Below are 57,199 nucleotides of genomic sequence, written 5' to 3' on the forward strand. Positions count from 1 at the left end.
GTCCCAGCAGAAGAACAACTGGTGCTGGGCCGGCAGCGGCAACACCATCGCCACCTGGTTCGGCCGCAACTACACCCAGAACCAGTTCTGCAACGCGGCCTTCGGCCGGGCGCAGGGCTACGACTGCCCCAACTGGCAGGCCGACCTGGGCAATGTGCAGAACGCCCTGGACTGGGCGGGCATCAACTCGGGCTCGTACGTGAGCGGTTGGCTGCGCTACTCGACCGTACAGACCGAGATCAACAACAACCGCCCGATCGAGACCCGCATCCAGTGGTCCGGCGGCGGCGGTCACATGCACGTCCTGTACGGCTACGACGACTCCAGCAGCTGGGTGTACTGGGGCGATCCCTGGCCCTCCAGCACCCGCTACAACTGGGCCTCGCACGCCTGGTACGTCAACAACAACTCCTTCTCCTGGACCCACTCGCTGTACCGGATCGGGGCGTGACGACGATGAAGTTGACCCGCCTCGCACCCGCCGCACTGGCCGCGGCGCTCATCCCTCTCGCGGCCCCGCACGCCTTCGCCGACCAGGCACCGCTCGCCTCCGCCGAGTCGAAGGCCGCGGCCCACCGGGCCGCGTCCGCCCCCGCCACCCTCGACACGCTCTCCCGCTTCTTCGCTCGGGACGGCAAGGTGGCGCTGAAGGCCGCCGCCCCGCACATCGAGGGCGACGCCGTGCCCGTCTACGCGCTCTCCCCGCAGTTCGTGGCGGGGAAGGCGGGCGCACCCGTCGCACAGCTGGAATACCTGGCCTCCACGGCCGTCTCCTCGGACGGCCAGAAGGCATCGCTGTGGACGGTTCAGCAGGGCTCCGCCTGGACGGTGGTCAACATAGCCACCGGCGACGACGAGTCCCGTTACGCCGCGGCCGGGGCCGCGAAACTCCCCGGCGGCACCGTGTTCCAGGAGCCGCAGATCAACGCCTGGTACGTCGAGAAGGGCGACAAGGTGCTGCCGCTCGACGAGGACGCCGTCAAGGCGATCGGCGCGAACGGCACCACGCTCGCCGCTTACCAGAAGCGCGTCTCCAAGGCATACGGCGACAAGCTGCCGGGCTCGGCCTACGACAGGTCGGGCAAGGCGGGCGGCTATGCGGAGACGGCCGAGGAGACCAGAGCCCAGGCCGCCCAGGCCGCGGCCGCCGCCGGGGGCGACACCACCCCCTTGACCGCGGTGTCCGCCGTGGCCGGGGCGGGCGCGGTGCTCGCGCTCGGGCTGCTCGGCACGGCGGCGCTGCGCCGGCGCCGCCGCCCGGGCGGGCAGGCCTAGCACCCCTGAGGCCGGTGCGGGGGCCCAACGGCGCGCCCCCGCACCGGTCGCCTGCGGACCGTGATCGTTTCTCGCGCACTTCCCCGCGCCCCTGGCAGGACTGGTGCCTGCCAACACCGGCGTCTTCGGCCTGTCCGGCGTGTGAGGACGCGCGCCGCTCTGGCGTGATGCGGGGTGCAGGGGGCTGAGCCCCCGCGGGGTGTGGGGTTCAGCCCCAGGGTTCAGCCGGTTCAACCCGCTGCACGGGCGGGTGGGCGGCCGGCTCGCCGGGGCCCGGGGCGGAGTCCCGGGACGTCGGGCGGGGGCGCCGCGTTGTCAGCCCCCGCCAGTAGGGTGGTGGGCATGGCAGACCCCTCCAGCTACCGCCCCAAGCCGGGACAGATCCCCGACTCGCCGGGGGTCTACAAATTCCGCGACGAACACCGCCGGGTGATCTACGTCGGGAAGGCGAAGTCCCTGCGCCAGCGCCTCGCCAACTACTTCCAGCCGTTGACGAGTCTGCACCCGCGCACGGCCACGATGGTCACCACGGCCGCCTCCGTGGAGTGGACGGTCGTCGCCACCGAAGTGGAGGCGCTGCAGCTCGAATACTCCTGGATCAAGGAGTTCGACCCCCGCTTCAACGTCAAGTACCGGGACGACAAGAGCTATCCGTACCTCGCGGTGACGATGAACGAGGAGTTCCCGCGCGTCCAGGTCATGCGCGGCGCCAAGAAGAAGGGCGTGCGCTACTTCGGTCCGTACGGGCACGCGTGGGCGATCCGCGAGACCGTCGACCTGATGCTCCGCGTCTTCCCCGTACGCACCTGCTCGGCGGGCGTGTTCAAGCGCTCGGCCCAGATCGGCCGGCCCTGTCTGCTCGGCTACATCGGCAAGTGCGCGGCCCCCTGCGTCGGCCGCGTCACCCCCGAGGAACACCGCGAACTGGCCGAGGACTTCTGCGACTTCATGGCCGGCCGCACGGGGGCGTACCTGCGCCGCATCGAGCAGCAGATGATGGCCGCGGCCGAGGACATGGAGTACGAGCGGGCGGCCCGCCTGCGCGACGACATAGAGGCGCTCAGGAAGGCCCTGGAGAAGAACGCGATCGTCTTCAACGACGCCACCGACGCCGACCTCATCGCGGTCGCCGAGGACGAGCTGGAAGCGGCCGTCCAGATCTTCCACGTGCGTGGCGGCCGGGTCCGCGGCCAGCGCGGCTGGGTCACCGACAAAGTGGAGGCCGTCGACACCGCGGGCCTGGTCGAGCACGCGCTCCAGCAGCTGTACGGCGAGGAGACCGGCGACTCCGTACCGAAGGAGGTCCTGGTCCCGGCGCTCCCCGAGGACGTGGAGGCGGTGAGCGGCTGGCTCGCGAGCCGTCGCGGATCGAACGTCTCGCTGCGGATTCCTCAGCGCGGCGACAAGAAGGCCCTGATGGTGACGGTCGCGCGCAACGCCCAGCAGGCCCTCGCGCTGCACAAGACCAAGCGCGCCTCCGACCTGACGACCCGCTCGCGGGCCCTGGAGGAGATCGCCGCGGCCCTGGACCTGGACAGCGCGCCGCTGCGCATCGAGTGCTTCGACATCTCGCACCTGCAGGGCGACGACGTCGTGGCGTCCATGGTGGTCTTCGAGGACGGTCTGGCCCGCAAGAGCGAGTACCGGCGCTTCCAGATCAAGAGCTTCGAGGGCCAGGACGACGTCCGGTCCATGCACGAGGTGATCAGCCGCCGCTTCCGCCGCTATCTGGCCGAGAAGGTGCGCACGGGCGAGTGGGTCGAGGAGGAGAGCCAGGAGGGCGCCGAGATGGTCGGCACGGAGCCCGGCGGGCTGTCGGCCGCGGTGTCCGGCGAGGTGTCCGCGCTCCAGGAGGAGGACGGCCGGCCCAAGCGGTTCGCCTACCCGCCGCAGCTGCTCGTCGTCGACGGAGGGCAGCCGCAGGTCGCCGCCGCCAAGCGGGCGCTGGACGAGCTGGGCATCGACGACATCGCGGTGTGCGGGCTCGCCAAGCGGCTCGAAGAGGTCTGGGTGCCCGAGGACGACGATCCGGTGGTGCTGCCGCGTTCCAGTGAGGGGCTCTACCTCCTCCAGCGGGTGCGTGACGAGGCTCACCGGTTCGCCATCACCTATCAGAGGGCCAAACGGACGAAGCGCTTCAAGGCGGGCCCGCTGGATGCCGTGCCCGGCCTCGGCGACACCCGCAAGCAGGCTCTGATCAAGCATTTCGGCTCGGTGAAGAAGCTCCGGTCGGCGACAATCGACGAGATCTGCGAGGTCCCCGGCATAGGCCGCAAGACGGCCGAGACCCTGGCCGCGGCCCTCGCCGAAGCGGCCCCGGCCGCGCCCGCCGTGAACACGGCGACAGGAGAGATCATTGAAGAGGACGACGGGGGCAGCACGCCATGACTGAGCAGCACGAAGAAGACCGAGAAGCGGGAGTACACGTGAGTACGGGCACGACGATCGAGGCCGGCGGGGCCGATGCGCCCATCCCCGAGCTGGTGATCATCTCCGGTATGTCCGGCGCCGGGCGCAGCACCGCCGCCAAGTGCCTGGAGGACCTCGGCTGGTTCGTCGTCGACAACCTGCCGCCCGCGCTGATCCCCACCATGGTGGAGCTCGGCGCCCGCTCCCAGGGCAATGTGGCGCGCATCGCGGTCGTCGTCGACGTGCGCGGCCGGCGGTTCTTCGACAACCTCCGCGAGTCGCTGGCCGACCTCGACGCCAAGGAGGTCACCCGGCGGATCGTTTTCCTGGAGTCCTCCGACGACGCCCTGGTGCGCCGCTTCGAGTCGGTGCGCCGCCCGCACCCGCTGCAGGGCGACGGCCGGATCGTCGACGGCATCGCCGCCGAGCGCGACCTGCTGCGCGAGCTGCGCGGCGACGCCGACCTGGTGATCGACACCTCCAGCCTCAACGTCCACGAGCTGCGCGCCAAGATGGACGCCCAGTTCGCCGGCGACGAGGAGCCGGAGCTGCGCGCCACGGTCATGTCGTTCGGCTACAAGTACGGCCTGCCGGTCGACGCCGACCTGGTGGTCGACTGCCGCTTCCTGCCCAACCCGCACTGGGTGCCCGAGCTGCGTCCGTTCACCGGTCTGAACGAGGAGGTGTCGGGCTACGTCTTCAACCAGCCCGGCGCCAAGGAGTTCCTCGACCAGTACAGCGAGCTGCTCCAGCTGATCGCGACGGGCTACCGCCGCGAGGGCAAGCGGTACGTGACGATCGCGGTGGGCTGCACCGGAGGCAAGCACCGCTCGGTCGCCATGTCCGAGAAGCTCGCCGCCCGCCTCGCCTCCGAGGGGATCGAGACCGTCGTCGTCCACCGGGACATGGGGCGCGAGTGAAGGTGTACCGCCGGCGCACCGCCGGACCGGTGCTGCGCACCGGCCGCAAGCGGGGCGCCCAGCCCAAGGTCGTCGCGCTCGGCGGCGGCATGGGCCTGTCCGCCTCGCTCGCCGCGCTGCGCCGCATCACCGGCGACCTGACGGCCGTCGTCACCGTGGCCGACGACGGCGGCTCCAGCGGCCGCCTCCGCGACGAGCTGGGCGTGCTCCCGCCGGGCGACCTGCGCAAGGCCCTCGCGGCCCTGTGCGGCGACGACGACTGGGGCCAGACCTGGTCCCGCGTCATCCAGCACCGCTTCCAGTCCAAGGGCGACCTGCACGAGCACGCGGTGGGCAACCTCCTGATCGTCGCCCTGTGGGAGCAGCTCGGCGACCATGTGCAGGCGCTCGACCTGGTCGGCAAGCTGCTCGGCGCCCAGGGCCGGGTCCTGCCGATGTCGGCCGTCCCGCTGGAGCTGGAAGCCCTCGTACGGGGTCACGATCCGGAGCGTCCCGACGACGTGGACACCGTGCGCGGCCAGGCCACGGTGGCGCTCACGCCCGGCGAGGTGCTCTCCGTGCAGCTCGTCCCGCACGACCCGCCGGCCGTCCCCGAGGCGGTCGCCGCGGTGCTCGACGCGGACTGGGTGGTGCTCGGTCCGGGCTCCTGGTTCTCCTCCGTCATCCCGCATCTGATGGTGCCCGAACTGCTCGACGCGCTCACCGAGACCAAGGCCCGCAAGGTCCTCTCGCTGAACCTCGCGCCACAACCGGGTGAAACCGATGGCTTCTCTCCGCAGCGTCATTTGGAGGTTTTGGGACGACACGCCCCTAAACTCGCCTTCGACGTGGTGCTGGCCGACGAGGCCGCCGTGCCCGACCGGGGGAGCCTGACCGATGCCGCCAAACGGCTCGGAGCCGAGGTCGAGCTGGCGCCGGTGGCCAGGCCCGATGGTTCTCCGAAGCACGATCCGGAGCTGTTGGCCGCCGCGTACGACCGTATTTTCCGGATGCATGGAAGGATCGGCCCATGGCGATGACGCCGGCGGTGAAGGACGAAATTTCCCGGCTGCCCGTCACCCGGACCTGCTGCAGGAAGGCGGAGGTCTCGGCGATTCTTCGGTTCGCGGGCGGGCTGCACCTGGTGAGCGGCCGCATCGTGATCGAGGCGGAGCTGGACACCGCGATGGCGGCACGCCGGCTCAAGCGGGACATTCTGGAGATCTTCGGGCACAGCTCCGAGCTGATCGTGATGGCTCCGGGCGGCCTGCGCAGAGGCTCGCGCTTCGTCGTACGGGTCGTGGCGGGCGGCGACCAGCTGGCCCGCCAGACCGGGCTCGTCGACGGCCGCGGCCGTCCCATCCGCGGCCTGCCGCCCCAGGTGGTCTCGGGGGCCACCTGTGACGCCGAGGCCGCCTGGCGGGGCGCGTTCCTGGCACACGGTTCGCTGACCGAGCCGGGCCGCTCCTCGTCCCTGGAGGTGACCTGCCCGGGCCCGGAGGCGGCCCTCGCCCTGGTCGGCGCCGCCCGGCGGCTCCAGATCGCGGCGAAGGCCCGTGAGGTGCGCGGTGTGGACCGGGTGGTCGTCCGCGACGGCGACGCCATCGGCGCCCTGCTCACCCGGCTCGGCGCGCACGAGTCGGTGCTGGCCTGGGAGGAGCGGCGGATGCGCCGCGAGGTCCGCGCCACCGCCAACCGCCTGGCCAACTTCGACGACGCCAACCTGCGCCGCTCGGCCCGTGCGGCCGTCGCCGCCGGGGCCCGCGTCCAGCGCGCCCTGGAGATCCTCGGCGAGGAGGTCCCCGAGCACCTCGCGGCGGCCGGCCGGCTGCGCATGGAGCACAAGCAGGCCTCCCTGGAGGAGCTGGGCGCGCTCGCCGACCCGCCGCTGACCAAGGACGCGGTCGCGGGCCGGATCCGCCGCCTGCTCGCCATGGCCGACAAGCGGGCCCAGGACCTGGGGATCCCCGGCACCGAGTCCAACCTGAGCGAGGAGATGGCGGACGGCCTGGTCGGCTGATCCCGCCCGCTCCTCAACTCGCTTGACCCGGCGCCCACTTGGTGGGCGCCGGGCCCGTCTCCGGCTCGTACCGGCGCGAAGCTCGCGGTATTGACATGATCATGAAGTGTCATGAGCCTGGCGTCTGTCCACTTTCGTGGCAGACAACTGCAAGGGGGGCTCATGAGACGCAGAGCGAGAGCGATCCTCGCCGCTGCATCACTGCTGACGGCCGGACTGGTGGCGGTACCCGTCGCCCAGGCCCGTCAGAGCGGAGCGGACGGCGAGGGAATCGTCGTCTGGAACGCCCAGGTCAGCCGCGCACAGCTGCCGCTGCTCCTGGAGGCCGGTGCCGACGCCCAGGAGCTGGGCGCCCAGCTGCCCGCCAAGGGCTCGGCCGGAGTCGAGCTGTACCTCACCAAGACCCAGGCCGCGGCACTGAGCGGCAAGGGCGTGAAGCTCACCGAGCACAAGGTGTCCGCCCAGGCCCAGGGCCGCCTCAAGGCCGCGGGCGACGGCGTCTTCCGCCCGTACAGCGGTAAGAACGGGCTGAAGCAGGAGATCCTCGACACCGGCAAGGCCAACCCGTCCCTCACCAAGGTCGAGTCGATCGGCAAGACGGTCAACGGCCAGGACATCCTCGCCGTGAAGCTCACCAAGGGCGCGGGCAAGTCCAGGGACGGCTCCAAGCCCGCCACGCTGTACATGTCCAACCAGCACGCCCGCGAGTGGATCACCCCCGAGATGACCCGGCGGCTGATGCACTACTACCTCGACAACTACGGCAAGGACCCGCGGATCACCAAGATCGTGGACTCCACCGAGCTGTGGTTCGTGATCTCCGCCAACCCGGACGGCTACGACTTCACGTTCACGCCCGGCAACCGGCTGTGGCGCAAGAACCTCCGCGACAACAACGGCGACGGCAAGATCACGGCCGGCGACGGCGTCGACCCCAACCGCAACTTCGCCTACAAGTGGGGCTACGACAACGAGGGTTCGTCCCCCGATCCGGCGAGCGAGACCTACCGCGGCCCGAGTGCGGGCAGCGAGCCCGAGACCAAGGCGCTCGACTCCTTCGAGAAGCGGGTCCACTTCAACTACGCCATCAACTACCACTCCGCGGCCGAACTGCTGCTTTACGGAGTGGGCTGGCAGGTCGCCACGCCGACCCCCGACGACGTCATCTACAAGTCCCTCGCGGGCACCCCCGACAAGCCGGCCATCCCCGGCTACCTCTCCGAGGTCTCCTCCGCGCTCTACACCACCAACGGCGAGGCCGACGGCCACGCGGCGAACGTCAACGGCACGATGATGTTCACCCCCGAGATGTCGACGTGCACCACCGCGTCCAATGCCGACCCGGGCGACGAGTGGAACGCGGCCGACTGCCCGTCCGACTTCAACTTCCCCGACAGCGAGAAGCTGATCCAGGGCGAGTTCGAGAAGAACATCCCCTTCGCGCTCTCGGTCGCCGAGACCTCCGCCCACCCCGACCAGCCCTCCTCCTCGGTCGGCATCGACGCCCCCGACTTCACGCCGGACACCTTCACCACCTCGTACACCCGTGACGACGACCAGGAAGTCGCCGTCACCGTACGCAAGTCGGTGCGCGACAAGACCCTCAACTACCGCATCAACGGCGGCCGTACGCAGACCGAGGATCTGGAGCCCTGGAAGGGCGGCCAGGTCTACGGCGGGCACGACAACCTCCGCTTCGACCAGTACCGCGCCAAGGTCGAGGACGCGGACGCCGGGGACAAGGTCGAGGTGTGGTTCACCGGGCGGACCGCCGCGGGCAGGCGGACGGCCAGCACGCCCTTCACGTACACCGTGGCCGACCGGCCCAAGGCGGACACCCTGGTGCTCGCCGACGAGGGCGGCACCGCCCCGGCCAAGAACGCCGCGCTCTACACCAAGGCGCTCGCCGACAACGGCAAGAAGGCCGCGGTCTGGGACGTCGCCACCCAGGGCACCCCGAGCGCGCTCGGCGTGCTCAGCCACTTCAAGAACGTTGTCTGGTACACCGGCGCCGCCCGGCCGGCCGCCGCCACGATGTTCGCCGTACGCGACTTCGTCAACGAGGGCGGCAAGCTGGTCAACGCGGGTGAACAAGCGGGCGGCAGCGTCGACTTGGGCGGCGGCGCCCTGTCCGACGACTTCTCGCAGTACTACCTCGGCGCCTACAACAAGGCCGGTCTCAAGTCCCCGCCCGCCTTCGCCGGTACCGGACGGCTCGCCGGAGCCAAGGCCTCACTGGCCGCCGCCCCCGGCAGCCCGCTGACCGCGGCCGGTTCGTACACGGTCACCTCCGACACCCTGGGGCCGCAGCAGTTCCCGCAGTTCACGAGCGAGGCCGCCGGTGGCTACCCCGGGATCCGCAGCCCGTTCGAGCCCGCCGAGGGCTCCTGGTTCGCCGCGGCCAAGCACCGGGACAACGCCTACATGCGGCTCGCCCGCACGGTCGACCTGACGGGCACGGCTGCCGCCGCCAAGCCGAGCCTGGACTTCCAGCTCAGCTACGACACCGAGCCCGGCTACGACCAGGTGATCGTCGAGGCCCACACGGTCGGCCAGGACGACTGGACGACCCTGCCGGACGCCAACGGGGGCAGCACCACCAGCGTGCCCAGCCAGTGCGACCAGGGCTTCCTGCTCCAGGAGCACCCCTTCCTCGCGCACTACCTCACGCTGGGCTCGCCCGCCTGCAAGGCGAGCGGCACCAGCGGCGCCTGGAATCGTTTCACCGGCTCCTCCAACGGCTGGCAGCAGGTCGCCGTCGACCTCAGCGCGTATGCGGGCAAGCAGGTCGAGGTCGCCGTCTCCTATGTCTCCGACCCGGGCACCGGAGGCCTCGGCGCGTTCGTCGACGACACCCGCCTCGTCGTCGGCGGCACCGCGCAGGGGGCCGAGGGCTTCGAGACCTCGCTCGGTCCCTGGAGCGTGCCGGGACCGCCGGCCGGCAGCCCCGAAAACAGCGGCGACTGGGCCCGCTCCCAGGCGCTGTTCCACTCCTCGGCCGCCGTCACCACCCGCAATACCGTCCTCCTCGGCTTCGGCCTGGAGAACGTGCCCGCGGCCGCCGACCGCAAGCAGGTCATGGGCAAGGTGCTCAGCGCACTGCACCGCTGACGCCGCGTAGTGGGGCCGAAGGTCCCTTGAGGTCCGTACCCGCAGGTAGGTACGGGCCTCGGGCCCGCCCGGGCGGCATATCGGAACCATCCGGGCGCGCTCGATGTCACCAGGGCCGCCCCGGGGAGGTAGGGTCGTAACCGGTCGGGGACATCCCATACAACTCGCCGGCGTCGAGAAACCCGGCGTACCTAACGAGGAGATCGGTTCGTGACGATCCGCGTAGGCATCAACGGCTTTGGCCGCATCGGGCGCAACTACTTCCGCGCGCTCCTTGAGCAGGGTGCTGACATCGAGATCGTGGCTGTCAACGACCTCGGTGACACCGCGACCACTGCGCACCTGCTGAAGTACGACACCATTCTGGGTCGTCTCAAGGCCGAGGTCACCCACACCGCCGACACCATCACGGTCGACGGCCACACCATCAAGGTTCTCTCCGAGCGCAACCCGGCCGACATCCCCTGGGGTCAGCTGGGCGTCGACATCGTCATCGAGTCGACCGGCATCTTCACCAAGAAGGCCGACGCCGAGAAGCACATCGCGGGCGGCGCCAAGAAGGTCCTCATCTCGGCTCCGGCCAAGGATGAGGACATCACCATCGTGATGGGCGTCAACCAGGACAAGTACGAGCCGGCGAACCACCACGTCATCTCCAACGCCTCCTGCACCACCAACTGTGTGGCGCCGATGGCCAAGGTTCTCGACGAGAACTTCGGCATCGTCAAGGGCCTGATGACGACGGTCCACGCCTACACCAATGACCAGCGCATCCTGGACTTCCCGCACTCGGACCTGCGCCGCGCCCGCGCCGCCGCCGAGAACATCATCCCGACCACGACCGGTGCCGCCAAGGCCACCGCTCTGGTCCTGCCGCAGCTCAAGGGCAAGCTCGACGGCATCGCGATGCGCGTGCCGGTCCCGACCGGTTCGGCCACCGACCTCGTCGTGGAGCTGCAGCGCGAGGTCACCAAGGACGAGGTCAACGCCGCGTTCAAGAAGGCCGCCGACGACGGCGACCTCAAGGGCATCCTGTTCTACACCGAGGACCCGATCGTGTCCTCGGACATCGTGAGCGACCCGGCTTCCTGCACCTTCGACTCCTCCCTGACCATGGTCCAGGACGGCAAGTCGGTGAAGATCCTGGGCTGGTACGACAACGAGTGGGGCTACTCCAACCGCCTCGTCGACCTGACCGTCTTCGTCGGCGGCCAGCTCTGACCTCGGTCCGGTAGGCACCTGATGTGAGCTACAGGGCTCGGGCAGCGTAATGACGCGCTGTACGGGCCCTGTCGCCTGTCCAGACCGTCCGTCACGTACCTCCCAAGGAGTCACCCTCTATGAAGACGATCGACGAACTTCTCGCCGAAGGGGTCGCCGGCAAGCGGGTATTCGTCCGCGCCGACCTCAACGTGCCGCTGGCAGAAGGCCTCATCACCGACGACGGCCGCATCCGTGCCGTGCTGCCCACCATCAAGGCGCTCGTCGCCGCCGACGCCAAGGTCGTCGTGGCCTCGCACCTGGGCCGCCCCAAGGGCGCCCCGGACCCGCAGTTCTCGCTGCTGCCCGCCGCCGAGCGGCTCGCCGAACTGCTCGGCGCCCCGGTCGCGTTCGCCCAGGACACCGTGGGCCCCGCCGCGCACGACGCGGTGAACGGCCTTGAGCCCGGCCAGGTCGCGGTCATCGAGAACCTGCGTTTCAACGCCGGTGAGACGGCCAAGGACGACACCGAGCGCGGCGAGTTCGCCGACCGGCTCGCGGCCCTGGCGGACGTGTACGTCGGCGACGGCTTCGGAGCCGTGCACCGTAAGCACGCCTCCGTCTTCGACCTCCCGGCGCGCCTGCCGCACTACGCCGGCTACCTCATCGCCACCGAGGTCGACGTCCTCAAGAAGCTCACCGAGGACGTGAAGCGCCCCTACACCGTCGTCCTCGGCGGCGCCAAGGTCTCCGACAAGCTCGCCGTCATCGACGAGCTGCTCGGCAAGGCCGACCGCCTGCTCATCGGCGGCGGCATGGCGTACACCTTCCTGAAGGCCAAGGGGTACGAGGTCGGCATCTCCCTCCTTCAGGAGGACCAGATCCCCGTCGTCCTGGAGTACATGGAGCGCGCCGAGAAGAACGGCGTCGAGCTCGTGCTGCCCGTCGACATCCTGGTCTCCAAGGACTTCCCCGACCTGAAGACCAAGGCCCCGGCCGACTTCGAGACCGTCGACGCGGACCGGATCCCCGCGGACAAGGAGGGCCTGGACATCGGCCCCAAGTCCCGTGAGCTGTTCGCCTCGAAGATCACCGACGCCGAGACCGTCTTCTGGAACGGCCCCGTCGGCGTCGCCGAGCACCCCGACTACGCCGGTGGCACGACCGCCATCGCGCAGGCCCTGCTCGACAGCAAGGGCTTCACCGTGGTCGGCGGCGGCGACTCCGCCGCGGCCGTCCGCAACCTGGGCTTCGACGAGTCGAAGTTCGGTCACATCTCGACCGGTGGCGGCGCGAGCCTCGAATACCTCGAGGGCAAGACGCTTCCCGGCCTCGCCGCACTGGAGGACTGAACACCCGTGAGCACCCGTACCCCGCTGATGGCGGGCAACTGGAAGATGAACCTCAACCACCTCGAGGCCATCGCGCACGTCCAGAAGCTCGCCTTCGCGCTCGCCGACAAGGACTACGAGGCCGTCGAGGTCGCGGTCCTGCCGCCCTTCGTCGACCTGCGCTCCGTGCAGACCCTCGTCGACGGCGACAAGCTCAAGATCAAGTACGGCGCCCAGGACATCTCGGCGCACGACTCCGGTGCCTACACCGGCGAGATCTCGGGCCCGATGCTGTCCAAGCTGAAGTGCACCTACGTCGCCGTGGGCCACTCCGAGCGCCGTCAGTACCACGCCGAGACCGACGAGATCTGCAACGCCAAGGTGAAGGCCGCCTACAAGCACGGCCTGACCCCGATCCTCTGCATCGGCGAGGGCCTGGACATCCGCAAGGCCGGCCAGCAGGTCCAGTACACGCTGGCCCAGCTCGACGGCGGCCTCAAGGACATCCCGGCCGACCAGGCCGAGTCCATCGTGATCGCGTACGAGCCCGTGTGGGCGATCGGCACCGGCGAGGTCGCCACCCCCGAGGACGCCCAGGAGGTGTGCGGAGCGATCCGCGGGCGCCTGGCCGAGCTGTACTCGCAGGAGCTCGCCGACAAGGTGCGCATCCAGTACGGCGGCTCGGTGAAGTCCGGGAACGTCGCCGCGATCATGGCCCAGCCCGACGTGGACGGCGCTCTGGTCGGCGGTGCCGCACTGGACGCCGACGAGTTCGTCAAGATCGTCCGCTTCCGCGACCAGTAAGTATGCGGTAGCGCGGATCCGTCGTACCCTTGCGGGGGCCGGGACAGGGATTGTGAAGTGTCCCCCCGGCCCCCGTCGCCATATCAGTCCTAGGAAGTTGGTCCAGCCGTGATTGTCGGGTTCTCGATTGCCCTGATCGTCTTCAGCCTGCTGCTGATGCTGCTGGTGCTGATGCACAAGGGAAAGGGTGGCGGCCTCTCCGACATGTTCGGCGGTGGCATGCAGTCCTCCGTCGGCGGCTCCTCGGTCGCCGAGCGCAACCTCGACCGCATCACCATCGTGGTCGGTCTGTGCTGGTTCGCGTGCATTGTCGTACTTGGTCTGCTGATGAAGCTCAAGTAAGCCGTCGTCGTTCGGCGTTTCGGGGGTGGGGTGTAACTCCAATCACTGGACGCGCGTTGGGCCTTACGTAGACTGGGGCATCTTCGAGCACCATCACGCAGGGAGTTACGACCGTGGCAAGTGGCAACGCGATCCGGGGAAGCCGGGTCGGAGCGGGGCCGATGGGGGAGGCAGAGCGGGGCGAGTCCGCGCCGCGCCTCCGCATCTCCTTCTGGTGCTCGAACGGGCACGAGACGCAGCCGAGCTTCGCCAGTGACGCACAGGTTCCGGAGACGTGGGACTGCCCGCGCTGCGGATTCCCCGCAGGACAGGACCGGGACAACCCGCCGGACCCGCCGCGCACCGAGCCGTACAAGACGCACCTGGCGTACGTACGGGAACGGCGCAGCGACGCGGACGGCGAGGCGATCCTCGCCGAGGCGCTCGCCAAGCTCCGGGGCGAGATCTGACAGTTGAAGGGCCCACAGGGTGAACTCGGTTCATCCGCAGGGCCCTTCGGTGTATCCGGGCCCGTGCGCGCCCGCCCCGACGGATGACAGCGCAGGCCGGCGGCGATTGTCAGTGGTGCCCTCTACCTTGTGAAGCAGTCGATCACGAGGGGGAGTTGTGGCAGCAGCGCAGCCCGTGGAGGGCGCGTCGCCGGCGAAACCGGCCTGGCGCGGGGGCTTCGGCAAGCTGTGGACGGCGGCCGTCGTCAGCCGTTTCGGTGATTCGCTGCGCACCGCCGCGCTGCCCCTGCTCGCCACCACCCTCACCACCGATCCGTTCCTCATCGCGCTCGTCTCGGCCTGCGGCTATCTGCCGTGGCTGCTCTTCGGACTGCTCGGCGGTGCGATCGCCGACCGGGTGGACCAGCGCCGCGCCATGTGGGCCGTCGACCTGGTCCGGGGCGCCCTGGTCGCCGCCTTCGCCGTGGCCGTCGGCGCCGGCCACGCCTCCATGGGCCTGCTGATGGCGCTCGCCTTCGCGCTCACCACCCTGGGGACCCTCTTCGACAACGCGGCCACCGCCCTGCTGCCCTCGCTCGTGCCCAGCGGCGCGCTGGGCAGTGCGAACGCCCGGGTGATGACCGGGCAGCAGATAGCGGGCGGCTTCCTGGCGGCCCCGCTGGTGCCGGTGCTGCTCGCGGTCTCGGTCGCGGCGCCGTACGGGATGGACGCCGCCAGCTATGTACTCGCCGCGGCCCTGGTCGCCTCGCTGCGGCCCAGCGCCCCGCAGCGGGCGGCCAGGAAGGCGGGGTCCACGCTGCGGGGCGAGATAGCCGAAGGGCTGCGGACGCTCCGGGCGGACCGGGCGCTGCGCGGCCTGTGCGCGGCCACCACCGTGTGCAACATCGGCATGGGCGCACTCATCGCCACGCTGGTCCTGCACATCACGGGCTGGCTGGGCGCCGGGCAGAGCGGCTATGCCGCGACCATCACGGCGTACGGGGCCGGGAGCGTCGCCGGCGGGCTGCTCGCACAGCGGCTCGCGCGAAGGCTCGGGCGGATGGGGAGCGTGCTCGTCGCCGGGGTCGTCCAGACCGGCTGTCTGGCGGCCATGGGCACGGTTCGCGCGCTCGGGGTGACGGTCGCCGCCATGGCGCTGTTCGGGGTGATGGGCATGGTGTGGAACGTCAACCTGACGACGCTGATGCAGGAGCGGTCGCCGGAGGCGATGCTGGGACGGGTGAGCGCGGCGTTCCGCACCCTTGCCGTGGCCGGCACCCCGCTGGGCGCGCTCGTGGGTGGTGCCGCGGCGGCGTCCTGGGGCCTCAACACCCCGGCCCTGCTGGCGTCCGGCTTGTTCATGGTGGCCGTCGCCGCGCTGATTCCTGCCCGTGCCGCCTGATCAATTAGGTTGGAGGGGCAGCGGGGCAGGTACGCAAGTACGAGAAGAAGTGGGCTGATGTCGGAGATGAACGCAGGAAGCCGTACCAGGCTCAACCAGATGCCCGAGTGGATCGCACTGGGCAAGCACCGGGAGCAGTTGGGCGACACCCATCTGCGGGAGCTGTTCGCCGCCGAGCCCGGCCGCGGCACCGCATACACCCTGCAGGTCGGCGATCTCTATCTCGACTATTCCAAGCACCTGGTGACCGACGAGACCCTCGCGCTGCTTCGCGAGCTGGCCGCGGCCGCCGATGTCACCGGGCTGCGGGACGCCATGTTCCGCGGCGAGAAGATCAACACGACCGAGGACCGCGCCGTGCTGCACACCGCGCTGCGCGCCCCGCGCGACGCGGTGATCGAGGTCGACGGCGAGAACGTGGTGCCTGACGTGCACGACGTGCTCGACAAGATGGCCGCGTTCTCCGGGAAGATCCGCTCGGGCGAGTGGACCGGTCACACCGGCAAGCGCATCAAGAACATTGTCAACATCGGCATCGGCGGCTCCGACCTCGGTCCGGCGATGGCGTACGAGGTCCTGCGGTCGTTCACCGACCGGGAGTTGACGGTCCGCTTCGTGTCCAACGTGGACGGCGCCGACCTCCACGAGGCCGTGCGCGACCTGGACGCCGCCGAGACGCTGTTCATCATCGCGTCCAAGACGTTCACCACCATCGAGACCATCACCAACGCCACCTCGGCGCGCAACTGGCTGCTCACCGAGCTGAAGGCCGATCAGGACGCCGTCGCCAAGCACTTCGTGGCGCTGTCCACCAACGCCGACAAGGTCGCCGAGTTCGGCATCGACACGGCCAACATGTTCGGGTTCTGGGACTGGGTGGGCGGCCGCTACTCCTTCGACTCGGCCATCGGGCTCTCCCTGATGATCGCCGTGGGGGCGGACCGGTTCCGCGAGATGCTGGACGGCTTCCACCTGGTGGACGAGCACTTCCGCACGGCCCCGGCCGAGTCCAACGTGCCGTTGCTGCTCGGCCTGTTGGGCGTGTGGTACGGGGCGTTCTTCGACGCCCAGTCGCACGCGGTGCTGCCGTACTCGCACTACCTGTCCAAGTTCACCGCGTACCTCCAGCAGCTCGACATGGAGTCCAACGGCAAGTCCGTGGACCGCGACGGCAATCCCGTCGAGTGGCAGACCGGTCCTGTCGTGTGGGGCACCCCGGGCACCAACGGGCAGCACGCCTACTACCAGTTGATCCACCAGGGCACGAAGGTCATCCCGGCCGACTTCATCGGTTTCGCCGAGCCGGTCGCCGACCTGCTGCCGGGCCTGGTCGCCCAGCACGACCTCCTGATGGCCAACTTCTTCGCCCAGACGCAGGCGCTGGCCTTCGGCAAGACGCCGCAGGAGGTGCGCGCCGAGGGTGTGGCCGAGGAGCTCGTGCCGCACAAGACGTTCAAGGGCAACCACCCCACCACCACGATCCTCGCCAAGGAGCTGACCCCCTCGGTCCTCGGCCAGCTGATCGCGCTGTACGAGCACAAGGTGTTCGTGCAGGGCGCCATCTGGAACATCGACTCGTTCGACCAGTGGGGCGTCGAGCTCGGCAAGGTGCTCGCCAAGCGCGTAGAGCCGGCGCTGACCGAGGGCGCGGACGTGCCGGGCCTGGACGGGTCCAGCAAGGCGCTGGTCGCCAAGTACCGCTCGCTGCGCGGCCGTTGAGAATCCGAGGGTGCCCGTGAGGGCCCCATCAGCACTCCGGCCCGGTCCACCCCCGAAGGGGCGGGCCGGGCCGGAGTGCCGAGGCGGGTGGCGTCAGGGGGACGCCGGGGGGTACAGCGACCGCGGCAGCTGGGACGCGGCTGCCGCGTCCAGGAGCCACAGGGTGCGGGCCCGGCCGTAGGCGCCGGCCGCCGGGGCCTGCACCTCGCCCGCGCCCGACAGGGCTATCGCCGCGGCGTGCGCCTTGTCCTCGCCGGCCGCGAGCAGCCAGACCTCGCGCGCCGCCCGGATCGCCGGGAGGGTGAGCGAGATCCGGGTGGGCGGCGGCTTCGGCGCGCCGTGCACCCCGACGACCGTCCGCTCGGTCTCCCGCACCGCGGGCAACTCCGGGAACAGGGACGCCACATGGGTGTCCGGACCGACACCCAGCATGAGCACGTCGAACGTCGGAACCGGCCCGTGGTCCTCGGGGCCGGCGGCGTCCGCGAGCTCCGCCGCGTAGGCGGCTGCCGCCGCGTCCGCGTCCTGGCCGTACGCCCCGCCCGCGGCGGGCATCGCGTGCACCCGCTTCGGGTCGAGCGGCACCGCGTCGAGCAGTGCGGCACGCGCCTGCGTGTAGTTCCGCTCCGGGTCGTCCTCGGGCACGAAGCGCTCGTCGCCCCACCACAGGTCCAGGCGCGACCAGTCGATCGCGTCCCGGGCCGGCGACGAGGCAAGGGCCGCCAGCAGCCCGTTGCCGTTGCGGCCGCCCGTGAGGACGACGGATGCCGAGCCGCGGGCGGCCTGGGCGTCCACGACCTTCGTGATCAGCCGGGCCGCGGCGGCCCGCGCCATCAGCTCCTTGTCGCGGTGGACGACGAGCTGAGGCGTGCTCACTTGGCCGCTGCCTTCTTGGCCGGCGCCGCCTTCTTCGCGGCAGCGGGAGCGGGAGCCTGCTTGGCCTCCGCGTCCTCCTTGGCCGGTACGGCCTTGGCCTCGGCGCCCTCGCCGAGCCGGTCCACGCCGAACTTCAGCGCCGAGGCGTAGGTGTCGTCCGGGTCGAGGCGGCGCAGCTCCTCCGCGATGAGCTCGGAGGTCTCGCGGCGCTTGAGCGCCACCGCGCGGTCCGGCTGGCCCTGCACGGACAGCGTGGCGAGCGAGCCGTCGGCGCGGTCCAGGATGATCGGGCCGCCGTCCGTCTCCATGCGTACGGCGGTGAGGCCCGGGCCTGCCGACAGGGAGCGCTTGACCGGCACCTTCAGCCGGTCGGCGAGCCACATGCCGAGCAGTTCGCAGCTCGGGTTGAACTCCTCGCCCTCCACCTCGACGGCGGTCACCTTGCAGGCGATCTGGTCGAGGGCCGCGGCCAGCATCGAGCGCCACGGCGTGATGCGGGTCCACGACAGGTCGGTGTCGCCGGGGGTGTAGGCCTCGGCGCGGGCGATCAGTTCCCGGATGGGCTGCTCGGCCGCATAGGTGTCGGTCACGCGGCGCTGGGCGAGCGCGCCCAGCGGGTCCTGCGCCGGGTCGACCGGCGCGTTCACCGGCCACCAGACGACGACCGGCGCGTCCGGCAGGAGCAGCGGCAGGACCACCGACTGGGCGTGGTTGAGCACCTCGCCGTAGAGCCGGAGGATCACCGTCTCGCCGGTGCCCGCGTCCGCGCCGACCCGTACCTCGGCATCCAGGCGGGAGCTCGTGCGGTCGCGGGGCGAGCGCGAGACCCGCTTGATGACGACGAGGGTGCGCGAGGGGTGCTCGCGCGAGGCGTCGCTGGCGGCGCGCAGGGCGTCGTAGGCGTTCTCCTCGTCGGTGACGATGACGAGGGTGAGCACCATGCCGACGGCGGGCGTGCCGATGGCCCGGCGACCCTGGACCAGCGCCTTGTTGATCTTGCTGGCCGTGGTGTCCGTAAGGTCGATCTTCATGGCCGACGCCAGCTCCGTCCGTCTCGTGCGAGCATTTCGTCCGCCTCGTCCGGACCCCACGTCCCCGAGGGGTACTGGGCGGGCTTGCCGTGCTTGTCCCAGTACTGCTCGATCGGGTCGAGGATCTTCCAGGACAGCTCGACCTCCTCCACGCGCGGGAAGAGGTTGGAGTCGCCCAACAGGACGTCCAGGATGAGGCGTTCGTAGGCCTCGGGGCTCGACTCCGTGAAGGACTCGCCGTACGCGAAGTCCATGGAGACGTCCCGGACCTCCATCGAGGTGCCCGGCACCTTCGAGCCGAACCGCACGGTCACGCCCTCGTCCGGCTGCACCCGGATGACCAGGGCGTTCTGGCCCAGCTCCTCCGTGGCGGTGTGGTCGAAGGGGGAGTGCGGGGCGCGCTGGAAGACCACCGCGATCTCCGTGACGCGCCGGCCGAGCCTCTTGCCGGTGCGCAGGTAGAACGGGACGCCCGCCCAGCGGCGGTTGTCGATCCCCAGCTTGATCGCGGCGTAGGTGTCGGTCTTCGACTGGGGGTCGATGCCGTCTTCCTGGAGGTAGCCGACGGCCTTCTCGCCGCCCTGCCACCCGGCCGCGTACTGCGCGCGCACCGTGTCCTTGCCGAGGTCCTTGGGCAGCCGCACGGCGCCGAGCACCTTGGTCTTCTCGGCCGCGAGCGCGTCCGCGTCGAAGGAGGCGGGCTCCTCCATCGCGGTCAGCGCCATCAGCTGGAGCAGGTGGTTCTGGATGACGTCACGGGCCGCGCCGATGCCGTCGTAGTAGCCGGCCCGGCCGCCGATGCCGATGTCCTCGGCCATCGTGATCTGCACGTGGTCGACGTAGGAGCGGTTCCACAGCGGCTCGAACATGGTGTTCGCGAACCGCAGGGCCAGGATGTTCTGAACGGTCTCCTTGCCCAGGTAGTGGTCGATCCGGAAGACCTCGTTGGGCGGGAAGACCTCGTGCACGACCTGGTTGAGCTCCTTGGCGGAGACGAGGTCGTGGCCGAAGGGCTTCTCGATGACCGCGCGGCGCCAGGAGCCGTTCTTCTGGTCGGCGAGCCCGTGCTTCTTGAGCTGCTGCACGACCTGGGGGAAGAACTTCGGCGGCACCGACAGGTAGAAGGCGAAGTTGCCGCCCGTGCCCTGCGCCTTGTCGAGCTCCTGGATCGTCGACTTCAGCGTCTCGAACGCCTCGTCGTCGTCGAAGTCGCCCTGGACGAAGCGCATCCCCTGGATGAGCTGCTGCCAGACCTCCTCGCGGAACGGCGTACGGGCGTGCGCCTTGACCGCGTCGTGGACCTCCTGCGCGAAGTCCTCGTCCTGCCACTCGCGGCGGGCGAAGCCGATCAGCGAGAAGCCCGGCGGAAGCAGGCCCCGGTTGGCGAGGTCGTAGACGGCGGGCATCAACTTTTTACGGGACAAATCGCCCGTGACGCCAAAGATCACCAGGCCCGACGGCCCCGCGATACGCGGGAGCCGTCGGTCTGCGGCGTCACGCAGCGGATTGCTGCTTGACAAGATTTACGCCTCCGAGGGTGCGAGGCGCTTGAGCTCCGCCTCGGTGGACTTGAGCAGGTCGTTCCAGGCGGCCTCGAACTTCTCGACGCCCTCGTCCTCGAGGAGCTGCACGACCTCGTCGTAGGAGATCCCCAGCTTCTCGACGGCGGCGAGTTCGGCGCGGGACTGCTCGTACGTGCCGGTCACCGTGTTGCCGGTGATCTGCCCGTGGTCGGCGGTCGCGTCGAGCGTGGCCTCCGGCATGGTGTTCACCGTGTTCGGGGCGACCAGGTCGTCCACGTACAGGGTGTCCTTGTACGCCTTGTCCTTGACGCCCGTCGAGGCCCACAGCGGACGCTGCTTGTTGCCGTGCGCCTTGTCGAGCGCGGCCCAGCGGTCGGAGGAGAAGACCTCCTCGTACGCCTCGTAGGCGAGCCGCGCGTTGGCCAGACCGGCCTTGCCGCGGGCGGCCTTGGCCTCGTCCGTGCCGAGCGCGTCGATCCGCTTGTCGATCTCGGTGTCCACGCGGGACACGAAGAAGGACGCCACGGAGTGGATCTTCGACAGGTCCAGGCCGCGCTCCTTGGCCTTCTCCAGGCCGGTCAGGTAGGCGTCCATGACCTCGCGGTAGCGCTCGAGCGAGAAGATCAGCGTGACGTTGACGCTGATGCCGAGGCCGATGGTCTCGGCGATCGCCGGCAGACCCGCCTTGGTGGCCGGGATCTTGATGAGCGTGTTCGGGCGGTCCACCAGCCAGGCCAGCTGCTTGGCCTCGGCCACCGTCGCCCTGGTGTTGTGCGCCAGGCGCGGGTCGACCTCGATGGAGACCCGGCCGTCCTGGCCCTCGGTCGCGTCGAAGACAGGGCGCAGGATGTCGGCGGCGTCCCTCACGTCAGCCGTCGTGATCATGCGGATGGCTTCTTCGACGGTGACCTTGCGGGCGGCGAGGTCGGTGAGCTGCTGCTCGTAACCGTCGCCGCTGCTGATCGCCTTCTGGAAGATCGACGGGTTGGTCGTGACGCCCACCACGTGCGACTGGTCGATCAGCTCGGCCAGGTTGCCGGACGTGATCCGCTTGCGCGACAGGTCGTCGAGCCAGATCGCGACGCCTTCGTCGGAGAGGCGCTTGAGTGCGTCTGTCATGAGAAATGCATCTCCTACTTGTTCGTATACCGGCGTCAGCGCGCTGCGGCGGCGAGAGATTCCCGCGCGGCGGCGGCCACGTGCTCGGCAGTGAAGCCGAACTCCTGGAAGAGGACCTTGCCGTCGGCCGAGGCGCCGAAGTGCTCCAGCGAGACGATGCGGCCCGCGTCCCCGACGTAGCGGTGCCAGGTCAGACCGATACCGGCCTCGACCGCGACCCGCGCCTTGACCGAGGGCAGCAGGACGCTGTCCTTGTACTCCTGGTCCTGCTCCTCGAACCACTCGACGCACGGCATCGAGACCACTCGGGTCGGAATGCCGGCCGCCTGCAGCTGCTCGCGCGCGCCGACGGCGAGCTGGACCTCGGAGCCGGTGCCGATGAGCACGACCTGGGCGTCACCGCCTTCGGCGTCGAACAGGACGTAACCGCCCTTGGCGGCATCCTCGTTGACCTCGTACGTCGGCACACCCTGGCGGGTCAGCACGAGGCCGTGCGGGGCCCCCTTGCCGAACACCTTGGTGTAGCGCTTGAGGATCTCGCGCCAGGCGATGGCCGTCTCGTTCGCGTCCGCCGGGCGGACCACGTTGAGGCCGGGGATCGCGCGCAGCGAGGCCAGGTGCTCGACCGGCTGGTGGGTCGGGCCGTCCTCGCCGAGGCCGATCGAGTCGTGCGTCCACACGTACGTCACCGGCAGGTGCATCAGCGCGGACAGGCGCACGGCGTTGCGCATGTAGTCGGAGAACACCAGGAAGGTGCCGCCGTAGATACGCGTGTGGCCGTGCAGCGCGATGCCGTTCATCTCCGCGGCCATGGAGTGCTCGCGGATGCCGAAGTGCACGGTGCGGCCGTACGGGTCGGCCTCCGGCAGCGGGTTGCCGGCCGGCAGGAACGACGACGTCTTGTCGATGGTCGTGTTGTTCGAGCCCGCGAGGTCGGCGGAGCCGCCCCACAGCTCGGGCATGACCGCGCCGAGCGCCTGCAGGACCTTGCCCGAGGCGGCGCGGGTGGCGACGCCCTTGCCGGTCTCGAAGACCGGGAGGTGCGACTCCCAGCCCTCGGGCAGCTCGCCCGCGTTGATGCGGTCGAACTCGGCGGCGCGCTCCGGGTTGGCGGTGCGCCAGGCGGCGAACGACTTCTCCCACTCGGCCTTGGCCTCACGGCCGCGGTCGAGAGCCTCGCGGGTGTGCGCCAGGACCTCGTCGGCGACCTCGAAGGTCTTCTCCGGGTCGAAGCCGAGGACGCGCTTGGTGGCGGCCACCTCGTCGTCGCCGAGCGCCGAGCCGTGCGCGGCCTCGGTGTTCTGGGCGTGCGGCGCGGGCCAGGCGATGATCGAGCGCATCGCGATGAACGACGGCTTGTCGGTCACCGCCTTCGCGGCCTCGATCGCGTTGTACAGCGCCTCGGGGTCCAGGTCGCCGTCCGGCTTGGGCGCCACGCGCTGGACGTGCCAGCCGTACGCCTCGTACCGCAGAATCGTGTCCTCGGAGACGGCCGTCTCGGTGTCGCCCTCGATCGAGATGTGGTTGTCGTCCCACAGAAGGACCAGGTTGCCGAGCTTCTGGTGGCCGGCGAGCGAGGACGCCTCGGAGGAGATGCCCTCCTGGAGGCAGCCGTCACCGGCGATCGCGAACACGAAGTGGTCGAACGGGGAGGTGCCGGGGGCGGCCTCCGGGTCGAACAGGCCGCGCTCGTAGCGGGCGGCCATCGCCATGCCCACCGCGTTGGCGACACCCTGGCCCAGCGGGCCGGTGGTCGTCTCGACGCCGGTGGTGTGGCCGTACTCCGGGTGGCCGGGGGTCTTGGAACCCCAGGTACGGAACGCCTTGAGGTCATCCAGCTCCAGGCCGAAACCGGCCAGGTACAGCTGGACGTAGAGGGTCAAGGACGAGTGGCCCGCGGACAGGACGAACCGGTCGCGGCCGACCCATTCGGCGTCCGCCGGGTCGTGCCGCATCACCTTCTGGAAGAGGGTGTACGCGGCCGGGGACAGGCTCATCGCCGTACCTGGATGGCCGTTGCCGACCTTCTGTACAGCATCCGCGGCCAGTACGCGGCCGGTGTCTACGGCCCGCTGGTCCAGCTCGGTCCACTCGAGGTCTGTGGTGGTCGGCTTGGTGCTCACCCTGGGTCAGGGCTCCTCTCCACATGTCGAATCCCGGTGACTGAGGGCGCACCGGGCGCTGTCGAGCCTACCCCTGCCGGAACGCTCATTTTTTCGACTGACTGCACGTTGAGACAGACACCTCCAGGGTGGCGGGGAGCAGCGAAATCCGCCTCCCGGCGAACCACCCCCAACACGACCCCACCCCCGGGGATGGCGGCGTACGGGCAACGTCTAGAGTGGCGTGGTACGCGCAAGTCTTTACCGGGCCTTCACGTCCGGGAACGTCCGGAATCACCGGGGACTTGCTGGGAATTTCTCTGTCAGGGGTGTGCGTGACGGCCGTCGAGTCCCGACCCGCAGGGGTCATCTTGACTCCCAGCCCGGGGGGCCATCGGCCATTCGGGGCCCGCGTCAAGGCCTTCGTGATGCTGACCAAGCCGCGGATCATCGAACTGCTCCTCATCACCACCATTCCGGTGATGTTCCTGGCCGAGCAGGGAGTCCCTCCGCTGTGGCTGGTGTTCACCACCACTCTTGGCGGCTACCTCTCCGCGGGCGGCGCAAACGCGCTGAACATGTACATCGACCGCGACATCGACGCGCTGATGGACCGCACCTCGCAGCGTCCGCTGGTGACCGGCATGGTCTCGCCGCGCGAGTGCCTGGTCTTCGGCCTCTCGCTCGCCGTCGTCTCGACCCTGTGGTTCGGCCTGCTGGTCAACTGGCTCTCGGCGGCCCTGTCGCTCGGCGCGCTGCTCTTCTACGTCGTCGTGTACACGATGATCCTCAAGCGCCGGACCTCGCAGAACATCGTGTGGGGCGGCATCGCGGGCTGCCTCCCGGTGCTCATCGGCTGGTCCTCGGTCACGAACTCCATGTCGTGGGCGCCGATCATCCTGTTCCTCGTCATGTTCTTCTGGACGCCGCCGCATTACTACCCGCTGTCCATGAAGGTCAAGGAGGACTACGCGCGGGTCGGCGTGCCGATGCTGCCCGTGGTCGCCTCCAACAAGGTCGTGGCCCGTCACATCGTCCTCTACAGCTGGGTGATGGTGGCCGTCTCGCTGCTGCTCACCCCGCTCGGCTACACCGGCTGGTTCTACACCGCGGTGGCGCTGCTCTCCGGCGGCTGGTGGCTGTGGGAGGCGCACGCGCTGCAGAACCGCGCCAAGTCCGAGGCGACCGGCGCCAAGCTGAAGGAAATGCGGCTCTTCCACTGGTCGATCACCTACGTGTCGCTGCTGTTCGTGGCCGTCGCGGTGGACCCGTTCCTGCGCTGACCGCATCGCTTACGCGCATGGAGGGGCCAGTGGCGCAAGCCACTGGCCCCTCTTGTCGCTCCCGGAGCTACCCGCTAGTAGCATCGCGGCATGGCAGACACCCAGGTTGACGAGAAGCAGGCCGCCAAGGCCGCACGGCGGGCGGACAAGCTGGCCCGGCAGATCGGCTCCTTCGCCAAGGAGCACGGCGGCGCCGAGGGGCAGATCGCATACATCGGCCAGAGGGGCGCCCGCATCGTGCTCGTCGGCGAGGACGGCGGCTGGGGCGACCTGGTGGCCCCGAGCCACGCCGTCGCCAAGAGCGCGGTCGAGAAGTCCGGGATCACCGTCCACGAGGACTTCGACGGGGAGTTCGCGGCCAAGGTGAAGACCGGCCCGTACGAGTGGACCCGCATGGCCGGCATCCAGCTCGGTGGTCCGAAGAACGGCTGAGCGACCCGCCGAGCAACACCGATCCGGGGCTCACCCGTTAGGAGTGGTGGAAGCGCGTCCACCGCTGGGAGCCCCGGATGATCGACACCCCGACCCTGGTGGACCAGTACTGCCACGGAGTCCTGCGCACCGAGCTGGGCCTGGGCACCTTCGAGACGGCGCTGGGCCGCACCGGAGCCCTCCCCGCGCCCGGCACCACGTTCTTCGACACCCAGACCGGCTTCGCCGTACGCCGCTGGTGCCCCCCGCTGCTCGGCCTCGAACCGCACTGCCCCCCGGCCCGCTATCTGGCCCGCCGCCGTGAACTCGGCGTACTCGAATCGGGCAGACGCCTGCTGCGGGGCTCCGGGATCTCCACCTATCTGGTGGACACCGGGCTGCCCGGAGACCTCACCGGCCCGCGCGAGATCGCCGCGGCAGGCGCGGCCGACGCCCACGAGATCGTCCGCCTCGAACTCCTCGCCGAGCAGGTCGCCGACACCTCGGGCACCGTCGAGTCCTTCCTGGCCAACCTCGCCGAGGCCGTGCACACCTCGGCCGCCTCCGCCGTCGCCTTCGCTTCGGTCGCGGGCGTACGCGAAGGACTCGACCCGGCACCGCCGGGCCCGGGGGAGGTGCGCGGGGCGGCCGGGCGGTGGCTGGCGGGCAGGCGCAAGCACGGGCGCCTGGAGGATCCCGTACTGCTGCGCCATCTGCTGTGGAGCGCGGTCGCGGCCGGGCGCCCGCTCCAGCTCCAGGTGGGCATGGCCGACCCGATGCTGCTTGCCGGATTCGCGTCCGCGACGGCCGGGCTCGGCACCGATCTGGTGCTGCTCCACGGCTATCCGTACCACCGCCAGACCGCCCATCTGGCCAGCGTGCACCCGCATGTGTACGCGGATGTCGGGCCCGCCCTGGTGTGGACGGGGGCGCGGGCGGCGGCCGTGCTCGCGGAGATCCTGGAGCTGGCCCCGTTCGGGAAGCTGCTCTACTCCAGCGGCGCGCGCGGGCTGCCCGAACTGCATGTGGTGGGCGCGCGGCTGTTCTCCGAAGCGCTCAGCCGGGTCCTTGGCGACTGGGTCGGCGACGGCGCGTGGTCACGCAGGGACGCACAGCGGGTCGCCGGGATGATCGCGGCGGGCAATGCCCGCCGCGTCTACGGTCTTTCAGGCGTGGCTGAGCGCTGAGTCGGCCGGCGCCGGGACCTCGGCGGAGACCTCGGGGCGTTCTCGCAGCGAGAGCAGGACGCGCAGCACCGCGATCCACACCAGGCACGAGCCGAGCATGTGCAGGCCGACCAGGATCTCGGGCGTCTTCAGGAAGTACTGGACGTAACCGATCACGCCCTGGCCCATGAGCACCAGGAACAGGTCACGGGCCCGGGCGCGCGGGCCGGCCGGGGCGTCGACGGCCTTCAGGACGAACCAGAGGGCGACGGCCAGCGCCACCACGACCCAGGCGAGGTCCGCGTGCAGCTGCGTGATCATCGTCCAGTCGAGCGGGATGCGCGGCACGTCCTTGGAGTCGCCGGGGTGCCGTCCGGTGCCGGTCACGACCGTGCCGACCGCGATCAGCGCGGCCGAGGCGGCCACCAGGAGCCAGGTCAGCTGCACAACTGCCTTGCCCACCAAGGGCCTTGGCGCTCCGTCGCCCTCCTGGGTGCGCTGCCAGGTGACCACCGCGACCGCGATGAGTGCGCTGGAGAGCAGGAAGTGGGCGGCCACCGTGTACGGGTTGAGGCCGACCAGGACGACGATGCCGCCGAGGATCGCGTTGCCCATGACCACCCAGAACTGCACCCAGCCGAGCCGGGTCAGCGGGCGCCGCCAGGGCTTCGCCGAGCGGGCGGCGATGATCGCCCAGCCGACCGCGGCGCACAGGACGTACGTCAGCATCCGGTTGGTGAACTCGACGATGCCGCGGAAGCCCATCTCGCTGGTGACGGTCAGGCTGTCGCTGGTGCACTTGGGCCAGGTGGGGCAGCCGAGCCCGGAGCCGGTGAGCCGGACCGCGCCGCCGGTCACCACGATGGCGACGGACATGACGAGGGCGGCAAGGGCCGCGCGCCGCACGATCGTCGGGGAGGCGGTCCACCGCTGCGCGATGTAGAGGAGCGGATTGCGGGCCGCTGCGGTCACATCGGCTCGGGTCACTTTCGGCATGCGCCCTATCGTAGGCGCCCGTTTGTGCATGTTTTCACGAGGGGTGCCCGGCCGGCCGGGCCAAGCCCCCGGCCTACTCCCAGCGGAAGAACTTCGCCGCCGCGCCGAGGCCCAGTACCGCCCACACCGCGAGGATCCCGAGGTCTCCCCACGGCATCGACGCGCCCTGCTGGAGAACGTCGCGCAGCCCGTCGGACAGGGCCGAGATGGGGAGCAGGCTCAGCGCGGACTGCACGCCGCCGGGGAACTTGTCCATCGGCACGATCACCCCGCCGGCCACGAGCAGCAGCAGGAACACCAGGTTGGCCGCGCCCAGCGTCGCCTCGGCCTTCAGGGTGCCCGCCATGAGCAGCCCGAGCCCCGAGAACGCGGCGGTGCCGAGCACCAGCAGGAGCAGCACCGCGAGCGGGTTGCCGTGCGGGGACCAGCCCAGCGCGAAGGCGATCACGGTGAGCAGGACGACCTGGAGCACCTCGGTGACCAGCACGGCCAGCGTCTTCGACGTCATCAGCGCCCAGCGCGGCAGCGGCGAGGCGCCGAGCCGCTTGAGCACCCCGTAGCGCCGCTCGAAGCCGGTCGCGATGGCCTGGCCGGTGAAGGCGGTCGACATCACGGCGAGCGCGAGAATGCCCGGCGCGAGGAAGTCGACGGACCTGCCCTGCCCGGTGTCGATGATGTCGACGGTCGAGAACAGCACGAGCAGCAGGCCCGGAATGATCACGGTGAGCAGCAGCTGCTCGCCGTTGCGCAGCAGCATCCGCGTCTCCAGGGCGGCCTGCGCCCCGATCATCCGCCCGAGCGGCGCGGCCCCCGGCTTCGGCGCGTACGTACCGGCGCTCATGCGCGCAGCTCCCTACTGGTCAGCTCCAGGCTGTGTCTTTCCGGGGGGCAACCCCCGGGCCCCCGGCCGGTGGCAGGGGCGTTGTGGTCCCGAGTCATGCGCGCAGCTCCCTGCCGGTCAGCTCCAGAAAGACGTCCTCAAGCGTGTGGCGCTCGACCGAGATGCCGTCCGGCATCACGCCGTGCTGGGCGCACCAGGAGGTGACGGTGGCGAGCAACTGGGGGTCGATGGCGCCGGTGATGCGGTACGCGCCCGGGGTCAGCTCGGCGGCGGCCGTGCCGTCGGGCAGGGCCTTGAGGAGCGAGCCGAGGTCGAGGCCGGGGCGGCCGGTGAAGCGGAGCGTGTTCTCGGCACCGCCCCTGCAGAGCTGCTCGGGGGAGCCCTGGGCGACGACCTTGCCGGCGTCGACGATGGCCACGTCGTCCGCGAGCGCTTCGGCCTCGTCCATGAAGTGCGTGGTCAGGACCACCGAGACGCCGTCGGCGCGCAGCTCGCGCACGAGATCCCAGGTGGCGCGGCGGGCCTGCGGATCCAGGCCCGCGGTCGGCTCGTCGAGGAAGACCAGTTCGGGGCGGCCGACGACGGCCATCGCGAGCGCGAGGCGCTGCTGCTGGCCGCCGGAGAGCCGGCGGTAGGTCGTACGGCCGCAACTGCCCAGGCCCAGGCGCTCGATGAGGGCGCCGACGTCCAGCGGGTGGGCGTGCAGCCTGGCCATGTGGCGGAGCATCTCGTCGGCGCGGGCGCCGGAGTAGACGCCGCCGGACTGGAGCATCACGCCGATCCGCGGCTTCAGCCGATCGGCGTCGGCGACGGGGTCGAGGCCGAGGACGCGGACGGTGCCCGCGTCCGGCCGGCGGTAGCCCTCACAGGTCTCGATGGTGGTGGTCTTGCCGGCGCCGTTGGGGCCGAGGACGGCGGTCACGGTGCCCGTGCCGACCGTGAGGTCGAGGCCGTCCACGGCGGTCTTGGGTCCGTACCGCTTGACCAGGCCCAGCACCTGGACGACGGGCTCGCTCTTCATGACCGGCAAGTCTAGGCGGGGCGCAAGGTCCCTCCGGCGCGGGGGCCCGGGTCCCCGACAGCGGGCGGACAGGCCTACTCCTCGCGCGGGCGGTGGATCGGCAGCCACCGTTCGGCGTAGGCGACCGCGTCCCGGACCGGGAACAGGCGGCAGACGGCGGCACCCACCGTGCCCCGCACCACCTCCTTGTCCCGCTCGAAGTCCGCGCCCAGCTCGTCGAAGCGCTCGCTCGTGACCGAGGTGTCCCGGACCGTCAGCCACATGCGGCCCTCGGGCGTCATCGCCGCGAACGACACCTCCGTCATCGGTCCCGGCACCCGGTATTCCGCGAGGTGGAAGGACGTACAGGAGTCGTATCCCGCGCCGAGCAGCAGGACCCGGGCGCCGGCGTCCTCCAGGCGGGCCAGCGGGCTGCGCTCGCCGAGCAGGCAGTCGAGCGCGTGGCCCCGGGTGATTCGCGCCGCGCCCGGGCCGATCGCCGCGAAGGAGGTCTGCGGATGGGCGCTGCGCAGGGCGCCGGGCCAGGTGCGGACGGCCTCCGGGATCACCCCGATGCCGTAGTTCGGCGTGGTCGCCGGATCGTAGGCGGGGATGGCCGCCCGGACTCCCGCCCACCACTCCTCGGGCACCGGTGGGTTCTCCCAGTGCGCGGGGTCGGAGTTGTCGCCGGAGTGCGTGGGGACCACCAATGTGCCCGTTTCGCCCAGTGCGTCAAGAAATGCCTGAACCACCGCGACCGCGCCTCCGCACACCCAGCCGAGCGACTTCAGGGAGGAGTGCACGAGGAGGGTCTCGCCGGGCCGCACACCCAGCTCCCGCAGGTCCTCGGCGAGTGAGTCGCGCGTACACAAAGGGCCGGTCACAGGGGGTGTGGGCATGGCACGGGAGTCTGCCGGAAGCCCCCTTTTGGGGGCCACCGAATTCCCGGTGGAACGATCGATCAAAGATCGTTTCCGCAGGTCAGCTTAGGTATGCCTAAGTGATGCACCGCACCGGTCGGTGATCGGGGCGTGGGTTGTCAGGCTCTGAGGAATTACGCAACAATGGCGTTGTGAAAAACATCGGCGAGGCTCCGCAGGAGGAACTCGCGACCGGTGAGCGGTCCACCCGCAACCGGGTCGCGCGATCCATCCTGGACCACGGGCCCTCGACCGCACAGGACCTCGCGAACCGCCTCGGCCTCACCCAGGCCGCCGTCCGCCGCCACCTCGACGCACTCGTCGCCGACGAGGTCGTCGCACCACGTGAACAGCGCGTGTACGGGGCGCGGACCCGTGGCCGGCCGGCCAAGGTCTTCGCGCTCACCGACTGCGGCCGGGACGCCTTCGAGCAGTCCTACGACAAGCTCGCGGTGGACGCCCTGCACTGGATCGAGCAGTCGGCGGGCGGCGGCGCGGCCGGCGAGGAAGCCGTCGCGGCGTTCGCCCGGGCCCGCATCGAGGCTCAAGCGGGGGCGTACAGGGACGCGATCGAGGCCGTGCAGCCTGAAGAGCGCACCCAAGCCCTGGCCAAGGCCTTGAGCGCCGACGGGTACGCTGCTACGGCGCGCAGCGCGCCCCTTCCGCAGCGCGGTGAGCAGCTGTGCCAGCACCACTGCCCGGTCGCCCACGCCGCCGAGCGGTACCCGCAGCTGTGCGAGGCGGAGACGGAGTTCTTCTCCCGCCTCCTGGGAACGCACGTGCAGCGCCTGGCGACCATCGCCCACGGCGACGGCGTCTGCACCACGTTCATCCCGCACGGCGCGCCACCACAGACCACACATCAGCAAGCATCTGCAAGCACGGCCGGGAGGAACCCCGCATGACTCTCCCCACGGAGACTGCCCACCCTGAGCTCGATGGCCTGGGCACGTACGAATACGGCTGGGCCGACTCCGACGCGGCCGGCGCCGCTGCCAAGCGCGGTCTTTCCGAGGCTGTCGTCCGCGACATCTCGCAGAAGAAGAACGAGCCGGAGTGGATGCTGAAGCTGCGCCTCAAGGGTCTGCGGCTCTTCGACAAGAAGCCCATGCCGAACTGGGGCTCCGACCTCTCCGGCATCGACTTCGACAACATCAAGTACTTCGTCCGGTCGACGGAGAAGCAGGCGGAGTCCTGGGAGGACCTGCCCGAGGACATCAAGAACACGTACGACAAGCTCGGCATCCCCGAGGCGGAGAAGCAGCGCCTCGTCGCGGGCGTCGCGGCCCAGTACGAGTCCGAGGTCGTCTACCACCAGATCCGGGAGGACCTGGAGGAGCAGGGCGTCATCTTCCTCGACACCGACACCGCGCTGAAGGAGCACCCGGAGCTCTTCCAGGAGTACTTCGGCACGGTCATCCCGGTCGGCGACAACAAGTTCGCGTCGCTGAACACCGCGGTGTGGTCGGGCGGCTCGTTCATCTACGTGCCCAAGGGTGTCCACGTCGACATCCCGCTGCAGGCCTACTTCCGCATCAACACGGAGAACATGGGCCAGTTCGAGCGGACGCTGATCATCGTCGACGAGGACGCCTACGTCCACTACGTCGAGGGCTGCACCGCCCCGATCTACTCCTCGGACTCGCTGCACAGCGCCGTCGTCGAGATCATCGTCAAGAAGGGCGGCCGCTGCCGCTACACGACGATCCAGAACTGGTCGAACAACGTCTACAACCTGGTCACCAAGCGCGCCGTGGCGTACGAGGGCGCGACCATGGAGTGGATCGACGGCAACATCGGTTCCAAGGTCACCATGAAGTACCCGGCCGTCTACCTGATGGGCGAGCACGCCAAGGGCGAGACGCTCTCCATCGCCTTCGCGGGCGAGGGCCAGCACCAGGACGCCGGTTCCAAGATGGTCCACATGGCCCCGAACACCTCCTCCAACATCGTCTCCAAGTCGGTGGCGCGAGGTGGTGGCCGCACCTCCTATCGCGGTCTGGTCGAGATCGGCGAAGGCGCGCACGGCTCCAAGAGCAACGTGCTGTGTGACGCCCTGCTCGTCGACACGATCTCCCGCTCGGACACGTACCCCTACGTGGACGTCCGCGAGGACGACGTGTCCATGGGCCACGAGGCGACCGTCTCCAAGGTCTCCGAGGACCAGCTCTTCTACCTGATGAGCCGCGGTCTGACCGAGTTCGAGGCGATGGCGATGATCGTGCGCGGCTTCGTCGAGCCGATCGCCAAGGAGCTCCCCATGGAGTACGCCCTTGAGCTCAACCGGCTGATCGAGCTGCAGATGGAGGGCTCGGTCGGATAACGACCGCTCCCCGTCCCGCAGTTGAGCAGATTCTGATTCAGGAAGAGAGCACTACGACAGCCATGGCTGAGGCTCAGAACATCCCGGTGGGCTCCACCACCGCCGGTTCGATCGCGGTGGCCGCCGAGTCGACCGTCGCCACCCGCATGAGCGCCCCCCCGTCCTTCGACGTCGCGGACTTCCCGGTCCCGCACGGCCGTGAGGAGGAGTGGCGGTTCACGCCGCTGGAGCGGCTGCGCGGGCTGCACGACGGCACCGCGGTCGCCACCGGTGACGGTGTGAAGATCGTCGTCGAGGCCCCCGAGGGTGTCGTCGTCGAGACCGTCGGGCGCGACGACGCCCGGCTCGGCAAGGCCGGCACGCCGGTGGACCGCATCGCGGCCCAGGCGTACTCGTCCTTCGCCAAGGCCTCCGTCGTGACCGTCCCCAAGGAGACGGTGCTCACCGAGCCGATCCGGATCGCCGTGCACGGCGAGGGCGGCGTGGCCTACGGCCACCAGGTCGTCGAGCTCGGTGCGTTCGCCGAGGCCGTCGTGGTCATCGACCACACGGGCGATGCGGTGCTCGCCGCCAACGTCGACTACCTCCTCGGCGACGGTGCCAAGCTGACCGTGGTCTCCGTCCAGGACTGGGACGACAAGGCCGTCCACGTCGCCCAGCACAACGCGCTGATCGGCCGCGACGCCACCTTCAAGTCCTTCGTGGTCACCTTCGGCGGCGACCTGGTGCGCCTGCACCCGCGGGTCGCCTACGCGGGCACCGGCGGCGAGGCCGAGCTCTTCGGCCTGTACTTCACCGATCAGGGCCAGCACCAGGAGCACCGCCTCCTGGTCGACCACAACACCCCGCACTGCAAGTCCAACGCCGTGTACAAGGGCGCCCTGCAGGGCGAGGACGCGCACGCCGTGTGGATCGGTGACGTCCTCATCCAGGCCGCGGCCGAGGGCACGGACACCTACGAGATGAACCGCAACCTGGTTCTGACCGACGGCGCCCGCGTCGACTCGGTGCCGAACCTGGAGATCGAGACCGGCGAGATCGCCGGCGCCGGTCACGCCTCTGCCACCGGCCGCTTCGACGACGAGCAGCTCTTCTACCTGATGTCCCGCGGCATCCCGCCGACCGAGGCCCGCCGCCTGGTCGTGCGCGGCTTCTTCGCGGAGCTCGTCCAGCAGATCGGTCTGCCGGACGTCGAGGAGCGCCTGCTCGCCAAGATCGAGACGGAGCTGGAGGCTTCCGTCTGATGGCCTTCGTCAAAGCCTGTGCGCTGAGCGAGCTGGAGAGCGACACCCCCAAGCGGGTGGAGATCGACGGCACGCCGGTGTCCCTCGTCCGCACCGAGGGGGAGGTGTTCGCGATCAACGACATCTGCTCGCACGCGAACGTGTCGCTCTCGGAGGGCGAGGTGGAGGACTGCGCCATCGAGTGCTGGCTGCACGGCTCCAGCTTCGACCTCCGCACCGGCAAGCCGTCCGGCCTTCCCGCGACGCGCCCCGTCCCCGTATACCCCGTAAAGATCCAAGGGGACGATGTGCTCGTCTCCGTCACCCAGGAGTCCTGAGTTCCCCATGGCAACGCTTGAAATCCGCGACCTGCACGTCTCTGTCGACACCGAGAACGGTACGAAGGAGATCCTCAAGGGCGTCGACCTGACCGTGAAGCAGGGCGAGACCCACGCCATCATGGGCCCCAACGGCTCCGGCAAGTCGACCCTGGCGTACTCGCTGGCCGGTCACCCCAAGTACACGATCACCAGCGGCACCGTCACCCTCGACGGCGAGGACGTCCTGGAGATGTCCGTCGACGAGCGCGCCCGCGCCGGCGTGTTCCTCGCCATGCAGTACCCGGTCGAGGTCCCCGGCGTCTCGGTCTCCAACTTCCTGCGCACCTCGGCCACCGCGATCCGCGGCGAGGCCCCCAAGCTGCGCACCTGGGTGAAGGAGGTCAAGTCCGCGATGGAGCAGCTCCAGATGGACCCGGCCTTCGCCGAGCGCAACGTGAACGAGGGCTTCTCCGGCGGTGAGAAGAAGCGCCACGAGATCCTCCAGCTGGAGCTCCTCAAGCCGAAGATCGCGATCCTCGACGAGACCGACTCCGGCCTCGACGTCGACGCGCTGCGCCAGGTCTCCGAGGGCATCAACCGCGTCCGTGAGAACGGCGAGGTCGGCACCCTCCTGGTGACCCACTACACGCGCATCCTGCGCTACATCAAGCCCGACTACGTCCACGTCTTCGCGGGCGGCCGCATCGTCGAGTCCGGCGGCGCCGAGCTCGCCGACAAGCTCGAGGCCGAGGGCTACGAGTCGTACACGAAGGGCGGCGCTTCCGAGTGACGACACTGCCGGGCCTCCTCGACACCGAGGCGATCCGCAAGGACTTCCCCTTGCTGGACCGTGTGGTCCACGACGGGAAGAAGATCGTCTACCTCGACTCCGCGGCGACCTCGCAGAAGCCGCGCCAGGTGCTCGACGCGCTCAACGAGTACTACGAGCAGCACAACGCCAACGTCCACCGTGGCGTGTACCTGGTCGCCGAGGAGGCCACGGCGCTGTACGAGGGCGCCCGTGACAAGGTCGCCACGTTCATCAACGCGCCGAGCCGCGACGAGGTCATCTTCACCAAGAACGCCTCGGAGTCGCTCAACCTCGTCGCCAACATGCTGGGCTGGGCCGACGAGCCCTACCGCGTGGACAGCGACACCGAGATCGTCATCACGGAGATGGAGCACCACTCCAACATCGTGCCGTGGCAGCTGCTCGCGCAGCGCACGGGCGCGAAGCTGAAGTGGTTCGGCCTGACCGACGACGGCCGGCTCGACCTGTCGAACATAGACGAGATCATCAACGAGAAGACGAAGATCGTCTCCTTCACGCTCGTCTCGAACCTGCTCGGCACCCAGAACCCGGTCGAGGCGATCGTCCGCCGTGCGCAGCAGGTCGGCGCGCTGGTCTGCATCGACGCCTCGCAGGCCGCCCCGCACATGCCGCTCGACGTGCAGGCGCTGCAGGCCGACTTCGTGGCCTTCACCGGCCACAAGATGTGCGGCCCGACCGGCATCGGCGTCCTGTGGGGCCGCCAGGAGCTCCTGGAGGACCTGCCGCCGTTCCTGGGTGGCGGCGAGATGATCGAGACGGTCTCGATGCACTCCTCCACCTACGCTCCGGCGCCGCACAAGTTCGAGGCGGGCACGCCCCCGATCGCGCAGGCCGTGGGCCTGGGCGCGGCCGTGGACTACCTGTCCGCGATCGGTATGGACAAGATCGCCGCGCACGAGCACGCGATCACCGAGTACGCGGTCAAGCGCCTCCTGGAGGTGCCCGACCTGCGGATCATCGGCCCCACCACGGCCGAGGACCGCGGCGCCGCGATCTCCTTCACGCTCGGCGACATCCACCCGCACGACGTGGGCCAGGTCCTCGACGAGCAGGGCATCGCGGTCCGCGTCGGCCACCACTGCGCGCGCCCGGTGTGCCTGCGCTACGGAATTCCTGCGACCACGCGAGCGTCTTTCTATCTGTACTCCACGCCCGCCGAGGTCGATGCCCTGGTGGACGGCTTGGAGCACGTACGAAACTTCTTCGGCTAGGGGTGCTGTGCTCTCCCGGGGGGAAACCCCCGGACCCCCGGCCCATAAGGCACGTCACGCAAGGGACGCGAGGACGCGAGGTAATTCGCTGTGAAGCTTGATTCGATGTACCAGGACGTCATCCTGGACCACTACAAGCACCCGCACGGCCGGGGCTTGCGGGACGGTGACGCCGAGGTGCACCACGTGAACCCGACGTGCGGCGACGAGATCACTCTGCGGGTGAAGTACGACGGTTCGCGCATCGAGGACGTCTCGTACGAGGGCCAGGGCTGCTCGATCAGCCAGGCCAGCGCCTCGGTCCTCAACGACCTCCTGGTCGGCAAGGACCTGGCCGAGGCGCAGAAGATCCAGGAGACCTTCCTGGAGCTGATGCAGTCCAAGGGCCAGCTGGAGCCCGACGACGCGATGGAGGAGGTCCTGGAGGACGCGGTGGCTTTCGCCGGCGTCTCCAAGTACCCCGCCCGCGTGAAGTGTGCTCTGCTGAGCTGGATGGCCTGGAAGGACGCGACGGCCCAGGCTCTGGGCGAGCTCGCCGAAAGGAAGACGGCATGACCGAGAACGCACAGGCGGCGATCAAGCCGGCGACCGAAGAAGAGATCCGCGAGGCCCTGTACGACGTCGTCGACCCCGAGCTGGGCATCGACGTCGTCAACCTCGGCCTCATCTACGGCATCCACATCGACGACTCCAACGTCGTCACGCTGGACATGACCCTGACGTCGGCGGCCTGCCCGCTGACCGATGTGATCGAGGACCAGGCGAAGTCCGCGACCGACGGCATCGCCAGCGAGCTGAAGATCAACTGGGTCTGGATGCCGCCGTGGGGCCCGGACAAGATCACGGACGACGGCCGCGAGCAGCTGCGCGCGCTGGGCTTCAACGTCTGAGTCCCGCTTGCCCGTTGAGGCCCCCGGCACCGATGGTGCCGGGGGCCTCTTCGTGTTACGGGGCCTCTTCGCACTGCGGGGACCCGGCCGGGCGGCGCATCGTCGCGACGGGAAGGGCCGGGTCGGCGGCCGCCGCGTGGGTGAGCTCCTCGTCGTCCTCGGGCGCCCGCCGGGTGGAGGGCGAGCCCGGCTGCCGGTCCGGCGGCCTCCCGGATCTCGTCGGGGGTCGTCGCGCGCCCGCTCGCCGGGCGGGGCACACTGCGGATATGGCCGTTTCCCTGTATCACCTCGTCGTCGATGCCCACGATCTCAACGCCCAGGCCCGCTTCTGGTGCCAAGTCCTCGACTGGAAGGTCTTGTTCGAGGACCCGGAGGAAGTCGTCATCGGGGCGGGCGAGACAGCGTATCCGGGGATGTGCTTCCTTCCCGTGCCCGAGCGCAAGAGCGTCAAGAACCGGCTGCACATCGACCTCAACCCCGATGACCAGGCCGCCGAGGTCGAGCGGATCGTCTCGCTCGGGGCGCGGCGGATCGACGTGGGGCAGGGCGAGGACGCCACCTGGGTCACGCTCGCCGACCCGGAGGGCAACGAGTTCTGTGTGCTGCGGTCCAAGCGGAGCCTGATCGACTGACGTTCGCCTGCCGTACCGATGTCGTACGCCTCCCCTTGGCGGGGTGACCGGAACCTACTCGACGACACCCCGCCGACGAGAGGCCAGCCCCGTGCCGCATCACCCATCGCTCCGCCGTGTCAGGACCCTTGCCGCCGCGTCCGGAGTGCTTGCGCTGGCCGTCATGGGGCTCAACTACCCTGCACAGGCGGCGAGTTACGGTACGCCGACCATCGGGCTCTCGGCCTCCTACCTGTCGGGGGCCGTCGGCGCCACGGGCGACCCGGTGGTCACGGTCACCGTCGGGCAGAGCGGGGCCGATGCCTCGGCGCTCACCGTGGCCGCCTCCGCGAGCAGCAAGAGTTCGGTGGCCGGGACCGGGGATGTCTCCGTCAGCGGGAGCGGGAGCACCCGGCAGCTCGAGGTCGCCGCGCACGGGCGTGGTTACACCGACCTCACCATCAAGGTCAACGGGCTCGGCGGGAAGACCGCCGCCAAGACGCTGCACTACGCCGCCTCGGCGGCCGTGCAGAACGCCGCCGACACCCGCTACTTCACCGGGTCCAGCGACGCCTCGGCCGCCGTGGACGTGGGCGGCGGGTACGTGGTCGTCGCCGACGACGAGTCCAACACGCTGCGGATGTACGACCGCTCGGCCTCCGGGGCGCCCGTGAAGACCTGGGACTTCAGCTCCCAGCTCGGGGTGTCCAAGGAGATCGACATCGAGGGCGCGGCCCGCGTCGGCAACACGATCTACTGGACCGGCTCGCTGGGCAACAACAAGGACGGCGAGTACAAGGCCGACCGGAACACCGTGTTCACCACCACCGTCACCGGGTCGGGCGCGAGCACCCAGCTCGCGCTCGGCGGCTCGTACAAGAAGCTGCGCGACGACCTCGTGGCCTGGGACCACGCCAATGGCGACCGGTACGGGTTCACCGCCACCACGGCCTCGGGCCAGGTGCCCAAGCAGATCGACGGGTTCAACGTGGAGGGCCTGGAGTTCGCGCCCGGCTCCACGAGCACCGCGTACATCGGGTTCCGGGCGCCGCTGGTGCCGCCGAAGACCGGCGGCAAGGCGCTGATCGTGCCGGTCACCAACTTCGACAAGGTGGCCGGCAGCGGGGCGAAGGCCGTCATGGGCACGCCCATCGAGCTCGACCTCGGCGGGCTCAGCATCCGCGACATCCGAAAGAACGCGGCCGACCAGTACCTGATCGTCGCCGGGTCCTGGGCCGCGGACGACAACTCCGACCCGTACGCGGTCTACTCGTGGGACGGCGTCGCCGGGCACGCCCCCGTCAAGCGGGCCGACCTGCCGACCGGCGACCCGGGCGGCTGGGAGGCCGTGGTGGACGTGCCGGATCTCAACCGGACTGGCGCGCGGGCCCAGTTCATCACCGACGACGGGTCCGCCGACCTCTACGGCGACGGCATCGAGGCCAAGGACCTCACCCACCCCGAGTGGAAGAAGTCCCGGGCCACGTGGTTCACCGTGACGAACTGACCCTGCGCTACCAGGTGCCCATCGGCGGGGCCGGCGCCGAGGGGACACCGGCCGCCTCGGCCAGCGCGGGAGCCAGGTCCTCGCGGCGGATGCGCTGGTCGATGTAGAGCAGGCCGGTGGCGAGCTGCGGCAGGGTGGTCGACAGGAACTGGCTGATCACCGTACCGATCAGGTAGAGCACCGCGATGACGACGACGGCCATGACCTTGGGGCCGACCGCGTCGCCGCTCGCCAGGGCCAGCGGCATGGCCGCGAAGATCCCGCCGTAGGTGAACGGCAGCTGGATGAAGTAGCCGATCATCCCGCTGATCATGCCGATGAGCAGCAGGATGCCGAAGGTCCGCCACCAGGCGTCCTTCACCAGGCGGGCCGAGCGGCGCAGCGCCTCGACGGGCCGCTGGTTCTCCAGGACCGCGGCCGCCGGAGCGAAGGCGAAGCGCACCCACAGCCAGATGCTGACCGGGATCAGCCCGAGGAAGACCACCGTGAACACGATCATCAGCGCGACCGGTGCCTCGTCGTGGCGGGACGTCGTCGCGATCGTCACCAGCATCAGCGTCAGGAACACGACCAGCGCGCCCATCATGGCCAGCCACTGGAGCGCCAGCGCGCCGAGCACCGCCGGGAACCGGGACCAGGCCTTGCGCCATATCGGGAGGAACGTGGTGCGCCGTCCGAGGACCGCGTCCTGGAGCACGGCCGGGACGGCCGCGTAGACCAGCGCCATCGCGACGAGCCACATCGCCATCGAGACGAGGAACACGACGACCCCGGCGATGACCACCGGCTGTACGTCGGCCCGGGCCGGGTCCACGCCGTAGGGCTGGTCGAAGACGGGGTCGAGGTGGTCGTGCACGGCGGCCACCACGATCGCGACCGTGCCGCCGACGACCAGCGCGGCGATCCCGTACGCGACGAGGGCCACGCCGAAGAGCTGCTTCCAGTGCCGGCCCAGGGCGGAGAACGCCCCGCCGAGTATGTCGCCGAGCGTCAGCGGCCTGAGCGGAATCACGCCGGGCTTGGGCGACGGTGGCATCCAGCCCCCGCCCCATCCCGGACCCCACCCGGGCGGAGGTCCGGGAGGTCCACCCGGACCCCACCCCGGCGGAGGTCCGGGGGGTCCGCCCTGGGCACCCGGGCCCCACCCCATGTCCTGCGTCACGGCAACCTCGCACTTCCCGTACGTTTCCGCACGTCCCGTCCCCTGATCGATCGGCCTTACGGTAGCCGCACGGCCCCCGGGTACGGTCGGGGGCATGCTCTGTGACCAGGCCGGAACAACCGGAGGCCGCTGATGGCCCGCCGCTACGACCCCGACCGGCGACGGCGCATCATCGACGCGGCGATCCGGGTCGTCGCCGAGCGCGGCATCGCGGGGCTCAGCCACCGCACGGTCGCCGCCGAGGCCGATGTGCCGCTGGGCTCGACCACGTACCACTTCAGGACACTCGACGAGCTGCTCGTCGCGGCCCTGCGCCAGGCCAACGAGGGGTTCGCGACGGCGGTGCGCGACTGCGTGCGCCTCGACGATCCCGACGCGGATCTGGCCGTCGAACTGGCCCGGCTCATGGGCGAGTGGCTGACCGGGGACCGGGCCCGCGCCGAGCTGGAGTACGAGCTCTACCTCGCCGCCCTGCGCCGCCCCGCCCTTCGCCCGGTCGCCGCCGAGTGGACCGACTCGGTCGCCGAACTGCTCGCCCGGCACACCGACCCGGTCACCGCGCGCGGCCTCGTCGCCGTGATGGACGGCATCTGCCTCCAGTCCCTGCTCACCGGCGGCGCGTACGACGAGGGGTACGCGCGCGACCTGCTCGGCAGGTTGCTGGGGTAGGGGCTGGGGGAAAGTCGTGCGGGCTCCGTTATGTACGGGCGTACGCATCGGCGGATATCCTGGCCCGCATGCCCTACGTCCTGCTCGCCTGCGCCATCGGCTCGGAGATCGCCGCGACTTCCGCGCTGAAGTACAGCGAGGGATTCACCCGGCTCTGGCCCTCGCTGATCACCGGCGCCGGCTACCTGCTCGCCTTCTTCCTGCTTTCGCTGACGCTGCGGTCCATGTCGGTGGGCACCGCGTACGCGATCTGGTCCGGCGTGGGCACGGCCGTCATCGCCGCCGTGGGCATGGTGTTCATGGGGGAGGCGATGACGGCCGCCAAGGTCGCCGGGATCGCGCTCATCATCGGCGGAGTGGTGCTGCTCAACCTCGGCGGCGCGGCGCACTGAAGGCCGGGTTCGGGTGGCGGTTCAAGCACCTGCCCGCAGCACCGCCGAGAGCGCGGCCCGCACGCTCTCCTCGATGTCGGTGATCGGATAGATCGCCTCGATCACCGTACGGTCCCGGTCGACCACCAGCGTCAGCCGCTTGAGCCGGCTCACCCCCGCCGTGCGGAACGTCGGCAGGCGCAGCGCCGCCGTCAGGTCGAGCCCGGCGTCCGAGAGCAGCGGGAAGCGCAGGGCCTCCTTGTCGGCGAACGCCCGCTGCTCGTCCGGGCGTTGGGTGGAGACGCCGTGCACGGTGGCGCCCGCCGCGGTGAACGAGGCCAGCTGGTCGCGGAAGGTGCAGGACTCCAGGGTGCAGCCGCGCGCGCCGGGAATCCCGGCCCAGCCGGGCGGGTACGACTCGGCGCGGGCGTAGGCGCCGGGGAAGCAGTACAGGACCGTGTACGGCGTCGACGCCGCGACCGGATCCCTCGACTCGCCGTCGAAATCGGTCAGTTGAAGCTCCGGGACGCGGGTGCCGACCAGCTCCCGCACCCGCTCGGTCTCCCCTGACGTCTCGGTCGAGGTGGCCATCGTCTCTCCTTCTCCCAGCACCCAGGTGTCTCCCCAGTCCTGGAGCGCGATCAGTACGGGCAGCAGGGCGCGCCCGCGCGGGGTGAGCCGGTACTCGTGGCGCACCGGGCGCTCCTGGTACGGCTCGCGCGCCAGGACCCCGCACTCCACGAGCAGCCTCAGACGTTCGGCGAGGACCTTGCGGGACATGCCGAGCTCGCGCTGGAGGGCGTCGAAACGGTGCACCCCGCGTGCCGTGTCGCGCACGATCAGGAGGGTCCACCAGTCGCCCACCACGTCCAGGGCCTGGGCGATGGCGCAGTGTTCGTCGTCGAGCCGGGTGCGTTGAGGCATGCGCCCATCCTTTCGCGATCCCGGCAGGCCAACCGACCCCCGTCCGGTTGACCTGCCGGGATCCATGCTGCCATAGTCCGTTCCCATAAGGAACTTACTTGGATTCCGGGGCTGGGGGCGGGCGGAAGTGAAGACACTGCGCGAGGTACCGAGGACGGTTCGGCTGCTGTGCTGCGGCATCTTCTTCAACGCGGTCGTCAGCTTCACCTTCGTCTACCTCTTCGTGTGGCTGACCGGACCACGCGGGCTCACCGTCGCCCAGGCCGGAGTGCTCAGCGGCATCGGCGGCGTCGGGCTCGTCGCCGGGAACTTCACGGGCGGCTGGTTCGGCGACCGCTACGGACACCGGCGCGCGCTGCTCGCGGGCGCCGCCGTCAGCGGTGGCGTCCTGTGCGTCATCGCGCTGCTCCCGGTCGCCGCGCTGTATGCGGCGCTGCCGCTCGCCCAGTACGCCTCCGGAGTGGTCAGGTCGGCGAACTCCGCGCTCGTCGCGGTCAGCGTCCCCGAAGGCAGCCGCCGCCAGGGCTTCGCCGTCATGCGCTTCGCGAGCAACGCCGGGTTCACCGTCGGGCCGCCGCTCGGCGCGCTGGTCGCGGCCCGGTTCTCGTACGACTGGCTCTTCCTCGCCGACGGCATCGGCACCCTGCTGTTCGCGGCGTACGCCTCGCGGGTGCTGCCCGCTCACGGCGCCGTGCAGTCGCCCCGGCCGCGCGACGCCGACGCGCCCGGCTTCCGCAGTGAACTGCGGGCCCGGCCCGCCGTGCTCGTGCTGCTCGCCGCGATCGTCTGCGTCGACCTCGTCTACCGCCAGCAGTACTCGACCCTGCCCGTGTTCCTCGGCGACCACGGCTTCGATGCCCAGGTCTACGGCTGGCTGATCGCCGTCAACGGAGGCGTCATCCTCTGCCTCGAACTCCCGGCCGCGCACGCCCTGCGCAAGCGCGCTCCGCTGTCCGTGGTCGGCTCGGGACTGCTCCTGGTCGGGCTCGGATACGCGGCGCTCGTGCCCAGCGCCTCGCTCGGCGCGGCCGTCGCCCTGATGGTGTCGCTCACCCTCGGCGAGATCCTCTACAAGACGACCGCCACCGCGTACGTCGCCGACCAGGCGCCCGCCCACGCCCAGGGGCGCTTCCAGAGCTTGTACGCGGGCGCCTCCATCAGCGGGCAGGTGCTGGCCCCGCCGCTCGGCGGCGCCCTCTACGCCTCGGCGCCCGGACTGCTCTGGCCGTTGTGCGCGGGGCTCGCCGCACTCGCCGGTCTCGCCGTCCTGTGGGCGCGGCGGCTGCCCGGTGCGCCGGCCGGGGCGGACACGGGACCGTTACTTGAGACCGGTTCGCCCCGGCGGGCCGCGGCCGGTTAGGTTTTGGGTCATGACCGACACGACTACTGCTACGACCGGCGCCGCGGCCGCCGGCCTCGCCACCATCGCCGCCGACGGCACCATCCTGGACACCTGGTTCCCCGCCCCCGAGCTCGTGACCGTCGCCGAGCCCGGCCCCGCCGGAACCGAGCGCCTCTCCGCCGAGCGCGCCGCCGAACTCCTCGGCGCGGGTGCGCTGAAGGCCGTCGGCGCCGACGAGCGCCGCGGGGTCGAGGTCGTCGCCGTCCGCACGGTCATCGCCTCCCTCGACGACAAGCCCCTGGACGCGCACGACGCCTACCTGCGTCTGCACCTCCTCTCGCACCGGCTCGTCAAGCCGCACGGCCAGAACCTGGACGGCCTCTTCGGGCTCCTCGCGAACGTGGCCTGGACCTCGCTCGGCCCGGTCGCGGTCGACGACATCGAGACGGTGCGCCTGAACGCCCGTGCCGAGGGGCTGCACCTCCAGGTCACCTCCGTCGACAAGTTCCCGCGCATGACGGACTACGTCGCGCCCAAGGGCGTACGCATCGCCGACGCCGACCGGGTGCGCCTCGGGGCCCACCTGGCCGAGGGCACCACGGTCATGCACGAGGGCTTCGTGAACTTCAACGCGGGCACGCTCGGCACGTCCATGGTCGAGGGCCGCATCTCCGCCGGCGTCGTCGTCGGCGACGGCTCCGACATCGGCGGCGGCGCGTCCACCATGGGCACGCTGTCCGGCGGCGGCAACGTCCGCATCGTCATCGGCGAGCGGTGCCTGGTCGGCGCCGAGGCGGGCGTGGGGATCGCGCTGGGCGACGAGTGCGTCGTCGAGGCGGGGCTTTACGTCACGGCCGGCACGCGGGTGACGATGCCGGACGGGCAGATCGTGAAGGCCCGGGAGCTGTCGGGGGCGTCCAACATCCTGTTCCGCCGGAACTCGGTGACGGGGGCGGTCGAGGCCCGGCCGAACAATGCGGTGTGGGGCGGGCTGAACGAGGTCCTGCACGCCCACAACTAGCCGGGGTCGCCCGGAAGGCCGGGGTCACCGGGGGCTCTGCCCCCGGACCCCTGGTTGCGCAGGGCCTGGGGGCTTGCCCGAGCCCCGGGGGCTGCGCCCCTTGCACCCCTTCCGGTTCGGCCGCGGACCGTGCGTGGTTGCTCGCGCAGTTCCCCGCGCCCCTGGCGGGGTTGATCCTGGCAGGGCGCATTTCCCACCGCGGCCGCATCGCGAACTCCGGTTCACCCCGCGCGCAGCGCGTCCCGTGCTGCGCGCAAGTGGGCCACCTCCTCCGGGCCCGCCTCCTGCAGGGGAGCCCGGACCGGGTACTCCAGCAGCGCCTTCGCCGTCACCGCGCCCGGCAGGCCCGATGCCATCATCAACTCCGTCAGCGGCAGGGTGAGTTGGTTGAGACGGGCCGCATCGGCAGGCGCGCCCGCGTCGTGCGCGTCCAGGACCGCCCTCAGCTCGCGGGGCGCCACGTTCGCCACCGTGCTCACATAGCCCGCCCCGCCCACCGCGTACAGCGGAAGGTTCAGCTCCTCCGAGCCGGAGTAGTACGCCAGTGACGTACCGCCGATGACCTTCGTCGAGCCGAGCAGGTCGTACGCGCAGTCCTTCACCGCCACGATCCGCTCGTGCTCCGCGAGCCGCAGCATCGTGGCCACCTCGATCCGCGTGCCCGTGCGGCCCGGGATGTCGTACAGCATCACCGGCAATGCGGTGGCGTCGGCCACTGTGCGGAAATGGGCCTCTACGGCGGCCTGCGGGGGCCGGCTGTAGTACGGGGTCACCACCAACAGGCCGTCCGCGCCCGCCCGTTCGGCCGCGCGGGCCAGTGCGACGGTGTGCGCGGTCGACGCGCTGCCCACCCCCGCCACGACCGTCGCCCGGTCGCCGACCGCCTCCACCACCGCCCGTACCAGCGCGGTCTTCTCCTCGTCGGAGGTCGTCGGCGACTCCCCGGTCGTGCCGTTCAGGACCAGGCCGTCGCACCCGTTGTCGACCAGGTGCGCGGCCAGCTTCTGCGCGGCCGGCAGGTCCAGCTCGCATGACTGGGTGAACGGCGTGACCATGGCGCACAGCGCGCGGCCGAAGGGGCGGGGAGGGGAGAGCGGGCTCGGGGTCGTCGTCATCCGGGCAGTTTTGCCCGGATGGGAATTAACGTCTACTTAGAGTTTTTGGTGGCTTCCCGTAGCGATGCTGAATCAAGAGCGCGGTCGCTCACTGTGACGTCGTGCGCTCCGGGCGCACCACCAGGACCACCCGGTGCTCCGCGTCGCCCACCGGCGCCTCGTACTCAAGGCCGTACCGCTTGGCCAGGACGTCGAAGAACGCGCCCGTCGGGTCCGGCTCGATGCGCTCGACCGTGCCCCGGACCTCCAGGTAGCGGTAGGGCTCGTCGGGGTCGTCGACCGAGATGGAGACCTTGGGATCGGCGGTGACGTTCTTGCAACCGCAGTACGCCGCGCTGTTCGGGCTCTGAGGCGCGCCCGGCATCTCGGCCGCCGCCCTGGCCCGGGCCTGCCTGGTCACCCCGCAGGCCATGAACGTCGTACTGAAGAACCTCGAAGGGCGCGGCCTGGTCGCGCGCGCCCCGCACCCCTGGCACCGCAACGTCCTGGAGACCCATCTCACCGAGAAGGGACGTACGGCACTGGCCACCGCCGACGAGCGGGCGGTGGCCGGCTCGTACCCGCTACGGGTGGAAGCGGATGATCTGCGGGTCGTGGTCGCTGGTCTGGTTCGCGAACTCCGCGTTGATGTGCACGCTGTCGTAGTCGAAGCCCCGGATGGCGGGGCTGGTCAGGACCTGGTCCAGGACCTGGGTGTTGCCCTGGTAGACGTAGGAGTAACGCTCCTTCTTCGGCAGCGTGCGGTAGGCCGAGCGCAGGGCGCCGCCGTCCTCCAGGGCCTTGGTCGTGCCCGAGAAGTCGAAGTCGTTGATGTCGCCGACGGCCAGCACGTCCGCGTGCTTGTCGGCCGCGAGCAGCTGCTTCACGAAGGCGTTGACTGCGCGGGCCTGCTGCAGCCGCTTGGTCTCCGAGGAGCGCGGCACCGGCTGGTGCTGCGAGAGAAGGCTCTCGTCGCCGCCCTTCGACGCGAAGTGGTTCGCGATCACGAACACCGTCTTGCCCTTGAAGACGAACTCGCCGGCCAGCGGCTTGCGGCTGTCCGTCCACGCCGGGTTGGCCGGGTCGATCCGGCCGGGCGAGAGGGTGAGTGCCGGGTGGCCCTTGGTGCCGGTGACGCCGACGGCGGTCTTGTAGTCGCCGCCGGGACGCTCGGTGAAGGAGACCCGCGCCGGGTTGAAGAGGAAGCCCTGGCGGATGTTGCCGCCGGGCTCGCCGCCGTCCTTGTTGTTCTCGGGGTCGATCGAGCGCCACTGGTAGGCCGGTCCGCCCGCCGCGACGATCGCGTCCGTGAACTTCTTCACGGTCGCCGAGGCGTCCACCGTGCCGTCGTTCTTCGCGCCGTTGTTGTCCTGGATCTCCTCCAGGGCCACGATGTCCGGCGAGGCCAGGTTGGTGACGACGCCCTGTGCCAGCGCGTCGAACTTCGACTGCGGGTCGCTCGGGTCCAGGTTCTCCACGTTGTACGTGGCGACCGCCAGCTCGCCCGTGCGCTGCTTGCGGGTGACCTCGCGCTTGAGACCGTTGTCCTTGACCGTGCCGAGCGTGCGCGCGGTGATCGTGTAGCCGCCGAACTGGTTGAAGTCCAGGGGGCCTTCGGTGGTCCCCGTCAGGGTGTCGCCCACGTTCGCGGTGGGGAAGGCCTGCTGGGCGGTCGGGATCAGGCTCTGGATCTGGAGCCGTCCGGTGTTCTGGTCGTTGTACGAGGAGTAGAGCGAGCCGCCGCGGGCGGTCCGGTTCTCCTGCGGCTTCACCGTGACCCACAGCTCGGAGTGCGGGTCGGTGGCGCCGACCACCCGCGAGGTGCCGACGCGGACGTTCATGCCCTCCAGGGACTCGTAGTAGTCCGTGGCGTACTTCTTCGGCTGGAGCGTGAGGCCGTTGACGCTGTTTCCGGCCGCCGGGTCACCGTTCGGCGTGTAGCGGTCGGGCACCGAGCGGGCCGTGATGACGACCGGCGCGGGCACCGCGTTGCCCTGGGAGACCACCGTGACGGTCGGCTTCGAGATCTGCGTCAGCGACTGGTTGCCCGAGGACAGGCCGCCGGGCACGTACTCGGTCACGGTGCCCGAGACCTCCAGCGCGTCGCCCACCGAGACGGTCGGGTTCGAGCCGGTGAAGACGAAGATGCCCTCGCTGGTGGCGGGGTTCTTGTCGGGTGCCGTGTCCTGGAACCAGAAGCCCTTGGAGGAGCCGTAGGCGCGCACGCCGGTGACGACACCGGTCACGCCCGTGACCTGCTGGCCGGACAGCGGGGATATCCGGGTGGTGCCCTGGATGTCATGGATCTTCGCCTGCACGGGGGCGGCGGGAGCCGCCGCCTGCGAGGAGGCGGCGCAGACCAGTCCGGCGGCGAGTGCGGTGGCGACCACGGCGGACACGGCGGCGGTTCTGGGAACGGGCATTCAGGTACTCCGGAGGTGATGAGGGAAGGAGAGGAGAGAACGGTGCGTGCGGCGGTGCGGTTCTACGCGCGTCAATCTCTTGTCTGGGGTGGGGAGTTGTCAAGAGTTCTTGGGTGGATCAGAACCGACGGGTACGTGAACCCCCGGGGGCGGGGTGCGGCCGCCGCCCAGGGCGCGCCGCCGCGGAGCCGGGAGAGGCGGGGGCGGGCGCCGGGTGCGCACGGCTGGCGCAGCGAAACCCGGTGAAATGCGTCTACGCTGGGTGCCGCTCAACCATCGCTGATCCAGCGCGACCCAGAGCGCCCAGACCGTACGGCCGAGGAGTACCCCCAGATGTCCGGAGACCGCCCCACCCTGCCGCCGGTACGGCTGAACTCCGAGGCGGAGCTGGCCCGGGACGCGTTGTCCGCCCCGCTGCTCGCCCGCGCCGTGCGGCTCGCCCGCTGGGCCGGGCCCGACACCCGGGTCGGCGCGGGCGGCGAACTCGTCGAGGAGCAGCTGCCCGCGGCCGCCGCCGAACTCGGCCTGGGCGACGACCAGGACGGCCCGGCATACGCGAGCGAGGCCTGGCGGGTCGCGGTCGACACCGGCCTCGTCGACATCGAGGACGCCCCCGAGACGCCGAACTCCGCGGGCGAGGAGGACGAGGACGCCGAGGGCACCGCCTGTGCCGGCGACAACCTCTCCGTGCTCACCTCCGGCTCGCCGCACGACGTGCTCGCCGTCTGGCTGGATGCCTTCGACGTGGTCTTCGCGGACGCCACCGCCCCGATGATCGACGACTTCGCCGACCTGGTCGGCGAGAACGGCGAGATCGACTTCGACCGCCTCGAATGGGACCCCGAGGAGGAGGCCGACTTCCTGGAGGGCGTCCTCGGCAACCTGTACCTGCTCACCGTCAGCGAGGGCGGCACCCCCGAGGGGCCCGTGCCGCTGCCCGCGCTCGCCGCCTCGATGATCGTCCCCGACGACATGGGCGAGCCCACCGACGACATCCTGGAGCAGGTCTCCGACGCGATGATGCGCCTCGACGACCAGTTCCGGCTCCTGGAGCCGATCGGCCTGGTCGAGTACGAGCCCGTCGACGAGGCCCTGATGGCCGAGGTCGGCGACGAGCCCGCCCCGCCGGTCGACGACGAGGACGTCTCCCGCTACGGCATGGTCCGGCTCACCCCGCTCGGCCTCTACGGCGTGCGCGCCCGGATGCTGGAGGCCGGCGTGGACGCCCCGGCCGTCGGCGATCTGGCCGACAAGGGCGCCGACGCGCTGCTCGACGGCATCGCCTTCTTCCCCGAGCTCTCGGCCCGCGCCGAGACCGAGCAGTGGCTCGCGCGGCGCGAACCGGCCGAAGCGGCAAGGGAGTTGCTCACCGCGGCCCGGGGCGGCGACGAGGGCGGCCCGCTGCGCCGGCTGCACTGCCAGCAGGCCCTCGCCCTGACCGGCGCCTCCGCCGAACCCGCCGTGCGCGAGGTGCTGCCCGACCCCGAACTGGGCGGCCTCGCCCGGGTCTGGCTCGCCGAGCGCGGCGTCCCCGACGTGCCGCCGCCGTCCGAGGAGATGATCTTCTGGCTGGCCATCGACACCATCGCCGCGCAGCTCGCCGTGGAGGGTGACCTGGAGGAGCTCCAGGAACTCGTCGAGGGCCTGGTCGGCCAGCACAGCGGGTTCTTCGACGCGGCCTGGCGGGTGGAGCACCCCGCGACCGCCGACGTCCTGGAGGCGATGGGCCGCCTCCACCCCGACAAGCCCACGGCGAAGGAGGCCCGCAAGGCGGCCTTCAAGGCCCGCTCCCGCGCCTGACGTCTCGCCACACTCCCACCGCCCGGAGGCCGCACGGCCCCCGGGCGGTGGGCTGTCCGGCCACCTCCAACCAGGCCTTTCCTGCGCCTGGTTGAGCCGGCACGGAGACTCTCACCGGCTCCGGCCGCCGAAAATGCTTGGCATGTCGTCCGGCCCCGCGCCTAAGGTCGAACTCGTCCGGATGCGCAGGCGGGACCTGCTTCCGAGGCACCCACACTCATCAGTTTGTGCACCTCCCGGTGCGCAGGCCACGGCTACTTCCTCCAACGAAATCCGCCGTCGCCGAATTCGATCTCGGGAGGCCATTCATCATGGCTCGGTTCAACCTGCGCGCCACCAAGTCGCGTACCACCTCGCCCGTGGCGTCCACCGGCGCCACCGCCGTCACGCACGAGGGCGGCCCCGGCCACCTGCGGGACGCCAGGTCCGAGCTCTTCCTGCTCGCGGTCGCCAACTTCGTGTCCCAGCAGACCTTCTACGAGACCGGCGAGGCCCGCGACGGCCGGTTCGCGGCGCTCGTGCGGGGGCTCGCCGTCGAGGACCCCGAGTGGACCGCGGGCCTGCTCGGCTGGCTGCGCGGCGAGGGCGGGATGCGTACCGCCTCGGTCGTCGGCGCCGCCGAGTACGTCAAGGCGCGCCTCGACGTGGGCGCCGCGGGAGGCCCCTCCAACCGGCAGGTCGTCGCCTCGGTGCTGCTCCGCCCGGACGAGCCCGGCGAGCTGCTCGGATACTGGACCTCGATGTACGGGCGGAACGTGCCCAAGCCCGTGAAGCGCGGGATCGCCGATGCCGTACGCCGCCTCTACAGCGGGAAGTCGCTGCTCAAGTACGACACCGCGTCCAAGGGGTATCGCTTCGGCGACATCCTCAACCTGGTGCACGCGGCGCCCGACCCGGCCAAGCCGTGGCAGGGCGAGCTGTTCCGGTACGCGCTCGACCGCCGCCACCACCCCGACACCGCGGTGCCGCCGGCCGGCGACCGGGTGCTGAGCGCGCACCGCGAGCTGATGGCGCTGCCGGTCGAGGAGCGCCGGGCGGTCGTGCTCGCGCCGGACGGCGCCGAACGCCTTGCCGGGGCGGGACTGACCTGGGAGGCGCTCGCGGGCTGGCTGCAGGGGCCGATGGACAAGGAGGCCTGGGAGGCGGTCATCCCGTCGATGGGCCCGATGGCCCTGGTGTGCAACCTGCGCAACTTCGACGAGGCGGGCGTCTCGGACGAGGTGGCAGCCTCGGTCGCCGCGAAGATATCGGACCCCGAAGTCGTCGCGAAGTCCCGGCAGTTCCCGTTCCGCTACCTCGCCGCGTACCAGCACGCGCCGTCGCTGCGCTGGTCGTACCCGCTGGAGAAGGCGCTCGGCCACTCGCTGGCCAACGTGCCCGCGCTCGGCGGGCGCACGCTGATCCTGGTCGACCGTTCGGGCTCGATGTGGTCGCCGCTCTCGGACCGCTCCAAGCTCAACCGGGCGGACGCGGCCGCGATCTTCGGTACGGCGCTCGCGCTGCGGGCCGCGGACGCGGACCTGGTGGAGTTCGGTACCGACAGCGCGCGGGTGAAGTACAGGGCGGGGGAGTCCGTCCTGAAGATCCTGGAGCGGTTCGGCGACCTGGGCGGCACCAACACGGCCGAGGCGGTGCGCAAGTACTACCGCGGCCACGACCGGGTGCTGATCGTGACGGACGAGCAGGCCTCGCACCACTACGGCGGCGACCCGACGGCGCTGGTCCCGGCGGACGTGCCGGTCTACACCTGGAACCTCGCGGGGTACCGGGTGGGGCACGGCCCGTCCGGCACGGACAACCGCCATGTGTTCGCGGGCCTGACGGACGCGGCGTTCCGCATGGTGCCGCTGCTCGAAGCGGGCCGCTCGGCCAACTGGCCCTGGGTGTAGGGCTGATACGGGTGGCCCCCTGACCCCTTGATCAGGGGGCCACCCGGCCGCATGCGGGGAGCCGGCTCACGTCCGCAGGTGGGACGCCCCGTTGAGGTCGAGCACCGCGCCCGACGACCACTGGGCGAGTGGTGAGGCGAGCCAGCGCACCGCCTCCGCGATCTCCTCGGCGGAGGCGACCCGCCCGAACGGCGACTGCGCCCGGATCGCCTCGCCCTCCGCCCCGCTCAGCCGGCCCGCGACGCGCTCCGTCTCGAAGAACCCGGGCGCGACCGAGGCGACCGAGATCCCGTACGGGGCGAGCGACACCGCGAGCGACTGGCCGAGCGCGTGCACCGCCGCCTTGGTCGCCCCGTAGGCGGGGTGGTCGGGCTCGCCGCGGAAGGCGCCGCGCGAGCCGATGTTCACGATCCGCCCGCCCGTGCCCTGCTCGATCATCCGGGACGCCGCGAGATGGCTGAGGTTGGCGGTGGCGAGGAGGTTCACGCTCACGTGCCGCTGCCAGAGCTCGGCCCACTCCTCGTACGGGGTCTCGGCGAGCGGATGGCGGAGGTTCACGGCCGCGTTGTTCACCAGGACGTCGATGCCGCCGAGCGCGTCGGCCGCGGCATCGGCGACGCGACGGGCCCCGGCGGGGTCGGTGAGATCGCCGCCGACCAGCGCGTGCCCCGCCCCCTTCAGCGAGTCGAGGGTCTCGCGGGCCTCCTCCTCCCGGGACCCGAAGTGCACGGCCACGCGGTCCCCCTGGGCCGCGAACGCCTGGGCGACGGCACGGCCGAGCCCACGGGAGGCCCCGCTGACGAGTACGCGGCGGTCGGTGGCCGGCAGATTCATGAACTCTCCCCAGGTCGAAGGCGGTTGCCCTGCCGTTTATACGCGGCGGCCGCTTGCCCGCGTCCTCCAGGGCCCCGTCGGCCGGGAGGTCAGGAGGCCCGTCCGAGCACCAGGCTCACGTTGTGCCCGCCGAACCCGAAGGAGTTGGCGAGCGCCGCGTCCCACGATCCCGTACGGTTCTCGCCGGCCACGTCGAGTGTCACCGCCGGGTCGAGGTGGTCCAGGTTGCGGGTCGCGGGCACGGTGCCGTCGCGCAGCGCGAGCAGTGCCGCGATCGCTCCCACCGCGCCGGACGCGCCCAGCATGTGGCCGGTCATCGACTTGGTGGCGGTGACCACCGGGTGCGTGCCGATGGCCTTGGCCACCGCCTCCGCCTCCGCGAGGTCGCCCGACGGCGTCGAGGTGGCGTGGGCGTGCACCACGCCGATGTCGGCGGGGCTCAACCGGGCGTCCCGCAGCGCCGATTCGATCGCCCGGACCTGACCGGCCACGTCCGAGGCCGTGATGTGGTCCGCGCTGGACGTGACGGCCGCCCCGGCCACCGACCCGTACACCCGCGCTCCCCGGGCCCGAGCGAACTCGGCGCGCTCCAGGACCAGTATCCCCGCGCCCTCGCCCATCACGAAGCCGCTGCGGTCCCTGTCGAACGGCCGGGACACCGACGCCGGGTCCGCGTCCTCGGTCGACAGCGCCTTCATCTGCGCGAACGCGGCGATCGTGAACGGGTGCAGACAGGCCTCGGTGCCACCGGCCACCACCACATCGGCCCGCCCCGCGCGGATCAGGTCCAGGCCCATCGCGATCGCCTCGGCGCCCGACGCACAGGCGCTCACCGGCGTGCGGGCCCCGCCCTGCGCGCCGAGCTCCATGGACACCCAGGCGGCGGGCCCGTTCGGCATGAGCATCGGCACGGCGTACGGGGAGAGCTTCCGGGCGCCGCCCTGCTCGAAGGTGTCGTCCTGGCCCAGCGTGGTCAGCACGCCCCCGGTGCCGGTGCCGATCACCACGGCGAGCCGCTCCGGTGCGACCTCCGGGGTGCCCGCGTCCTGCCAGGCCTCGCGAGAGCTGATCATCGCGAGTTGTTCACAACGGTCAAGCTTGCGGGCCTCGACGCGGGCGAGCAGCGAGAGGGGGTCCACGGAAAGCCCGGCGGCCACCCGGACCGGCAGGCCGTCCGCCCACTCCTCCTCGATCAGGCCGACTCCGGAGGTGCCGCCCAGCATCCCGGACCAGGTGGTCGCGGTGTCGGCGCCGAGCGGGGTGATCGCGCCGAGCCCGGTGACGAGTACTTCTCCAAGATCGCTCATGCTCCGACTCTGCCAGGGGAGGTGGCTTCGCGCGAATGGTAGGGAGGCAGCGATTTGTCCCAGGGGTGTTGTGGGGTTCCCACAGAGGCGGTCGCAGGAGTGGGCAGGGGGGCGGCTCGGGCGGGGCGCATGCGTGAGGGCGGCGAGGCCCCTGGCCCCGCCGCCCTCGCCCGGCGATCGTGGCGCGTTACAGCACCTCGGCCGCCGGCTTCACCATGCCGCGGGCCGTACGGGACTTCACGAACGAGCCGAGCGCGGTCATCTCCCACTCGCCGGAGAACTGCCTGATGAGCTTCGCCATCATGACGCCGGTCTGCGGCTCCGCCCCGGTCAGGTCGAAGCGCACCAGCTCCTCGCCGCTCACCGCGTCGATCAGGCGGCAGTACGCCTTGGCGACCTCGGTGAACTTCTGGCCGGAGAAGGAGTTGACGGTGAAGACCAGACCGGTGGCCTCGGCGGGGATGCGGCCGAGGTCGACCACGATCACCTCGTCGTCGCCCGCGCCCTCGCCCGTCAGGTTGTCGCCGGAGTGCTTGATCGCGCCGTTCAGGATGGAGAGCTTGCCGAAGTAGCAGCTGTCCAGATGGTTGCGCTGCGGGCCGTACGCGATCACCGACGCGTCCAGGTCGATGTCCTTGCCGCGGAACGCGGGCTCCCAGCCGAGGCCCATCTTGACCTGGGAGAGCAGCGGGCGGCCGCCCTTGACCAGGGAGACCGTCTGGTTCTTCTGGAGGCTGACCCGGCCCTTGTCCAGGTTGATCTTCCCGCTGCTGGCGGGCGCGGCGGCGGGCGCGGCCGGTGCCGCGGGGGCCGCCGGGGCCGGGGCCGCGAGGCGCGGGTCGGCCGGCGGGGCGGACGGCATCGGGGGTGCGGCGGGCGGCGCCGCGGGCTCCTCGACCGAGACGCCGAAGTCCGTGGCGATTCCGGCCAGCCCGTTGGCGTACCCCTGGCCCACCGCACGGGCCTTCCAGGCGCCGCCGCGCAGGTAGATCTCCACGACCACCAGGGCCGTCTCGGTGCCGAGGCGGGGCGGGGTGAAGGTGGCGATCACGCTGCCGTCGTCCCCGTTGCGCACCGTGGCCGTGGGCTCGATGCCCTGGAAGGTCTGGCCCGCCGCGTCCGGACTCGCGGTCACCACGATCTTCTCGATGCCGGGCGGCACCGCGGAGGTGTCCACGACGATCGCGTCGGGCGCGGTGCCGCCGCCGGAGCGGTGGGTGACACCGGGGCCCTGCGGCTGGTTGTAGAAGATGAAGTCGTCGTCCGAGCGCACCTTGCCGTCGGCGGTGAGCAGCAGGCCCGAGACGTCGAGCCGCACGGGGGCGGCGACGTCCACCGTCACGCGGGTGGTCGGGAGCGGAAGGTTCGAGCCGGGGGTCATTGCGGTCATGCCCCGGAAACGAGCGGCGCCGCTTTACGGTTCCTTGAACCTCGCCCCAATGTCGGCGCCGCGTTCTCCCTGCTCCAAGGGGTGTCAGTGCGGCCAGATGGGCGGGTCGGTGGTGAAGTGGCCGCCGAGGCAGGCGTGCTCGGGCAGGTCCGGGTCGAGCTCGCCCTGCTCGGCGATGAGCTTGTCGGCGTACTGCTCGGAGTCGTCCCGAGGCTCGTAACCGAGCGCCCGCGCCGAGGAAAGGTCCCACCACAGGCGGGTGTTGGCGGACGATCCGTACACCACGCTGTGCCCGACGTGCTCGGCCGTGAGTGCGGCGTGGAAGAGCCGGGCCCCGTCGCCGGGGCTCATCCAGATCGACAGCATCCTTACGGAGGTGGGCTCCGGGAAGCAGGAGCCAATGCGGACCGAGACGGTCTCCAGGCCGTGCTTGTCCCAGTAGAACTGCGCGAGGTCCTCGCCGAAGGCCTTGGAAAGCCCGTAGAAGGTGTCGGGCCGGTGCGCGGTGGCGACCGGAATCAACGGGTCGTCCGCGCCCTGCGGGCGGGGCGTGAAGCCGACCGCGTGATTGGAGGAGGCGAACACGATCCGCCGGACGCCCTCCTGGCGCGCGGCCTCGTAGAGGTGGTACGTGCCCGCGATGTTGGCCTTGAGGATCTTGTCGAAGGAGGCTTCGAGGGAGATCCCCGCGAGGTGGAGGACCGCGTCGACCCCGCGCACCGCCTCGCGCAGCGCGTCCCGGTCGGCGAGGTCGGCGGTGATCGCGTCCGGCTCGCCGGGGACGGGCAGCATGTCCAGGAGCCGCAGCTCGTATCCGTACGCCGGGAGCAGCCCGCGCATCAGGGTGCCGAGCCCGCCGGCGGCGCCGGTGAGCAGGACGGTGCGGGGACGGGGCATGGGCTCTCCTCGGGGTACGGGGCCGTTCATGGAGGATGCGGAAGGGCGGCCTGCCGCATCCATGGACATGATTCACATGCGTGGACACGCTAGGGAGTGCGGCGGAAGGTCGTCAAGTAGCCCGCGAAGGTGTCGAATCCGCCCGCGCGTCAAGGCTGTTCGCCTTGACCGCCGCCCGGGCGCGGGCTTAGCGTGGCTGCGTTCAGAAATATAGACGTCAGTCAGAATTGTGCACGACGGTCCTTGTTCAGGGAGCAGCCCGTGACCTCAGCCCCGCTCGCCGCCCGCCTCACTCACGTCAGCGGACCGCTGTTCTTCCCCGTGACCGCGTACGGGCCCGACGGCGGCCTCGACCTCGACATCTTCCGCGTGCACGTGCGCCAGGGGATCGAGGCGGGTGCTGCCGCCGTGTTCGCCTGCTGCGGCACCGGGGAGTTCCACGCCCTGACGCCGGGGGAGTTCCGGGCCTGTGTCGCCGCAGCCGTCGAGGAGAGCGCGGGCCGCGTCCCGGTGGTCGCGGGCGCCGGATACGGCACGGCCCTCGCCGTCGAGTACGCCCGCCTCGCCGAGGAGGCCGGCGCCGACGGGCTGCTCGCGATGCCGCCCTATCTCGTCGTCGCCGACCAGGCGGGCCTGCTGCGCCACTACACCGAACTGGCCGCGGCGACCTCGCTGGACGTCATCGTCTACCAGCGAGACAACGCGGTCCTCACCCCCGAAACGGCCGTCGCGCTCGCCCGCGTCGACGGCGTCATCGGCTTCAAGGACGGCCTGGGCGACCTCGATCTGATGCAGCGGATCGTGAGCGCCGTACGCTCGGCGGGCCTGGACCCGCTGTACTTCAACGGCCTGCCCACCGCCGAACTGACCGGCCTCGCCTACCGGGGCATCGGCATCACCCTGTACTCGTCGGCGGTGTTCTGCTTCGCCCCCGACATCGCGCTGGCCTTC

52 protein-coding genes (2 of these 52 only partly in view) are annotated in these 57,199 nt (G+C 70.7%); 34 read left to right on the forward strand and 18 right to left on the reverse strand.

All coding sequences use genetic code 11. The annotated features are described in order from the left end of the window. From IE206_RS07685 to pgi, 14 genes are all read left to right on the forward strand, one after another. On the forward strand, positions 1-451 hold the 3' portion of the coding sequence (locus tag IE206_RS07685) for a papain-like cysteine protease family protein (protein WP_189961245.1). The gene continues 158 nt to the left of window position 1, outside the view; 451 of the gene's 609 nt are visible here — the last part of the coding sequence; its start codon lies beyond the left edge, outside the window; its stop codon occupies positions 449-451. A 5-nt stretch (positions 452-456) separates the two neighbouring features. Then, positions 457-1,275 carry a hypothetical protein gene (locus IE206_RS07690; protein ID WP_189961422.1) on the forward strand — a complete coding sequence of 273 codons (819 nt, stop codon included), beginning with the start codon at positions 457-459 and terminating at the stop codon, positions 1,273-1,275. Between the two features lie 342 nt (positions 1,276-1,617). Next, positions 1,618-3,663 carry an excinuclease ABC subunit UvrC gene (gene uvrC / locus IE206_RS07695; RefSeq protein ID WP_189961246.1) on the forward strand — a complete coding sequence of 682 codons (2,046 nt, stop codon included), beginning with the start codon at positions 1,618-1,620 and terminating at the stop codon, positions 3,661-3,663. Then, positions 3,660-4,604 carry an RNase adapter RapZ gene (gene rapZ / locus IE206_RS07700; protein WP_053729330.1) on the forward strand — a complete coding sequence of 315 codons (945 nt, stop codon included), beginning with the start codon at positions 3,660-3,662 and terminating at the stop codon, positions 4,602-4,604. Before uvrC ends, rapZ begins: the two co-directional genes overlap by 4 nt. Continuing rightward, a complete protein-coding gene (locus IE206_RS07705) occupies positions 4,601-5,623 on the forward strand; it encodes a gluconeogenesis factor YvcK family protein (protein WP_053729331.1) in 1,023 nt (340 codons plus the stop codon). Before rapZ ends, IE206_RS07705 begins: the two co-directional genes overlap by 4 nt. Continuing rightward, positions 5,614-6,603 (forward strand): DNA-binding protein WhiA, encoded by a 990-nt coding sequence (gene whiA / locus IE206_RS07710; RefSeq protein WP_053729332.1) that lies wholly within the window; start codon positions 5,614-5,616, stop codon positions 6,601-6,603. Before IE206_RS07705 ends, whiA begins: the two co-directional genes overlap by 10 nt. 162 nt (positions 6,604-6,765) lie before the next feature. Then, complete coding sequence (locus IE206_RS07715; RefSeq protein ID WP_189961247.1) at positions 6,766-9,714, forward strand: M14 family metallopeptidase; 2,949 nt, start codon at positions 6,766-6,768, stop codon at positions 9,712-9,714. A gap of 210 nt (positions 9,715-9,924) precedes the next feature. Next, a complete protein-coding gene (gene gap / locus IE206_RS07720) occupies positions 9,925-10,935 on the forward strand; it encodes a type I glyceraldehyde-3-phosphate dehydrogenase (protein WP_189961248.1) in 1,011 nt (336 codons plus the stop codon). A 119-nt stretch (positions 10,936-11,054) separates the two neighbouring features. Continuing rightward, the gene (locus tag IE206_RS07725; RefSeq protein WP_189961249.1) at positions 11,055-12,266 is read left to right on the forward strand and encodes a phosphoglycerate kinase; all 1,212 of its coding nucleotides are present in this window, start codon (positions 11,055-11,057) and stop codon (positions 12,264-12,266) included. Between the two features lie 6 nt (positions 12,267-12,272). After that, on the forward strand, positions 12,273-13,049 hold the full coding sequence (gene tpiA / locus IE206_RS07730; protein ID WP_189961250.1) for a triose-phosphate isomerase: 777 nt from the start codon (positions 12,273-12,275) through the stop codon (positions 13,047-13,049). Positions 13,050-13,157: 108 nt separating this feature from the next. Beyond that, a complete protein-coding gene (gene secG, locus IE206_RS07735) occupies positions 13,158-13,391 on the forward strand; it encodes a preprotein translocase subunit SecG (RefSeq protein WP_189961251.1) in 234 nt (77 codons plus the stop codon). A 113-nt stretch (positions 13,392-13,504) separates the two neighbouring features. Then, a complete protein-coding gene (locus IE206_RS07740; protein ID WP_003976875.1) occupies positions 13,505-13,840 on the forward strand; it encodes an RNA polymerase-binding protein RbpA in 336 nt (111 codons plus the stop codon). Positions 13,841-13,997: 157 nt separating this feature from the next. Next, the gene (locus tag IE206_RS07745; protein ID WP_189961252.1) at positions 13,998-15,221 is read left to right on the forward strand and encodes an MFS transporter; all 1,224 of its coding nucleotides are present in this window, start codon (positions 13,998-14,000) and stop codon (positions 15,219-15,221) included. Between the two features lie 66 nt (positions 15,222-15,287). Continuing rightward, the gene (pgi, locus tag IE206_RS07750) at positions 15,288-16,940 is read left to right on the forward strand and encodes a glucose-6-phosphate isomerase (RefSeq protein WP_189961423.1); all 1,653 of its coding nucleotides are present in this window, start codon (positions 15,288-15,290) and stop codon (positions 16,938-16,940) included. A gap of 93 nt (positions 16,941-17,033) precedes the next feature. Here pgi and pgl read toward each other — a convergent pair whose 3' ends face one another. From pgl to tkt, 5 genes are read right to left on the reverse strand one after another with little or no spacing between them, the layout of a single operon-like run. Then, positions 17,034-17,816: a 6-phosphogluconolactonase gene (pgl, locus tag IE206_RS07755; protein ID WP_189961253.1), complete on the reverse strand. Its 783-nt coding sequence runs from the start codon at positions 17,814-17,816 to the stop codon at positions 17,034-17,036. Beyond that, entirely contained in the window at positions 17,813-18,847 is a 1,035-nt protein-coding gene (opcA, locus tag IE206_RS07760) for a glucose-6-phosphate dehydrogenase assembly protein OpcA (protein WP_189961254.1), read from the reverse strand. The genes pgl and opcA overlap by 4 nt, the downstream gene beginning before the upstream one ends. After that, positions 18,844-20,367, reverse strand: a complete 1,524-nt coding sequence (gene zwf / locus IE206_RS07765; protein WP_189961255.1) for a glucose-6-phosphate dehydrogenase — start codon at positions 20,365-20,367, stop codon at positions 18,844-18,846. The genes opcA and zwf overlap by 4 nt, the downstream gene beginning before the upstream one ends. Before the next feature lie 3 nt (positions 20,368-20,370). Beyond that, on the reverse strand, positions 20,371-21,489 hold the full coding sequence (gene tal, locus IE206_RS07770; protein WP_189961256.1) for a transaldolase: 1,119 nt from the start codon (positions 21,487-21,489) through the stop codon (positions 20,371-20,373). 35 nt (positions 21,490-21,524) lie between these two features. Next, positions 21,525-23,612 (reverse strand): transketolase, encoded by a 2,088-nt coding sequence (gene tkt, locus IE206_RS07775; RefSeq protein WP_189961257.1) that lies wholly within the window; start codon positions 23,610-23,612, stop codon positions 21,525-21,527. 308 nt (positions 23,613-23,920) lie between these two features. Between tkt and IE206_RS07780 the strand changes: the two genes are divergently transcribed. The 3 genes from IE206_RS07780 to IE206_RS07790 all read left to right on the forward strand — a co-directional run bounded on the left by IE206_RS07780 (position 23,921) and on the right by IE206_RS07790 (position 26,472). Next, positions 23,921-24,874, forward strand: a complete 954-nt coding sequence (locus IE206_RS07780; protein ID WP_189961424.1) for a heme o synthase — start codon at positions 23,921-23,923, stop codon at positions 24,872-24,874. Between the two features lie 90 nt (positions 24,875-24,964). After that, complete coding sequence (locus tag IE206_RS07785) at positions 24,965-25,306, forward strand: hypothetical protein (RefSeq protein ID WP_189961258.1); 342 nt, start codon at positions 24,965-24,967, stop codon at positions 25,304-25,306. Positions 25,307-25,383: 77 nt separating this feature from the next. After that, positions 25,384-26,472, forward strand: coding sequence for an amidohydrolase family protein (locus IE206_RS07790; RefSeq protein ID WP_189961259.1), 1,089 nt, complete (start codon positions 25,384-25,386; stop codon positions 26,470-26,472). Here IE206_RS07790 and IE206_RS07795 read toward each other — a convergent pair. The 4 genes from IE206_RS07795 to IE206_RS07810 all read right to left on the reverse strand — a co-directional run bounded on the left by IE206_RS07795 (position 26,452) and on the right by IE206_RS07810 (position 30,187). After that, positions 26,452-27,447 (reverse strand): COX15/CtaA family protein, encoded by a 996-nt coding sequence (locus IE206_RS07795; RefSeq protein WP_373300882.1) that lies wholly within the window; start codon positions 27,445-27,447, stop codon positions 26,452-26,454. The genes IE206_RS07790 and IE206_RS07795 overlap by 21 nt on opposite strands. A 73-nt stretch (positions 27,448-27,520) precedes the next feature. Then, positions 27,521-28,288, reverse strand: coding sequence for an ABC transporter permease (locus IE206_RS07800; RefSeq protein WP_189961260.1), 768 nt, complete (start codon positions 28,286-28,288; stop codon positions 27,521-27,523). A gap of 94 nt (positions 28,289-28,382) precedes the next feature. Beyond that, positions 28,383-29,309: an ABC transporter ATP-binding protein gene (locus IE206_RS07805; protein WP_189961261.1), complete on the reverse strand. Its 927-nt coding sequence runs from the start codon at positions 29,307-29,309 to the stop codon at positions 28,383-28,385. A gap of 74 nt (positions 29,310-29,383) precedes the next feature. Then, entirely contained in the window at positions 29,384-30,187 is an 804-nt protein-coding gene (locus IE206_RS07810; protein WP_189961262.1) for an AAC(3) family N-acetyltransferase, read from the reverse strand. Between the two features lie 173 nt (positions 30,188-30,360). Between IE206_RS07810 and IE206_RS07815 the strand changes: the two genes are divergently transcribed. The 10 genes from IE206_RS07815 (at position 30,361) to IE206_RS07860 (ending at position 39,125) form a co-directional block, all read left to right on the forward strand. Further along, positions 30,361-31,113 carry a helix-turn-helix transcriptional regulator gene (locus tag IE206_RS07815; protein WP_189961263.1) on the forward strand — a complete coding sequence of 251 codons (753 nt, stop codon included), beginning with the start codon at positions 30,361-30,363 and terminating at the stop codon, positions 31,111-31,113. Continuing rightward, entirely contained in the window at positions 31,110-32,531 is a 1,422-nt protein-coding gene (gene sufB / locus IE206_RS07820; RefSeq protein WP_189961264.1) for a Fe-S cluster assembly protein SufB, read from the forward strand. Before IE206_RS07815 ends, sufB begins: the two co-directional genes overlap by 4 nt. Before the next feature lie 62 nt (positions 32,532-32,593). Next, complete coding sequence (gene sufD, locus IE206_RS07825; protein WP_189961265.1) at positions 32,594-33,775, forward strand: Fe-S cluster assembly protein SufD; 1,182 nt, start codon at positions 32,594-32,596, stop codon at positions 33,773-33,775. After that, positions 33,775-34,092: a bifunctional 3-phenylpropionate/cinnamic acid dioxygenase ferredoxin subunit gene (locus IE206_RS07830; RefSeq protein ID WP_189961266.1), complete on the forward strand. Its 318-nt coding sequence runs from the start codon at positions 33,775-33,777 to the stop codon at positions 34,090-34,092. The genes sufD and IE206_RS07830 overlap by 1 nt, the downstream gene beginning before the upstream one ends. Before the next feature lie 7 nt (positions 34,093-34,099). After that, entirely contained in the window at positions 34,100-34,864 is a 765-nt protein-coding gene (gene sufC, locus IE206_RS07835; RefSeq protein ID WP_053729355.1) for a Fe-S cluster assembly ATPase SufC, read from the forward strand. Continuing rightward, positions 34,861-36,117, forward strand: a complete 1,257-nt coding sequence (locus IE206_RS07840; protein ID WP_189961267.1) for a cysteine desulfurase — start codon at positions 34,861-34,863, stop codon at positions 36,115-36,117. The genes sufC and IE206_RS07840 overlap by 4 nt, the downstream gene beginning before the upstream one ends. A gap of 90 nt (positions 36,118-36,207) precedes the next feature. Further along, positions 36,208-36,672: a Fe-S cluster assembly sulfur transfer protein SufU gene (gene sufU / locus IE206_RS07845; RefSeq protein WP_189961268.1), complete on the forward strand. Its 465-nt coding sequence runs from the start codon at positions 36,208-36,210 to the stop codon at positions 36,670-36,672. Beyond that, entirely contained in the window at positions 36,669-37,007 is a 339-nt protein-coding gene (locus tag IE206_RS07850; RefSeq protein WP_100574411.1) for a metal-sulfur cluster assembly factor, read from the forward strand. The genes sufU and IE206_RS07850 overlap by 4 nt, the downstream gene beginning before the upstream one ends. A 266-nt stretch (positions 37,008-37,273) precedes the next feature. Continuing rightward, positions 37,274-37,639: a VOC family protein gene (locus IE206_RS07855; RefSeq protein ID WP_189961269.1), complete on the forward strand. Its 366-nt coding sequence runs from the start codon at positions 37,274-37,276 to the stop codon at positions 37,637-37,639. A 163-nt stretch (positions 37,640-37,802) separates the two neighbouring features. Next, positions 37,803-39,125, forward strand: a complete 1,323-nt coding sequence (locus tag IE206_RS07860) for a DUF3616 domain-containing protein (RefSeq protein WP_226598760.1) — start codon at positions 37,803-37,805, stop codon at positions 39,123-39,125. A gap of 7 nt (positions 39,126-39,132) precedes the next feature. Here the strand turns inward: IE206_RS07860 and IE206_RS07865 are convergent, their stop codons facing one another. After that, positions 39,133-40,161 (reverse strand): DUF7847 domain-containing protein, encoded by a 1,029-nt coding sequence (locus IE206_RS07865; protein ID WP_189961271.1) that lies wholly within the window; start codon positions 40,159-40,161, stop codon positions 39,133-39,135. Positions 40,162-40,419: 258 nt separating this feature from the next. On the opposite strand from IE206_RS07865, the gene IE206_RS07870 reads away from it, so the two are divergent. Beyond that, entirely contained in the window at positions 40,420-40,956 is a 537-nt protein-coding gene (locus IE206_RS07870; protein ID WP_189961272.1) for a TetR/AcrR family transcriptional regulator, read from the forward strand. Positions 40,957-41,024: 68 nt separating this feature from the next. Next, positions 41,025-41,348, forward strand: coding sequence for a DMT family transporter (locus tag IE206_RS07875; protein ID WP_189961273.1), 324 nt, complete (start codon positions 41,025-41,027; stop codon positions 41,346-41,348). 21 nt (positions 41,349-41,369) lie between these two features. Here IE206_RS07875 and IE206_RS07880 read toward each other — a convergent pair whose 3' ends face one another. Further along, positions 41,370-42,251 (reverse strand): winged helix-turn-helix transcriptional regulator, encoded by an 882-nt coding sequence (locus IE206_RS07880; protein ID WP_189961274.1) that lies wholly within the window; start codon positions 42,249-42,251, stop codon positions 41,370-41,372. A gap of 127 nt (positions 42,252-42,378) precedes the next feature. Here IE206_RS07880 and IE206_RS07885 point away from each other — a divergent pair, with 127 nt between their 5' ends. Together IE206_RS07885 and dapD are read left to right on the forward strand one after the other, a co-directional pair. After that, on the forward strand, positions 42,379-43,611 hold the full coding sequence (locus IE206_RS07885; RefSeq protein ID WP_189961275.1) for an MFS transporter: 1,233 nt from the start codon (positions 42,379-42,381) through the stop codon (positions 43,609-43,611). 10 nt (positions 43,612-43,621) lie between these two features. Next, positions 43,622-44,614, forward strand: a complete 993-nt coding sequence (gene dapD, locus IE206_RS07890; RefSeq protein WP_189961276.1) for a 2,3,4,5-tetrahydropyridine-2,6-dicarboxylate N-succinyltransferase — start codon at positions 43,622-43,624, stop codon at positions 44,612-44,614. A gap of 221 nt (positions 44,615-44,835) precedes the next feature. On the opposite strand, the gene dapA is transcribed toward dapD, so the two are convergent. The 3 genes from dapA to IE206_RS07905 form a co-directional block, all read right to left on the reverse strand. Then, a complete protein-coding gene (dapA, locus tag IE206_RS07895; protein WP_189961277.1) occupies positions 44,836-45,729 on the reverse strand; it encodes a 4-hydroxy-tetrahydrodipicolinate synthase in 894 nt (297 codons plus the stop codon). A gap of 88 nt (positions 45,730-45,817) precedes the next feature. After that, a complete protein-coding gene (locus tag IE206_RS07900) occupies positions 45,818-46,129 on the reverse strand; it encodes a pyridoxamine 5'-phosphate oxidase family protein (protein WP_226598759.1) in 312 nt (103 codons plus the stop codon). Between the two features lie 163 nt (positions 46,130-46,292). Beyond that, the gene (locus IE206_RS07905) at positions 46,293-48,131 is read right to left on the reverse strand and encodes a DUF8508 domain-containing protein (protein ID WP_189961279.1); all 1,839 of its coding nucleotides are present in this window, start codon (positions 48,129-48,131) and stop codon (positions 46,293-46,295) included. Between the two features lie 333 nt (positions 48,132-48,464). Here IE206_RS07905 and IE206_RS07910 point away from each other — a divergent pair, with 333 nt between their 5' ends. Both IE206_RS07910 and IE206_RS07915 read left to right on the forward strand, forming a co-directional pair. Continuing rightward, positions 48,465-49,931, forward strand: coding sequence for a hypothetical protein (locus tag IE206_RS07910; protein WP_189961280.1), 1,467 nt, complete (start codon positions 48,465-48,467; stop codon positions 49,929-49,931). A gap of 311 nt (positions 49,932-50,242) precedes the next feature. Next, the gene (locus IE206_RS07915; RefSeq protein WP_189961281.1) at positions 50,243-51,820 is read left to right on the forward strand and encodes a TROVE domain-containing protein; all 1,578 of its coding nucleotides are present in this window, start codon (positions 50,243-50,245) and stop codon (positions 51,818-51,820) included. Positions 51,821-51,886: 66 nt separating this feature from the next. On the opposite strand, the gene IE206_RS07920 is transcribed toward IE206_RS07915, so the two are convergent. The 4 genes from IE206_RS07920 to IE206_RS07935 all read right to left on the reverse strand — a co-directional run bounded on the left by IE206_RS07920 (position 51,887) and on the right by IE206_RS07935 (position 56,248). After that, complete coding sequence (locus IE206_RS07920) at positions 51,887-52,654, reverse strand: SDR family NAD(P)-dependent oxidoreductase (RefSeq protein ID WP_189961282.1); 768 nt, start codon at positions 52,652-52,654, stop codon at positions 51,887-51,889. Between the two features lie 89 nt (positions 52,655-52,743). After that, the gene (locus tag IE206_RS07925; protein ID WP_189961283.1) at positions 52,744-53,961 is read right to left on the reverse strand and encodes a beta-ketoacyl-[acyl-carrier-protein] synthase family protein; all 1,218 of its coding nucleotides are present in this window, start codon (positions 53,959-53,961) and stop codon (positions 52,744-52,746) included. A gap of 187 nt (positions 53,962-54,148) precedes the next feature. Then, positions 54,149-55,351 carry a TerD family protein gene (locus IE206_RS07930; RefSeq protein WP_189961284.1) on the reverse strand — a complete coding sequence of 401 codons (1,203 nt, stop codon included), beginning with the start codon at positions 55,349-55,351 and terminating at the stop codon, positions 54,149-54,151. Positions 55,352-55,435: 84 nt separating this feature from the next. After that, on the reverse strand, positions 55,436-56,248 hold the full coding sequence (locus IE206_RS07935; RefSeq protein ID WP_189961285.1) for an NAD-dependent epimerase/dehydratase family protein: 813 nt from the start codon (positions 56,246-56,248) through the stop codon (positions 55,436-55,438). A 261-nt stretch (positions 56,249-56,509) separates the two neighbouring features. Between IE206_RS07935 and IE206_RS07940 the strand changes: the two genes are divergently transcribed. Continuing rightward, positions 56,510-57,199: the 5' portion of a 5-dehydro-4-deoxyglucarate dehydratase gene (locus IE206_RS07940; protein ID WP_189961286.1), read on the forward strand. It continues 279 nt past the right edge of the window; 690 of the gene's 969 nt are visible here — the first part of the coding sequence; the start codon lies at positions 56,510-56,512; its stop codon lies beyond the right edge, outside the window.

Source organism: Streptomyces violascens (assembly GCF_014649955.1).
GTDB lineage: Bacteria > Actinomycetota > Actinomycetes > Streptomycetales > Streptomycetaceae > Streptomyces > Streptomyces violascens.

What these genes read in the sequence shown, in the direction of transcription:
- IE206_RS07850 (WP_100574411.1), top strand. Translation starts at nt 36,669, where the DNA reads ATGACCGAGAACGCACAGGCGGCGATCAAGCCGGCGACCGAAGAAGAG.
- sufC (WP_053729355.1), top strand. Translation starts at nt 34,100, where the DNA reads ATGGCAACGCTTGAAATCCGCGACCTGCACGTCTCTGTCGACACCGAG.
- IE206_RS07880 (WP_189961274.1), bottom strand. Translation starts at nt 42,251, where the DNA reads ATGCCTCAACGCACCCGGCTCGACGACGAACACTGCGCCATCGCCCAG.
- sufD (WP_189961265.1), top strand. Translation starts at nt 32,594, where the DNA reads ATGGCTGAGGCTCAGAACATCCCGGTGGGCTCCACCACCGCCGGTTCG.
- sufB (WP_189961264.1), top strand. Translation starts at nt 31,110, where the DNA reads ATGACTCTCCCCACGGAGACTGCCCACCCTGAGCTCGATGGCCTGGGC.
- IE206_RS07725 (WP_189961249.1), top strand. Translation starts at nt 11,055, where the DNA reads ATGAAGACGATCGACGAACTTCTCGCCGAAGGGGTCGCCGGCAAGCGG.
- dapD (WP_189961276.1), top strand. Translation starts at nt 43,622, where the DNA reads ATGACCGACACGACTACTGCTACGACCGGCGCCGCGGCCGCCGGCCTC.
- IE206_RS07810 (WP_189961262.1), bottom strand. Translation starts at nt 30,187, where the DNA reads ATGCCCACACCCCCTGTGACCGGCCCTTTGTGTACGCGCGACTCACTC.
- IE206_RS07925 (WP_189961283.1), bottom strand. Translation starts at nt 53,961, where the DNA reads ATGAGCGATCTTGGAGAAGTACTCGTCACCGGGCTCGGCGCGATCACC.
- IE206_RS07930 (WP_189961284.1), bottom strand. Translation starts at nt 55,351, where the DNA reads ATGACCGCAATGACCCCCGGCTCGAACCTTCCGCTCCCGACCACCCGC.
- opcA (WP_189961254.1), bottom strand. Translation starts at nt 18,847, where the DNA reads ATGAAGATCGACCTTACGGACACCACGGCCAGCAAGATCAACAAGGCG.
- IE206_RS07860 (WP_226598760.1), top strand. Translation starts at nt 37,803, where the DNA reads ATGGGGCTCAACTACCCTGCACAGGCGGCGAGTTACGGTACGCCGACC.
- IE206_RS07855 (WP_189961269.1), top strand. Translation starts at nt 37,274, where the DNA reads ATGGCCGTTTCCCTGTATCACCTCGTCGTCGATGCCCACGATCTCAAC.
- IE206_RS07865 (WP_189961271.1), bottom strand. Translation starts at nt 40,161, where the DNA reads ATGCCACCGTCGCCCAAGCCCGGCGTGATTCCGCTCAGGCCGCTGACG.
- IE206_RS07715 (WP_189961247.1), top strand. Translation starts at nt 6,766, where the DNA reads ATGAGACGCAGAGCGAGAGCGATCCTCGCCGCTGCATCACTGCTGACG.
- IE206_RS07870 (WP_189961272.1), top strand. Translation starts at nt 40,420, where the DNA reads ATGGCCCGCCGCTACGACCCCGACCGGCGACGGCGCATCATCGACGCG.
- IE206_RS07915 (WP_189961281.1), top strand. Translation starts at nt 50,243, where the DNA reads ATGGCTCGGTTCAACCTGCGCGCCACCAAGTCGCGTACCACCTCGCCC.
- IE206_RS07790 (WP_189961259.1), top strand. Translation starts at nt 25,384, where the DNA reads ATGATCGACACCCCGACCCTGGTGGACCAGTACTGCCACGGAGTCCTG.
- uvrC (WP_189961246.1), top strand. Translation starts at nt 1,618, where the DNA reads ATGGCAGACCCCTCCAGCTACCGCCCCAAGCCGGGACAGATCCCCGAC.
- whiA (WP_053729332.1), top strand. Translation starts at nt 5,614, where the DNA reads ATGGCGATGACGCCGGCGGTGAAGGACGAAATTTCCCGGCTGCCCGTC.
- IE206_RS07830 (WP_189961266.1), top strand. Translation starts at nt 33,775, where the DNA reads ATGGCCTTCGTCAAAGCCTGTGCGCTGAGCGAGCTGGAGAGCGACACC.
- IE206_RS07920 (WP_189961282.1), bottom strand. Translation starts at nt 52,654, where the DNA reads ATGAATCTGCCGGCCACCGACCGCCGCGTACTCGTCAGCGGGGCCTCC.
- pgi (WP_189961423.1), top strand. Translation starts at nt 15,288, where the DNA reads ATGAACGCAGGAAGCCGTACCAGGCTCAACCAGATGCCCGAGTGGATC.
- IE206_RS07795 (WP_373300882.1), bottom strand. Translation starts at nt 27,447, where the DNA reads ATGCCGAAAGTGACCCGAGCCGATGTGACCGCAGCGGCCCGCAATCCG.
- IE206_RS07785 (WP_189961258.1), top strand. Translation starts at nt 24,965, where the DNA reads ATGGCAGACACCCAGGTTGACGAGAAGCAGGCCGCCAAGGCCGCACGG.
- rapZ (WP_053729330.1), top strand. Translation starts at nt 3,660, where the DNA reads ATGACTGAGCAGCACGAAGAAGACCGAGAAGCGGGAGTACACGTGAGT.
- IE206_RS07935 (WP_189961285.1), bottom strand. Translation starts at nt 56,248, where the DNA reads ATGCCCCGTCCCCGCACCGTCCTGCTCACCGGCGCCGCCGGCGGGCTC.
- IE206_RS07910 (WP_189961280.1), top strand. Translation starts at nt 48,465, where the DNA reads ATGTCCGGAGACCGCCCCACCCTGCCGCCGGTACGGCTGAACTCCGAG.
- IE206_RS07875 (WP_189961273.1), top strand. Translation starts at nt 41,025, where the DNA reads ATGCCCTACGTCCTGCTCGCCTGCGCCATCGGCTCGGAGATCGCCGCG.
- tal (WP_189961256.1), bottom strand. Translation starts at nt 21,489, where the DNA reads ATGACAGACGCACTCAAGCGCCTCTCCGACGAAGGCGTCGCGATCTGG.
- IE206_RS07905 (WP_189961279.1), bottom strand. Translation starts at nt 48,131, where the DNA reads ATGCCCGTTCCCAGAACCGCCGCCGTGTCCGCCGTGGTCGCCACCGCA.
- IE206_RS07800 (WP_189961260.1), bottom strand. Translation starts at nt 28,288, where the DNA reads ATGAGCGCCGGTACGTACGCGCCGAAGCCGGGGGCCGCGCCGCTCGGG.
- IE206_RS07690 (WP_189961422.1), top strand. Translation starts at nt 457, where the DNA reads ATGAAGTTGACCCGCCTCGCACCCGCCGCACTGGCCGCGGCGCTCATC.
- IE206_RS07805 (WP_189961261.1), bottom strand. Translation starts at nt 29,309, where the DNA reads ATGAAGAGCGAGCCCGTCGTCCAGGTGCTGGGCCTGGTCAAGCGGTAC.
- dapA (WP_189961277.1), bottom strand. Translation starts at nt 45,729, where the DNA reads ATGACGACGACCCCGAGCCCGCTCTCCCCTCCCCGCCCCTTCGGCCGC.